We start from the raw sequence: 57,671 nt of genomic DNA, 5'->3' as shown, positions 1-57,671 counted from the left end.
GCGCGCCCGCCGGCATACAGCAGCTGCGATACCGGATCGTAAACCGGTTGCTGGCCCAGCCCTGAAAGGTTGAACACGGCCACATCGGCAGCTTTGCCCAGCTCCAACGAGCCGATTTGATCGTCCAAGCCCAGGGCGCGTGCGCCATTCAGTGTGGCCATGCGCAGCGCACGGTGGGCGTCCAAGGCGGTGGCGGAGCCGGCAACGGCCTTGGCCAGCAGAGCGGCGGTGCGGGTTTCACCGAGTAAATCCAAGTCGTTATTACTCGCTGCGCCATCGGTACCGATGGCCACATTAACCCCGGCCTGCCAGAGTTTTTCCACCGGGCAGAAGCCGCTGGCCAGCTTGAGGTTGGACTCGGGGCAATGGATCACGCTGCTGTTGCTGGCGACCAGCAGGGCCAGGTCGTCATCGTCGATTTGGGTCATGTGCACGGCTTGAAAACGCGGGCCGAGTAGGCCTAATCGCGCCAGGCGAGCCAGTGGCCGCTCGCCGCGCTGCTCTATGCTTTGCTGCACTTCAAACGCCGTTTCATGCACGTGCATATGGATGCCAGCGTCCAGCTCCTCGGCGAGCATGCGGATGGTTTCCAGTTTGTCATCGCTCACTGTGTAGGGCGCATGGGGACCGAAGGCGACACTTAAGCGCGGGTGGTGTTTGAGATCGTTGAATAGGCTTAAACCCATGCGCAGCGACTCGTCGGCATCGCGGGCGCCGGGGATGGGGAAGTCCAGCACCGGGATGGTGATCTGCGCGCGAATGCCGCTGCTGTGCACCAATTGGCTGGCCGTTTGTGGGTAGAAGTACATGTCAGAAAAGCAGCTGATACCGCCCTTAAGCTGTTCGGCAATAGCCAGCTCGGTGCCGTCGGCCACGAACTGCTCATTGACCCACTTAGCCTCAGCCGGCCAGATGTGCTGTTCCAGCCAGGTCATCAGCGGTAAATCATCGGCCAGGCCGCGAAACAGGGTCATGGCCGCGTGCCCATGGGCATTCACCAGCCCGGGCGTGAGCAGCCGGCCCGGCAGTTCGCGCACCTCCAGGGCTGTGTGTTTGAGCGCCTCGGCACGCGGCGCGATCAGCACAATACGCCCATCACGGATGCCTAAGCCGTGCTCCAACAGCACCACGCCAGCGGGTTCGACCGGCACCAGCCAAGTGGGCAGCAGCAGCAGATCGAGCGGGGCGTGGGGCATAAGAAGGGCTTCCGGCAGTCAATAAAACAGCGAGTTTATAGCGGAACGCCTCAGGCTTGTAGCCGCATACAATTGATCTGGCCTGGTGGTAGAGGTGCTGTGCGTATACTTGACGGCTTTTTTCGGCGGAGGTGTGCGATGCGCGAGCAACTGTTAGCGGCAGAGAAGGTCAAGGCCATCGAATGGCGTGACGGTGCTCTGTACCTGCTTGATCAGCGCGCGCTGCCATTTGAGGAAACCTGGCTGCGCTGTGACTCGGCGGCGGTTGTCGCGCAAGCGATCCGTGACATGGTGGTGCGCGGCGCGCCAGCCATTGGTATCAGCGCGGCTTATGCGTTTGTTTTGGCCGTGCGGGCGCGTCTGCAGGCAGGCGGTGACTGGCGTGCGGCGTTGCAAGAAGACGTTGACCTGTTGGCGGCCTCGCGGCCCACTGCAGTGAATTTGTTCTGGGCGCTCACCTGCATGCGCGAGCGGCTTGAGCGGCTTAAACCGGGCGATGACGCCGCCGGATTACTTGAAGTTGCTGCTATCGGCATCCACCAAAGCGACCGCGAAGCCAACCTGACCATGGCTCAATTAGGCGTCGATTTAATTCGCCGGCATCAAGGCAATCAGCAGAACCTATTGACCCACTGCAATGCCGGCGCTTTGGCCACCGGTGGCTTCGGTACAGCGCTGGGGGTGATCCGCGCCGCTTTCCACGAGGGTTTGCTTGAGCGGGTATATGCCGATGAAACCCGCCCCTGGCTGCAGGGCTCACGCCTGACCGCTTGGGAGCTGGCGGCCGATGGCATTCCGGTCACGGTTAATGTTGATTCAGCTGCGGCGCACCTGATGAAAACCCGCGGCATCACCTGGGTCATCGTCGGCGCGGATCGAATCGCCGCGAATGGCGACGTGGCCAACAAGATCGGCACCTACCAGTTGGCCGTCAACGCCATGCACCACGGTGTGCGCTTTATGGTGGTTGCGCCCAGCTCGACCATCGATATGGCCACTGAGCACGGCGATGACATCGTGTTGGAAGAGCGCGACGCCAGCGAGTTGCTGGAGCTGGGCGGCCAGCGCATCGCTGCGGGTGTCGATGCACTCAACCCGGTGTTTGATGTGACACCCGCCGACTTGATCGACTTTATCGTCACGGAGAAAGGCGTGGTCGATCGGCCAGACACTGAAAAAATGGCGCAATTGATGTGCCGCAAGCGTCTGCATTGAGTTTTGCTTATTCCGCGCATGGCAGGCCGTTAAAAACGTAGCGAGCGACGGCTAGGCAAGGCGAAAGCAGCCGAGGAAGCGCAGTGTACGAGTTGTACATGAGCATTCCGAGGCTGCTTTCAACGCGGCATAGCCGAGCGCAGTAGTTTTCGACGGTCTGCTAGTCGCCGAACTGGCACTGGGGATAGGTGCGGCGCACTGATTGTGGTAAGCTCCGGCGGTTTTCGGGGGTGCCAATTATGGGCCTCTTACCTGCGCAGATACATGGCATAACTTATTGATTTGTCGTGAGTCGCTGTAAGCCTTAAGGCGCGGCGACAGGCTCCCCATCACTCAGGACGAGTGGCGCGGAGTTTCACCAGAAAAAGGAACAAGGCTACTCATGGGCGAACTGGCCAAAGAAATCCTCCCGGTCAATATTGAAGACGAACTCAAGCAGTCCTACCTCGATTACGCGATGAGCGTAATTGTTGGGCGCGCACTGCCGGATGCACGCGATGGCTTGAAGCCCGTGCACCGCCGTGTGCTGTTTGCCATGAGTGAGTTGGGCAACGACTGGAACAAGGCATACAAAAAGTCCGCCCGTGTGGTCGGTGACGTCATCGGTAAGTATCACCCGCACGGTGATACGGCGGTCTACGACACCATCGTGCGTATGGCGCAGCCGTTCTCCCTGCGTTACTTGCTCGTCGATGGCCAAGGTAACTTCGGTTCGGTAGACGGCGATAACGCCGCCGCCATGCGTTACACCGAAGTGCGCATGACCAAGCTGGCCCATGAGCTGCTGGCTGATCTGCATAAAGAAACCGTGGATTGGGTGCCGAACTACGACGGCACTGAAATGATCCCGGCGGTTATGCCGACCAAGGTGCCTAACCTGTTGATCAACGGCTCTAGCGGTATTGCCGTGGGCATGGCCACCAACATCCCGCCGCACAACCTCACGGAAGTGATCAACGGCTGTTTAGCCTTGATTGATAACGGCGAGCTGACGGTCGATGACTTGATGCAATACATCCCGGGCCCGGATTTTCCGACAGCGGCGATCATCAACGGTCGCGCTGGCATCATCGAAGCCTACCGCACCGGTCGCGGGCGCATTTACATGCGTGCCCGCGCCATCATTGAAGACATCGACAAGGTCGGTGGCCGCCAGCAGATTATCGTCAGCGAGCTGCCGTATCAGCTGAACAAAGCGCGCTTGATCGAGAAGATCGCCGAGCTGGTTAAAGAGAAGAAGCTCGAAGGCATCACCGAGCTGCGCGATGAGTCCGACAAAGACGGCATGCGCATTGTGATCGAGCTGCGCCGCGGTGAAGTGCCAGAGGTGGTGCTCAACAACCTCTACGCCCAGACCCAGATGCAGTGCGTGTTCGGCATTAACGTGGTCGCGCTGATCGACGGCCAGCCGAAAATCCTTAATCTCAAGGACATGCTCGAAGCCTTTATTCTGCACCGCCGTGAAGTGGTTACCCGCCGCACGGTGTTTGAGCTGCGTAAAGCCCGCGAGCGTGGCCACATCCTCGAAGGTCAGGCGGTTGCCCTGTCCAACATTGACCCAGTCATCGCCTTGATCAAAGCCTCGCCGACCCCGGCCGAAGCCAAGATCGCGCTGATTGCCAACGCGTGGGAATCCAGTGCTGTGCAAGCGATGGTCGAGCGCGCCGGTGCCGACTCGTGCCGGCCAGATGATCTTGACCCGCAATACGGCCTGCGTGACGGCAAGTACTTCCTGTCGCCAGAGCAAGCTCAAGCCATTCTTGAGCTGCGCCTGCACCGCCTGACCGGCCTTGAGCATGAAAAACTGCTGGCCGAATACCAGGAAATCCTCACCCAGATCGGCGAGCTGCTGCGCATCCTCAATAGCGCCGTGCGTCTGATGGAAGTGATCCGCGAAGAGCTGGAAGCAATCAAGGCCGAGTTCGGCGATGCGCGCCGCACTGAGATTCTCGACAACCGTCTGGACTTGACCCTGGCGGACCTGATCACCGAAGAAGAGCGGGTCGTCACCATCTCCCACACCGGTTACGCCAAGTCGCAGCCGCTGCATGCCTACCAAGCGCAGCGTCGTGGCGGTAAAGGCAAATCGGCCACTGGGATCAAAGACGAGGACTACATCGCTCACCTGTTGGTTGCCAACAGCCACGCCACCCTGTTGCTGTTCTCCAGCAAGGGCAAGGTGTACTGGCTGAAAACTTACGAGATTCCGGAAGCGTCCCGTGCTGCCCGTGGTCGCCCGCTGGTCAACTTACTGCCGTTGGGTGAGGGTGAGCACATCACCGCCATGCTGCAAATCGATCTGGAAGCGCTGCGTGAGCAAGCGCCAGATGAAGATGAGTCGGATGACATCGAAGGCGTGCTGGTCGAAGCCGAAGAAGTCGAAGAGCTGGTCGAAGGCGATGATGCCGACGACGAAACCCCGGATGAACCGACCGGTGCCTACATCTTTATGGCCACGGCCAAAGGCACTGTGAAGAAGACCCCGCTGGTGCAGTTCAGCCGTCCGCGCAGTTCGGGCCTGATCGCCCTCAAGCTGGATGAAGACGACACCCTGATCTCCGCTGCCGTCACTGACGGTGCGCGCGAAGTGATGATGTTCTCCGATGGCGGCAAGGTGATTCGCTTTAAAGAAAGCAAAGTCCGCACCATGGGCCGTACCGCCCGTGGAGTGCGCGGCATGCGTCTGCCGGCTGGGCAGGAGATTATCTCCATGCTGATTCCCGAAGCCGACGCGCAGATTCTCACGGCCTCCGAGCGTGGCTTCGGCAAGCGCACCGCCATGCAAGAGTTCCCCCGTCGCGGCCGTGGCGGCCAGGGCGTAATCGCCATGGTCAGCAACGAGCGCAACGGCAAGCTGGTCGGTGCCGTGCAAGTGCTGGACGGTGAGGAAATCATGCTGATTTCCGACCAAGGCACCCTGGTGCGTACCCGCGTCAGCGAAGTCTCCAGCCTGGGCCGCAATACCCAAGGTGTGACCCTAATCAAACTGGCCAAGGGCGAAACGCTGGTCGGCCTTGAGCGGGTGCAGGAGCCTTCAGCGGAAGAAGATGATGAGTTGCTGGAAGGCGAAGAAGGTGTTGAAGGCGTCGCTGAAGATGCAGGCGACGTTGCCGAGACAACTGCTGACGAAAGCCCAGCCAGCGAAGAGTGATGTGTTAGGGCAGGGTTCCTGCGTCCGTGAGGGTACGCAGCCGTAGGATGGGTTGAGCAAAGCGATACCCATCAGATGTGCAGTGCGTAGGGCGGATTAGCCGAAGGCGTAATCCGCCAATCAGCCGCCATGATGGGTTACGCCGCTGCGCGTCTAACCCATCCTACGGGGTCGCTATTAAGGCAGTGCATGCGCCATCGCGAGGGGCGGTGGTGTTCAGTCAATCTGAGAGAGAGTGGATGTGAGCAAGCGAGCCTTTAACTTCTGCGCCGGCCCGGCCGCGCTTCCTGAAGCTGTTCTGCAGCGCGCCCAAGCGGAACTTCTCGATTGGCACGGCAAAGGCCTTTCTGTGATGGAAATGAGCCACCGCAGTGAGGAATACACCTCCATCGCGGAAAATGCCGAACAAGACCTGCGTGATCTGATGGAGATTCCATCGGACTACAAAGTCTTGTTTCTGCAAGGCGGCGCCAGCCAGCAGTTTGCTGAAATCCCGCTTAATCTGCTGCCCGAAGAGGGCGTTGCGGACTATATCGACACCGGTATCTGGTCGCAGAAAAGCATTGAAGAAGCCCGCCGTTACGGCAACATAAACGTCGCCGCCAGCGCCAAGGTCTACGATTACTTCGCTATCCCTGGGCAGAATGATTGGCAGCTGTCGAAAGACGCCGCCTACCTGCACTACGCCAGCAATGAAACCATCGGTGGCCTGCAGTTCGACTGGATCCCCGACATCGGTGACGTGCCACTGGTGGCAGATATGTCTTCCGACATTCTCTCGCGGCCCATTGATGTGTCGAAATTCGGTCTGATCTACGCCGGCGCGCAGAAGAATATCGGCCCCAGTGGTTTAGTCGTCACCATCGTCCGGGAAGACCTGCTCGGTCGCGCACGTAGCGTTTGCCCGACCATGCTCAACTACAAAGTCGCGGCCGATAACGGCTCGATGTACAACACCCCGGCGACCTTCTCTTGGTACCTGTCGGGTCTGGTGTTCGAGTGGCTGAAAGAGCAGGGCGGTGTGGCTGCGATGGAGCGTATCAACCGCGCGAAAAAAGACCTGCTCTACACCGCCATTGATACCAGTGATTTTTACAGCAACCCGATTGCCGTGAATGCGCGCTCTTGGATGAACGTGCCGTTCCGCTTGGCTGACGAGAAACTGGATAAGCCGTTCCTCGCCGGCGCCGACGCCCGTGGCCTGCTTAACCTCAAAGGCCATCGCTCGGTCGGCGGTATGCGCGCCTCTATTTATAACGCGGTGGGCATGGACGCAGTTGAAGCGCTGGTCGCTTACATGGCTGAGTTCGAGAAGGAGCACGGCTGATGACGGATGCAATCTCCGAACAGGAATTACAGGCGCTGCGCCTGCGTATCGATAACCTCGATGAAAAAATTCTCGCCTTAATCAGTGACCGCGCCAGCTGCGCTGAAGAAGTTGCGCGGGTCAAAATGAAGGCCCTGCCAGTCGGCGAGAAGCCAGTGTTCTACCGCCCCGAGCGCGAAGCTCAGGTGCTTAAGCGCATTATGGAGCGCAACCAAGGGCCCTTGGGTAACGAGGAAATGGCGCGGCTGTTTCGCGAAATCATGTCGTCCTGCCTGGCCTTGGAAAACCCGCTTAAGGTTGCCTACCTTGGCCCAGAAGGCACCTTCTCCCAAGCGGCGGCGATGAAGCATTTCGGTCACGCGGTGATCAGTCAGCCGATGGCGGCAATTGATGAGGTGTTTCGCGAAGTGGCCGCTGGTGCGGTTAACTTTGGCGTGGTGCCGGTGGAAAACTCCACCGAAGGTGCAGTCAACCACACCCTCGACAGTTTTCTTGAACACGACATGGTCATTTGCGGCGAAGTCGAGCTGCGCATTCACCATCACCTGCTGGTTGGCGAAACCACCAAGACCGACAAGATCACCCGCATCTATTCCCATGCGCAGTCGTTGGCCCAGTGCCGTAAGTGGCTGGACGCGCATTACCCCAATGTTGAGCGCGTAGCCGTGTCGAGCAACGCCGAGGCGGCTAAACGGGTCAAGGGTGAGTGGAATAGCGCAGCGATTGCCGGTGACATGGCGGCGAGCCTGTATGGCCTAACCAAACTGGCTGAGAAAATCGAGGATCGCCCGGATAACTCCACGCGGTTTTTGATTATCGGCAGCCAGGAAGTGCCGCCGACCGGCGACGACAAAACCTCGGTGATTATCTCCGTGAGCAACAAGCCGGGTGCACTGCATGAGTTGCTGGTGCCATTCCACCATAACGGCATCGACCTGACCCGCATCGAAACTCGTCCGTCGCGCAGCGGTAAGTGGACGTACGTGTTCTTTATCGACTTTGTCGGCCACCACCGCGACCCACTGATCAAAGACGTATTAGAAAAGATCAACCAGGAAGCTGTGGCGCTGAAGGTGCTGGGCTCCTACCCAAAAGCGGTACTCTAAAACTGCTGCGGCACGCCTCAGGTTTCAAGCTACATGCGCATCGACGCCGGGCTGTACTTGGGGCTTGCGGCTTTAAGCGTGAGGCTTTGTTATGACCGATTTCCTCGCCCTGGCCCAGCCGGGCGTGCAAAAGCTATCGCCCTATGTGCCGGGCAAACCGGTCGGCGAATTGGCCCGTGAGCTTGATCTGGAGCCGGCCAGTATCGTCAAGCTGGCCAGTAACGAAAACCCGTTAGGCCCTAGCCTCAAGGCGCTGGAGGCGATTCGTGCTGAATTGGCGGAACTGACCCGTTACCCCGATGGCAACGGCTTCGAGCTTAAAAGCCGTTTGGCTGAACGTTGTGGTGTGCAGATCAATCAGGTCACCTTGGGCAATGGCTCCAATGACATTCTCGATCTGGTCGCCCGCGCCTATTTGGCGCCGGGGTTGAATGCGGTGTTCAGCCAATACGCTTTTGCTGTCTACCCGATTGCCACTCAGGCGGCGGGCGCGCAGGGCAAAGCAGTGCCGGCGCAAGATTACGCTCACGACCTTGAAGCCATGCTCGCGGCCATCGATGAAAACACCCGTGTGGTGTTTATCGCCAACCCGAATAACCCGACGGGCACTTGGTTCGGCCCGGATGCGTTGGAGCGTTTCCTCGCGCGTGTGCCGGGCAATGTGCTGGTGGTGCTGGACGAGGCGTATATCGAGTACGCCGAAGGCGATGAGCTGCCGGACGGCCTCAACTACCTGGCACGCTACGACAACCTGCTGGTCTCGCGCACGTTCTCCAAGGCCTATGGTTTGGCGGCGTTACGTGTTGGCTATGCGATCAGTTCGGCGCAGATTGCCGATGTGCTCAACCGCGTGCGTCAACCCTTTAACGTCAACAGCCTGGCCTTGGCGGCTGCGTGTGCGGCGCTAGATGATGCGGATTACCTAGTTAAAAGTCGTGAGCTGAACGATGCCGGTATGGCCCAGCTTGAGGCTGGCCTGCGCCAATTAGGGCTTGGCTGGATTGCCTCCAAGGCCAACTTTATTGCCGTCGATTTTGCTCGCGATACTTCGGCGATCAACCAAGCACTGCTGCGCGCCGGAGTGATCGTGCGGCCGATAGCGGGTTACGGCTTGCCGAATTTTTTAAGGGTTTCGATTGGTTTGCCCGCTGAAAATGCGCGTTTTCTTGAGGCGTTGGCCAAGGTGCTTAGCGCGTGAGTGAAGGCAAACCTGTTGTCACCCAGGTGCAACCCGCTGAGCTTAAACTCGCTCGCTTGGTAGTGATTGGCTTAGGCTTGATCGGTGGCTCTTTTGCCAAAGGCCTGCGTGAGTGCGGTGTGTTTGACGAGGTGATCGGCGTTGATCTAGACCCGGAATCCCGGCGCATGGCAGTCGATTTGGGTGTGGTTGATCGCTGCGAAACAGATTTGGCCGCCGCTTGTCACGGCGCTGATGTTATCCAATTGGCGGTGCCGATCCTGGCCATGGAAAAGTTGCTAATAGAGCTGGCCAAACTCGATTTGGGTCATGCAGTGCTTACCGATGTCGGCAGCGCCAAGGGCAACGTGGTGCGTGCGGCGCGCCTAGCTTTTAGTGGCCAAACAGTGCGTTTTGTCCCCGGGCATCCAATTGCTGGCTCCGAGCAGAGCGGTGTAGAGGCTGCGAATGCTGAATTATTTCGTCGGCATAAAGTAATTCTGACCCCGAGCGAGCACAGCGATGAAGCCGCATTGGCGCTGGTTGATCGCCTGTGGCGCAAGCTCGGTGCAGATGTTGAGCACATGGAGGTTGAGCATCATGACCAGGTACTGGCGGCAACCAGCCATCTGCCGCATTTGCTGGCCTTCACCCTGGTCGACTCACTGGCCAAGCGCAGTGAGAACCTAGAGATTTTTCGTTACGCTGCGGGTGGTTTTCGCGACTTCACGCGCATCGCCGGCAGTGATCCAGTTATGTGGCATGACATCTTCCTCGCCAATCGCGAGGCGGTGTTGCGCACGCTGGACGTATTTCGCGACGACCTCGACGCCTTGCGCGACGCGGTTGACGCTGGGGACGGGCATCAACTGCTGGGCGTGTTTACTCGCGCTCGCGTAGCCCGTGAGCATTTCAGCAAAATTCTCGCCCGTAGGGCTTATGTGGAAGATATGCACTCGAACGATCTGATTTTTCTGGCTAAGCCTGGCGGCAAACTTTCCGGGCGTATTCGCGTGCCGGGCGACAAATCCATCTCGCATCGCTCCATCATGCTCGGCTCGCTGGCTGAAGGCACCACGCACATTGAAGGCTTCTTGGAAGGCGAAGATGCGCTGGCAACTATTCAGGCATTCCGCGACATGGGCGTGGTCATTGAAGGCCCGCATCACGGCCGCGTCACCGTGCACGGCGTTGGTCTGCATGGCTTAAAGGCGCCAGCCGGCGCGCTGTATATGGGTAATTCCGGCACCTCCATGCGCCTGTTGTCGGGCCTGCTGGCGGCGCAATCATTCGACACCACCCTTACTGGCGATGCATCGCTGTCAAAGCGGCCGATGAATCGCGTGGCCAAGCCATTGCGAGCCATGGGCGCGATTATCGAGACCGGGCCGGAAGGGCGTCCCCCGTTGACCATCCGCGCCGGTAGCCGCTTGGGCGGCATGACCTATGAAATGCCGATGGCCAGTGCTCAGGTGAAATCCTGCCTGTTGTTAGCGGGCTTGTATGCGGTCGGTTCAACCACCGTAATAGAGCCAGCACCGACCCGCGACCACACCGAGCGCATGCTGCGCGGCTTTGGTTGCCCGGTAACGGTTGATGGCAATAGCGCCACCGTAGACTCTGGCCACAAGCTGATCGCCACAAACATTGAAGTACCGGCAGATATTTCCTCGGCAGCCTTCTTCTTGGTGGCCGGCAGCATTGCTGAAGATTCTGAGCTGCTGCTTGAGCACGTTGGTATTAACCCGACGCGCACCGGCGTCATCGATATTCTTAAGCTGATGGGTGGCGATATCACCCTAGAAAACCAGCGTGAAGTCGGCGGCGAGCCAGTGGCGGATATCCGCGTGCGCAGCGCCAAGCTCAAAGGTATCGATATCCCGGAAGACTTGGTGCCGCTGGCCATTGACGAGTTCCCGGTGCTGTTCGTGGCCGCCTCGGTGGCCGAAGGGCGCACCGTGCTGCGCGGCGCTGAAGAGTTACGGGTCAAGGAATCCGACCGTATTCAAGTGATGGCTGATGGCTTAGCGGCCCTCGGCGTCAAGGTTGAGCCAACACCCGACGGCATCATCATCGAAGGCGGCAGCATTGGCGGTGGGGAAGTGTGGGCGCATGGTGATCACCGCATCGCCATGTCGTTTAGCGTGGCGTCACTGCGCGCCACAGCGCCGATCCGCATTCATGATTGCGCCAACGTCGCCACCTCGTTCCCCAACTTCCTCGCGTTGTCGGCTCAAGTGGGTATCCGTGTTGCTGAAGAGGGCAAAGCATGATCGTCGCCCCGGTTATCACCATCGACGGGCCAAGCGGCTCGGGTAAAGGCACTGTAGCCGGCCTGCTGGCCAAGCAACTGGGCTGGCATTTGCTCGATTCGGGTGCGCTGTATCGACTGCTGGCCTTTGCTGCGGGTAACCATGGTGTAGACCTGACTAACGAAGAAGCGATGAAACTGCTTGCCGCTCATCTGGATGTGCAGTTCATCGCCACCGGTAATGGTCATGGCCAGCGCATCATTCTTGAGGGTGAAGAAGTCACCGATCTAATCCGTAACGAGCGAGTCGGCGCTGGCGCATCACTGGTCGCATCCCTGCCTGCAGTGCGCGATGCGCTGCTGCAGCGCCAGCAGGCATTTCAAGAAATGCCGGGCCTAGTTGCCGATGGTCGTGACATGGGCACCGTGGTGTTTCCCGATGCGCAGCTCAAGGTTTTCCTCACCGCCAGCGCCGAGGAGCGTGCTCGCCGGCGCTTCCTGCAGTTGAAGGCCAAGGGTGATGATGTTAACCTCGCGAGTCTTCTCGAGGAGATTCAGGCGCGCGATGAGCGCGATACCCAGCGAGCGGTGGCCCCACTTAAACCTGCGGCCGATGCTATCCAGCTGGATTCCACAGAACTCTCGATTGAACACGTGCTTGAACGAATTCTCAGTGAAGTCGCCCATCGCGACCTCGCTGGATGACCAGAGCCACAGCTGCTTAAGTTGACCGGCTCGCCAAGGAAGCCTACGGGAACCCAGTCCTAGACCCGTCCGCTTCTTTTTACATAAACGTACCCACATTGTCTGGAGTGTGGTTTGGGCGGATTCCCTGCCCTGAATCAACAGGAATTAAAATGAGCGAAAGCTTTGCTGAACTGTTTGAAGAAAGCCTAAAAACCCTGAATCTTCAGGCTGGCTCGATCATCACCGCCATCATCGTCGACATTGATTACCAAGCGGGTTGGGTAACTGTTCACGCTGGTTTGAAGTCGGAAGGCCTCATCCCGTTGGAACAGTTCCACAACGACGCTGGCGAGCTGACCATCAAGGTTGGCGACGAAGTTCACGTTGCGCTGGACGCGGTTGAAGATGGCTTTGGTGAAACCAAGCTGTCCCGCGAAAAAGCCAAGCGTGCCGAGTGCTGGATCGTTCTGGAAGCAGCTTTCGCCGCTGAGGAAGTGGTCACGGGCGTTATCAACGGTAAGGTTAAGGGCGGCTTCACAGTCGACGTTAACGGCATCCGTGCGTTCCTGCCAGGTTCCTTGGTCGATGTCCGTCCAGTGCGTGATACCACTCACTTGGAAGGCAAAGAGCTCGAATTCAAAGTTATCAAGCTGGACCAGAAGCGCAACAACGTTGTCGTTTCCCGCCGCAGCGTGCTGGAAGCCGAGAACAGCGCTGAGCGCGAAGCTCTGCTGGAATCCTTGCAGGAAGGTCAGCAAGTCAAAGGTATCGTCAAGAACCTCACGGATTACGGCGCGTTCGTCGATCTGGGTGGCGTCGATGGCCTGCTGCACATCACCGACATGGCTTGGAAGCGCATCAAGCATCCGTCTGAAATCGTCAACGTTGGCGATGAGATCGACGTCAAAATTCTCAAGTACGACCGCGAGCGTAACCGTGTATCCCTCGGCCTTAAGCAGCTGGGCGAAGATCCATGGGTTGCCATCAAGGCGCGTTACCCGCAGGACACCCGTGTTACTGCGCGCGTAACCAACCTGACCGACTACGGCTGCTTCGCAGAGCTGGAAGAAGGCGTGGAAGGCCTGGTGCACGTATCCGAAATGGATTGGACCAACAAAAACATCCACCCTTCGAAAGTCGTTAACGTCGGCGACGAAGTGGAAGTTATGGTTCTCGATATCGACGAAGAACGTCGTCGTATCTCCTTGGGTATCAAGCAGTGCAAAACTAACCCGTGGGAAGATTTCTCCGGTCAGTTCAACAAGGGCGACAAAATTTCCGGCACCATCAAGTCGATCACCGATTTCGGTATCTTCATTGGTCTGGATGGCGGCATCGACGGCCTTGTTCACCTCTCCGACATCTCCTGGAACGAAGTAGGCGAAGAAGCTGTACGCCGCTTCAAGAAGGGCGACGAGCTGGAAACCGTTATCCTCTCCGTTGACCCAGAGCGTGAGCGCATTTCCCTTGGCATCAAGCAGCTCGAAGAAGATCCATTCTCCGACTACGTAGCTGTAAACGATAAAGGCACTATCGTGCGCGGCATCGTTAAAGAAGTTGACGCCAAAGGCGCCATCATCACCTTGGCCGAAGGCATCGAAGCCACACTGAAAGCCTCCGAAATCAGCCGTGACCGCGTTGAAGACGCGCGCAACGTTCTGAAAGAAGGCGAAGAAGTAGAAGCCAAGATCATCAGCGTTGACCGTAAAAGCCGCGTAATCAGCTTGTCGGTCAAGTCGAAAGACGTTGAAGACGAAAAAGAAGCAATCCAGAGCCTGCGCGACAAGCCAGCTGCCTCTGACATTGCTGCGGGCCCGACCACCTTGGGTGATCTGCTCCGCGCACAAATGGAAAAGCAGAACTAAGTTCAGACACTCCATGAAAAGGGCGACCCTGGGGTCGCCCTTTTTATTGCTTGAAAATCGCTAAGGTATTGTTTTATAGGCTGTTCAAACCCGATTAAGCATGCTAAAACCTTTCTATCTAGTGATCTAGCTGCTTGAAAAAGAAGGGAAAACCATGACCAAGTCGGAGTTGATCGAGCGCATCGTCACCCATCAAGGGCAGCTCTCGTCAAAGGATGTCGAGCTAGCGATCAAAACCATGCTTGAGCAAATGTCGCAGGCACTCTCGACAGGCGACCGCATCGAGATTCGTGGCTTCGGCAGCTTCTCCCTCCACTACCGCGCCCCCCGCGTCGGCCGCAATCCAAAAACCGGTGACTCTGTTCGGCTGGACGGCAAGTTTGTGCCGCACTTCAAGCCTGGCAAAGAGCTACGTGATCGGGTGAATGAGGACGAGTAACCGCCTTCCTCTGATTTCATCTGTTTTTCACAAGCCCGCTACTAATCCGTCAGCTTGCCTGAACCGGCAAGCCCATCAACGTAAAGCCATAAATCCTGATGCCAAGAGCAAGGGAGTTTCTCAATGGCTACGAAATTTTCGTAATCGTCTCGTGCTCGACAGCGATCTAGATTATTTGTCGCATAGCCTTCCATATGTTCTCGATTCGCGGCCAAGCCCATTTCAGTAAGCGTTGATCGTCACTGGCGAGTGATGACTTTGAAATGATCGCTATCTGACGAGATCTTGAGCGTTCAATTGCATAGGCTGCGCACAGTTTCTTCAGTTCGGCAACAAAGACCTGAGCGATGCAAGGGGATGTGGCCGTGATGGAAAATCTAGGCTCTCAGTTGGTAGGATTTACCAGCGAGGCATGGCAAAATGCCTGCTAGAATTCAGAGTGTATGATTCGAACAGCTGTAACGATCGCTATTTGCAATTGGGACATCGCTGCAATGGTTATTCAGTTTTACGGCAACCCCAACTCAAATAACTAATTTTTGACAAAAGATGGATCTACAGTGACCGAGCAAACTTACCAGCGCCAAGCCAATGATGATGAGATCGACCTTGTTGAGCTCTTCCAAAGCCTGTGGGCGCAAAAATGGTTGATAGTCTTTATCACGTTGGTGTTTGCAGTAGCTGCAGCGTCCTATGCGTATCTGAGTAAGCCTGTTTATCAGGCAAGTGCCGCTGTGCTGCCACCGTCTCTTAGTGATATTGCCGGCTTCAACTTGGGGCGAACCGGTGCAGATGAGGGTGGCCTGAAGCCATTTTTGGTTGATGATGTATACGTGGTTTTCGTCGGAAATTTACAGTCAGATAAATCGCGGCGTAAATTTTTTAAAGAGTTCTACTTACCGTCGCTGGAGGATGCTCAGCGCGTAGGGTCACAGGATAATCTTTATAAAGCATTTAACGAAAAGTTTAGTATCAAAGCTACGGATAAGACACAGCCGGATCGTTACTCCATAGTTGTCGAGCATCATAAGCCTGATTCAGCCTCGGCGTTGGTTAAACAATATATTGACCAAGTTAGTGTGCGATCACTAGAAGATGTGTTGCAGAACGGCAAGCGCGAGCTTGCTGTGCAAGCTCGTAATATTGAACAGCAAATAAAATCGGGTCGCAACAGCGCAAAAATTCGCAGGGATGATCGTACAAAGCAGCTGAAGGAAGCACTAACAGTCGCCGACGCCATAGGCCTTGATAATCCTCCGGTTGTTAACACAGAACTATCTGCATTTATGGACGGCAGCTTGATGTACATGCGGGGCGCAAAATCGTTGCGCGCTGAAATGGAGGTGTTGCAGGCGCGCGTCTCCAATGATCCGTTTATCCCTGGGTTACGTGACCTTGAAGCTAAATATCAGCTACTTACAGAAGTGAGTATTGATCGGAGCAATGTTGCAGTCTTCCGCCAAGACGGTGAAATTGGGGTGCCAGATCAGCCAATTAAGCCGAAAAAGGCGCTCATCGTAGCGCTAGGCATCGTGCTGGGCGGTATGTTGGGTATGTTTATTGCGCTGATCCGAGTGATGCTGATAAAGCATACAGCTAAGGTAAAGTGATTTGTCGATACCTGCTGCGTTGTGCTGTACGTACTGTGTTAGCGAGGGCTTATAAAGCTTATGGTGCTCGCAGACGCTGCACGATAGCAGTTCCGAGTTGAGTCTTTCGGCCGCGCTGAGCAGTCTGCTAAAACTAAATATTCGCTGAAAGCAATTTTTGCGCAGTGCTGGCTGTTGTGATTGGCAACACCCGTAAGTACTGATCATCGGCCAAGAGCGGCAACGACTACTATCGTTAACGGAATAACACGGACCGACCTCATGGGATACCTCACTACCCTTCACCACAGCACCAAGTAAAGCCCGAGCGCCATATACCATCAACAACTGATGCGTGCCGTCCACGGTCTGTTCATCGATTATGGTTCGTTTCAAAGGTTGCAAATGAGCGTTGAATATAAATTCGCTGTTCATCGGGCTAAGCGCCCATGGCCACGCTAATGGCAAGCGGCGGCATCCGCAGCAGCGGGTATATTGTAAATGATCTCACAGGCTTGCTTTGCAACCCCCGGTTTGACGCATTGTTTATCGGCTACCAAACGCAAGGCACGCCGGGTCCAACCATCCCAATCTACGTTGAGCGCGGCCGTTATGTAGATTTAGACGCAGAGAACTATAAGATTTAAGCCAAGATCAACACCATAATCGGCTGCTAAGCAATTTCAAGTTGAATAGATAACCAGTAATTTAAAGAAAAACTTATGGAGCTTCACCAGATGTCAGGCATAAAGCAAGTGAGTATCGCTGAATTTAAAAACAAAGAAGCGATTATTGGTATCGTAGGTTTAGGCTATGTAGGTTTACCATTGATGCTGCGCTATAACGCTATCGGCTTTCGTGTACTTGGCATTGATATCGATGAAGCTAAAGTCTTAAAACTTAATGATGGGCTGAGCTACATCGAACATATACCTAGTGAGAAAATCGCTAGCGCCCGTCAGAGCGGTTTTGAAGCCACTACGGATTTTCGTCGCGTCAGTGAGTGTGCAGCACTCATTCTGTGCGTACCCACGCCTTTGAATAAGTATCGTGAGCCAGACATGAGCTTTGTGATCGATACTACTAACGCGATAAAGCCTTACTTGCGTGAAGGTCAAATTGTCTCGTTGGAGAGCACCACATACCCAGGCACTACCGAAGAAGAGTTACTACCTCGCGTACAAGAAGGTGGCTTGGTGGTCGGCGAATCCATATTCTTAGTTTATTCGCCTGAGCGTGAAGATCCGGGCAACCTAAACTTTGAAACCCGCACCATCCCGAAAGTTATAGGCGGTCACACTCCAGCTTGCTTGGAAGTCGGTGTAGCTCTTTACGAGCAAGCAATCGACCAAGTTGTCTCGGTCAGTTCAACTAAAGCGGCGGAAATGACCAAGCTGCTAGAAAACATCCACCGTGCCGTCAACATTGGCTTGGTAAACGAGATGAAGATCGTCGCAGACCGTATGGGTATCGATATTTTTGAAGTGGTCGACGCTGCTGCCACTAAGCCGTTTGGTTTCACTGCCTACTACCCTGGCCCTGGCCTGGGTGGCCACTGTATTCCTATCGATCCCTTCTATCTGACGTGGAAAGCCCGCGAATACGGCCTGCACACCCGTTTCATCGAGCTGTCCGGTGAAGTCAACCAAGCTATGCCTGAATACGTGCTGGGTAAGCTGATGGATGGCTTGAACGATAATGGCAAGGCCGTGAAGGGCAGCAAAGTGCTCGTGCTTGGTATTGCCTACAAGAAGAACGTTGACGACATGCGTGAATCGCCTTCTGTGGAAATCATGGAGCTGATCGAGGCCAAGGGCGGTATTGTTGCCTACAGCGACCCCCACGTTCCTGTCTTCCCCAAAATGCGTGAGCACCACTTCGAGTTGAGCAGCGAAGACCTAACTGCCGACACCCTTGCCAGCTTTGATGCAGTGATCTTGGCCACTGATCACGATAAGTTCGATTACGAACTGATTAAGCAACACGCCACACTGATCGTGGATAGCCGTGGCAAATACCGTGCCCCGGCCCCCCATATCATCAAAGCCTAATCCCTGGCCCCTAATAACATTGCCCGGCCGGTTCGATTAGTAACCTGCCGGATACTTATGCAATGCAAGGAACACCCATGAAAAACTTCGCCCTGATCGGCGCTGCCGGTTACATTGCTCCCCGACATATGCGCGCTATTAAGGACACCGGCAACGTGCTGGTCTCTGCCTACGACATCAACGACTCGGTCGGAATCATCGACAGCATCTCGCCGCAAAGCGAGTTCTTCACCGAGTTCGAACGCTTCCAAGAGCACGCTTATCGCCTGAAGCGTGATCCGGCCACTGCACTCGACTATGCCGCCGTTTGCTCGCCAAACTACCTGCACCATTCGCATATCGTCGCGGGCTTGCGTTTGGGTTGCGATGTCATCTGCGAAAAACCGCTGGTCCCTACCCCGGAAAATCTCGACGAGCTGGCCTTGGTCGAGCGGGAAACCGGCAAGCGCCTCTACAACATCCTGCAACTGCGTCACCACCAGGCCATCCTCAGCCTTAAGGACAAGGTCGCCCGCGAAATCAGCGAACACAAATACGATGTTGAGCTGACCTACATCACCTCGCGCGGCAAGTGGTACATGGAGAGCTGGAAGGGCGATCCACGCAAATCCTTTGGCGTGGCTACCAATATCGGTGTGCACTTCTACGACATGCTCCATTTCATCTTCGGTAAGCTGCAGCGCAACGTCGTTCACTTCGTTTCAGACTATAAAGCCGCGGGCTACCTGGAATACGAGAATGCCCGGGTTCGCTGGTTTCTCTCTATCGACGCTAACGACCTTCCAGCGTCCGTAAAGGGCAAGAAGTCGACTTACCGTTCTATCACCGTCAACGGTGAGGAGATGGAGTTCTCCGAAGGCTTCACTGATCTGCACACCACCAGTTACCAAGAGATTCTCGCGGGTCGTGGCTACGGTATCGAAGACGCCCGTCATTGTGTGGAGACGGTGAATACGATTCGCTCTGCTGCCATTGTTAGTGCACAGAACGATGAAGCACATCCATTCCTATTGTCATTGAAAGGTTGATGTAGAAATGACTAGCGGGAGCTCAAGAATTTATGTAAGTGCATTGCGATTGCTGAGCGTATTGCCCTGGGGGCTCTCAGCGGCATTAACTGTTTTTATGATTGTCAGCCTCCTGTGGTTTAGCCATTATGGTCTGGACTATACTGATGAGTCGTTTTACTTGGTTTCGATGGCCAATCCATCCCGCTACAGTTTTTCAATATCGCAATTCGGCTTTATATATAACCCGATATATAGATTGTTAGGTGGGGATGTTTCAGCGTTACGTCAGTTCAATATTGTTATCATATTTTTCTTGGCGTGGGCTGTTTGTGACTTGTTTCTTAAGAGATTAACACCTCAGTCGGTTGGGGGTGCTTATGCTCGGCTTGTCACTTCTGCCGGTATAGCAATGTCTTCTCTGACGGTTCTCGTTTTCGCCGGATTATGGCTACCAACCCCAAGCTACAACAGCCTAGCATTCAAGGGATTACTGATAATCACCGCCGGCTTACTACTAGGAGATAGAACTGGCTCTCGTTCTAGTACCCTCGGTTGGGTATTGGTTGGTCTCGGCGGTTGGCTGACATTTATGGGCAAGCCCACGACTGCTGCAATGGCAGGCCTTAGCGTTATTGTATATGCACTACTATCAGGAAAATTATCAGTTCGCTCGCTGATAGCACTGTTGAGTTTTTTGGTCTGTCTACTCGTTTCCGCGTTTGTGATTGATGGATCCGTCTCTGGGTTTTTCGCTCGATACCGTGACGGTTTAGAGTTTGCCTCAATGCTAGGGGGAGGGCATTCAGTAGATATACTATTCCGTATTGATGATTTTCAGTTAAGCCTGATGTCGACAGGGATTTTTTGGGCAACTGTTCTAGCTGCTATTGTAGGGCTTATTGCTTCCCTTTTGGAAACTTCGGGGTCTGCAGTTATTGTTGCGTTGATGCAGGTTACGTTGATAGCTATTGGTTTAACAGGTGTTTTTTGGTATTCATCACAAGTCGAAATGCATGATGGTTATCAGAATTTGATGCTTGGCGTTATTCTAATGGCGGCTATTCCAGTTGGTATTTCTACACTGTTGCAATCAAGGCTATTATTATCTTTTATTCAGGTTTTTATAATTGTTCTAGGGTTCGCTTTTTTCTATTTGGTTCCTCTAAGCCCTTTGACTTCCAATTTGGGTTTTAGTGTTTTGCAGAGTGCAGCGTTACTTGCAGTAATAGCGATGGGCTTTGCATTTTTCAGGCGTAAGTATCTTCCTGTGAAGCACGGAAGATACTTAGTATTGGTTGTTCCATTTCTTGGGTTTACATATGCCTATGCACTTGGGACGGGGAATAACTATTGGATTCCTATTGGGAGCGCCGGATTTTTCATTGTGTTATCTGGGCTTCTGGCTATTTCTCATCTTGCCGGCAGGCAAGAGTTTCCTCGGGTGTTGTTCACTGTGTCTATAGTAGTCCAAGTCATTACATTGGGCTTGCTGCTGAAAGGGTTAGAGCATCCTTATCGGCAAACTTACCCACTGTTCGATAATAGCTACGCCATAGACTTGGGAACCCAAGGTGGGCAGTTGAGGCTGGCAGAAAATTCTGGAGAATACATTTCCGCTGCGCGTAATGTTTTTTCCGCATCTGGCTTTATCAAGGGCACGCCAGTGATCGACATGACGGGGCACTCGCCGGGAGTCCTTCATGTAATAGGAGCTGACAGTGTTGGAGTGGCCTGGACTCTCGGTGGTTATCCAGGCAGCACGGTATATGTTGAGAAAGCACTAAAATTAGTGTCCTGCAAACAGCTCGCACAAGCGTGGCTAATCACTGAGCCAAAGGGTCCCCGTCCACTCTCAGAGCAGCTATTGGCAAGTTTTGGGGCAAGTCTTTCAGCTGATTTCGATGTTGTTGGTATGCTTCATTCCACTAATGGTGACGCGCAAACAGTCTATAAGCCGGCGCATCCAATACATATTGTCGAAACAGCCTGCAGTAAATTGCGAGTGAGCTACCCATGAAAAAAATCGCCATCCTCCAATCCAACTACATCCCTTGGAAAGGTTATTTCGACATGATCGCCGCAGTGGATGAATTCATCCTCTACGACGACATGCAATATACTCGGCGCGACTGGCGTAATCGAAACCAAATCAAGACGCCACAGGGCGTTAAATGGCTGACTATTCCCGTCAAGGTAAAAGGCAAATATTACCAGACCATACGCGAAACGGAGGTCGACGGTTACCAGTGGTCAAAGGACCACTGGAACGTCCTGTCGCAGAATTATCGACACGCCCCATGTTTTTGCGAGATTGCTGCCTGGCTTGAGCCACTGTATTTAGCTGAACCAGCAGTGCATCTTTCCCAACTAAATCGACGCTTCATTGACGCCGTCTGCTCTTACCTAGAAATCAAGACAGTTATCAGTAATTCATGGGATTACTCATTGTCTGAAGGTAAGACAAAGCGGCTAGCGAATCTGTGTGCGGCGGCAGGGGGCAGTGAATACATCTCTGGGCCGTCTGCCAAGGACTACATCGAAGAAGCTGTATTTACCGAACGGGGCATTAAATTGACGTGGTTTGATTACGCGGGATACCCTGAGTACCCTCAACTATGTGGTGATTTTACACATGGGGTTAGCATTCTGGATTTGCTCTTCAACTGCGGTAAAGATGCATACCGCTACATGAGGTATGTACGCTAGTGAAGCTGTCCATCGTTGCAACCCTTTATCAGTCTGCTCCCTACATTGCCGAGTTCCATCAGCGTGCCAGTGCTGCTGCCAGACAACTCGTCGGTGACGACTACGAGATCGTGCTGGTGAATGATGGGTCGCCAGACAGTAGTTTGGATCTGGCTGTGCAATTTTCAGAGTGCGACGGCCATGTTGTCGTCGTTGATCTATCGCGCAACTTCGGTCATCACAAGGCCATGATGACCGGGCTTGCCCATGCCAGGGGAGGGCGAGTCTTTCTGATCGACAGCGATCTGGAGGAGGAGCCAGAGTGCCTGATCGGTTTTTCAGACCAGATGCAAATTGAGTCATGTGACGTGGTTTATGGCGTACAGGAACAGCGCAAAGGAAATTGGTTCGAGCGCTGGAGTGGCCAGTGGTTCTATCGTTTTTTCCAAGCGCTGACGGGCTTGGCTCTTCCCGAGAATATAGTCACGGCGCGCCTGATGACCCGTCGCTACGTGGATGCCCTGCTGCGCCATGAGGAAAGAGAGGTCTTCATGGCAGGCCTCTGGTACATCACCGGCTTCGTTCAACGTCCGCAAATAGTCAAGAAGCACAACACCAGCGATACGACGTACACCTTCCGCAGTAAGATGTCGTTGCTTGTGAACTCGGTTACGTCATTTAGCAATGCGCCGCTCGTAAGCATTTTCTATATTGGTATTTCAATTTCACTGTTTGCGCTCTGCTACATCGCCTACCTTTCCATACACTGGATATTCTTTGCCAAACCCTTGAGCGGCTGGACGTCGGTCATGGCCTCGATCTGGCTGCTGGGCGGGATGGTCATCTCGTTCATTGGGGTGATCGGCATCTATCTCTCGAAAATTTTCTCCGAGACCAAACAGCGCCCTTACACAATCGTCAGGCAGGTCTATGCAAAAAAACAAGACTGATCTACTCGTAGAGGTCGCCGACTATTACTCCGAAAAGTTGGCGCAACACGGGGTAACCCCTCGTGGCGTCGACTGGAGCGGCGAAGAGGGTCAGGGACTGCGCTTCGAACAACTGTGCAAGATCATCGATGGTCAGAATCAATTTTCACTCAATGATCTGGGCTGCGGCTACGGGGCGCTTCATGATTTTCTCGTTGGTCGCTATTCAGGATTTTCCTACGCGGGAATAGATGTATCCGAAAGCATGATCAGGTCCGCCGAGCAGCTATATAAGGGTATTCCTCAAGCGCGTTTCGTGCTCGCCAGTCAGCCCGACGGCGTTGCCGATTACGGAGTTGCCAGCGGCATCTTCAATGTTCGTCTGGGGCGGTCGGATGCGGAGTGGTGCGCGTATCTCGAAGCCACGTTGGACATTCTCGACCGCACCAGCCGACTTGGCTTTTCCTTCAATTGCCTTACGGCTTATTCCGATGCGGAGAAGATGCTCGACTACCTCTACTATGCAGACCCCTGTGCTCTGTTCGATCTCTGCAAGCGACGCTACTCGCGCAACGTAGCCCTGCTGCATGATTACGACCTTTATGAGTTCACAATCCTGGTGAGGAAGTCTCCATGAAGAAGCCTCTAGTGATTTTTGGCTTTGGCGATATTGCCCAACTCGCACACTACTATTTCAGCACGGACTCCGATTATGAAGTAGTCGCTTTCACGCTTGACGCCGAGTACATAACAGAAATTTTTTTTTGTGGCTTGCCGGTGGTTGCATTCGAAGAGGTGGCCCAGAAGTATAGGCCTGAGGAATGCGAGTTTTTTGTTGCACTGAGTTATTCCAAGCTCAATGCGGTACGCAAGGAAAAATACCTGGCTGCTAAAGAACTGGGTTACCGCCTGGCTAGCTTCGTAAGTTCACGGACCACCGTGTTAAACGAAGGGCGTATCGGTGAAAACTGTTTTATCTTTGAAGACAATACCATTCAACCATTTGTCACCATCGGGAACAATGTCACCTTGTGGAGCGGCAATCATATCGGCCACCACTCGACCATTAATGATCACTGTTTCATCGCCTCGCATGTTGTTATTTCGGGTGGAGTCGAGATTGGTGAGCAGTGTTTTATCGGCGTGAACGCCACGTTGCGTGACCATATCAAGATCGGCGAGAAGTGTGTGGTTGGTGCCGGCACCTTGCTGCTCGCCGATGCTGAGGCCGAAGGTGTTTATATCGGGAAAGCAACCGAGCGTGCGCAAGTGCCTAGCACGAAGTTGAGACGGATATGAGTGTTAATGCCGTGTGGCGTAAGCTTGGTTTGGTGTTTTGCCCTTCAGGCGAAACGCCTTGGATGAAATCTCACGCAGCTGTTCCAGTAGCTGAAAGTCTTGGAGATAGTCTGTTTAAAATTTATTTTAGTTCGCGTGATGCCCACAACCGTAGTTATACCGGATATGTGGTTGTAGACATAGATCGACCAGAACGTATCCTTGAATTGTCGAAAGACCCTGTCCTTAGTCCCGGCCAACTTGGCGAATTCGACGACAGTGGCGCAATGGCAAGTTGGCTAAGTCACCATGAAGGCCAAAAGTTTCTCTACTACATTGGATGGAATCTGGGTGTTACCGTACCGTTTCGGAATTCAATAGGCCTGGCAATCAGTGTAAAAGACAATGGTTTCAAGCGGTATTCCAGCGGGCCAATCGTTGATCGATCGATTGACGAACCGCATTTCTGTGCAAGTTGTTGCGTTATCCCCGGAAATAATATTTGGCGGATGTGGTATTTGTCCTGCACCGGTTGGTGTATGCGAGACGGCAAGCCCGAGCACAGGTATCACATCAAGTATGCTGAGTCGCTAGATGGTATAAAATGGCAACGAAACGGTGATATTGCTATTGATTTCTTGAATAAGCAGGAATACGCAATTTCTCGACCATCGGTTATTGCTGACACTGATCGATTGAGAATGTGGTATTCATTTAGAGGGGAATCATATCGAATTGGATACGCGGAGTCAGCTGACGGTCGCAAGTGGGAGCGTCTTGATCATCAAGTTGGTATAGATGTTTCTGAAACAGGGTGGGATTCAGAAATGATCGAATACCCATACGTCTTCGATCACGCGGGCCAGAGGTACATGGTTTACAACGGTAATGGCTACGGGAAAACGGGTTTTGGACTGGCCGTATTGGAGGCAGGCTGATGCTGCGGTCGCTAGATCACATATATATTGCTGGGACAATTTTTTTTACTGTCTATAGCCAGCTCATAATGCGCTGGCAAGTGTCTCTTGCCGGTGTGCTGCCTACCGACTTGTTAGGAAAATTGTACTTCGTTGGGCACCTTTTTCTCAATCCATGGGTGATTTCTAGCATTTTAGCCACCCTTTTGGCGGGGATCTCGTGGATGTTGGCTATGTCTCGATTTGAGATCAGTTATGCCTACCCATGGATAAGCCTGAATTTTCTTCTTATGCTTTTCTTTGGGGTGGTGTTGTTCGATGAATCATTCAGTATAGCAAAGCTGTTTGGCACACTTCTTATTGTCGCTGGTATTGTCGTACTAGCAGGGAAATGATCCATGGCACAGGTCACGTACGGCATCAGGGCGATTCTCTCTCACCCGATTATCTATTCATCTTTTCAGTCGCTTATGGGGGCACATAAGTCACGTCAGCATTTCGTCGAGAATTTTGTCAGGCCCTTTCCGGGAATGAAGATTCTCGATGTGGGTTGCGGACCTTCCGATATTCTTGCCTATCTGCCCAATGTAGACTATTGGGGGTTCGATATCAGTGAGGCCTACATTGAGCAGGCCAAAAAACGGTTTGGGGGGCATGGTCAGTTCAACTGCAGACAACTTCAATTTGAGGATCTTGCAGCGTTGCCGAAGTTTGACGTGATACTGGCTTTGGGGTTGCTGCATCATTTAGATGATTCTGTAGCACTGGGCGTCCTGCAACTTGGTTATGAGGCGCTGAAGCCAGGTGGTAGATTGCTGACAATTGATCCTTGTCTGGATCCTTCACAAAATGTAGTTGCTCGTTTCCTGGTTCGCAATGATCGCGGCCAGAATGTGCGTCACAAGGAAGGGTATCAATCGTTGGCCGACAAGGTGTTCGCGTCGCCACGAGTTGAAGTGCACCATCAGGCTTGGATCCCCTATACCCATTGCTCCATGGAGTGCCAGAAATGATCTGGATATTGAACAAGCAAGCGGGGTGTGGAATTGAATAGCTTGAAAATTCCGTTCAACAAGCCGTACATGACCGGCAAAGAGCTTTATTATATTGCCGAAGCGAATTTCGGCAATAAGCTTGCAGGCGATGGTCCTTTCACCAAACGTTGCCACAATTGGCTTGAGCAAAGTACTGACTGTTCCAAGGCACTGTTGACTCATTCTTGTACTGCAGCGCTGGAGATGGCAGCCCTGTTGCTGGATATCCAGCCGGGCGACGAAGTCATAATGCCGTCCTACACCTTTGTGTCGACGGCCAATGCCTTTGTGTTGCGTGGCGGTGTGCCGGTGTTTGTGGATATTCGTGAGGACACGCTGAATCTTGATGAGCGCTTGATCGAAGCGGCCATTACCCCCCGCACTAGGGCGATTGTGCCGGTGCATTACGCGGGTGTCGCGTGCGAGATGGATGCCATCATGGCGATTGCTCGTCGGCACGGCCTCAAAGTTGTGGAGGATGCTGCACAGGGTGTGATGTCTACTTATAAAGGTCGTGCGCTTGGCAGCATTGGTGATCTGGGTGCCTATAGCTTTCACGAAACCAAGAATGTGATCTCCGGCGAGGGTGGAGCGTTGTTGGTTAACGATCCCGAGCTGGCCTTGCGCGCAGAGATTATTCGGGAAAAAGGTACGGATCGAAACCGTTTCTTCCGAGGCGAGGTGGACAAATACACCTGGCAGGAGGTTGGCTCTTCCTTTCTTCCTGGTGAACTAACTGCGGCGTTCCTCTGGGCCCAACTGGAAGAAGCACAAACAATTACTAGGGAGCGTTTGGCAATTTGGGCTCGTTATCATGAGGCGTTGGAAACGCTCGAGAGTAAGGGGCTGCTGCAACGCCCTAGAGTGCCAGTGGACTGTCAGCATAATGCGCACATGTATTATGTGCTACTTGCTCCTGGTATCGGTCGGCAAGCAGTTTTGAGTGAATTAAAGAGCAATGATATAAATGCAGTCTTTCACTATGTGCCACTGCATTCTTCGCCTGCAGGAGAGCGCTATGGCAGGGTCGCAGGGTCGATGGAGGTGACCAATAAAATTTCCAAATGTTTGATTCGATTGCCTCTTTGGGTGGGGCTGACTATAGAACAGCAAGGATGGGTCATGGATGTCCTGAGTCGTGCTGTTGTTGGTGGTGTAAAGTTATAAATCATTGTCCGGCGTCTATTGACTGCTTCTTATAATATTTTTCAGGTAGTTAGAATATGAAGTTTTACCAGCACTCCAGTGCCATCATCGACGACGGTGCTCAGATCGGTGAAGGCTCGCGTGTCTGGCATTTCGTGCATGTCTGTGGCGGAGCCCGTATAGGGAAGGGCGTATCCCTCGGTCAAAACGTCTTCGTCGGCAACAAGGTTGTAATCGGCGATAATTGCAAGGTGCAGAACAACGTTTCGGTGTACGACAACGTCACCCTTGAACAGGGCGTATTCTGCGGCCCTAGCATGGTATTTACCAATGTGTACAATCCGCGTTCGCTGATCGGGCGCAAGGACCAGTATCGCGACACCCTGGTGAAAAAAGGAGCCACCCTCGGCGCCAACTGCACCATCGTTTGTGGTGTGACCATTGGTGAGTACGCTTTCGTCGGGGCCGGTGCGGTAGTCAACAAGGACATATCAGCATATGCCCTGATGGTGGGCGTACCAGCACGCCAGATTGGTTGGATGAGCGAGTTTGGCGAGCAACTGACACTGCCAGTGACAGGTGAGGGCGAAGTTGCCTGCCAGCACACTGGTTCCCGCTATGTATTGAATGGCACAACCCTGAGCAAAGTGGATGCGCAATAAATGATCGAGTTCATCGACCTGAAAACCCAACAAGTCCGTATCAAGGACAAGATCGACGCTGGTATCCAGCGAGTGCTTGCCCACGGCCAGTACATTCTTGGTCCGGAAGTGGCTGAGCTGGAAGAAAAGCTAGCCGCTTTTGTTGGCGCTAAATACTGCATCACCTGCGCCAACGGCACCGATGCGCTGCAGATTGCGCAGATGGCGTTAGGGATTGGTCCGGGCGATGAAGTAATTACCCCTGGATTCACCTATATAGCTACAGCCGAAACTGTGGCCTTATTGGGGGCAAAACCGGTCTACGTTGATATCGACCCGCGTACGTACAACCTCGACCCGAACCTGCTGGAAGCTGCTATCACCCCACGCACTAAAGCTATCATCCCTGTTTCACTCTACGGACAATGCGCGGATTTCGATGCCATCAATGCAATAGCTGCGAAATACGGTATTCCGGTAATCGAGGATGCTGCGCAGAGTTTTGGTGCAACCTACAAAGATAAGCGCTCTTGCAATCTGAGCACTATTGCCTGCACGAGCTTCTTTCCGAGCAAGCCGCTGGGTTGCTATGGCGATGGCGGCGCGATTTTTACCAATGATGAAGAGCTGGCAAAAGTGCTAAGGCAAATTGCGCGTCACGGGCAGGATCGCCGTTATCACCATATCCGTGTGGGGGTTAATAGCCGCCTGGATACACTGCAAGCAGCGATTCTTTTACCCAAGCTGGAGATTTTTCCTAGTGAGCTGATTGCTCGGCAAAAAGTGGCCTTAACCTACGATCGGTTGTTGTCGCAGCACGCGATAAAAAATCCTTATATCGAACCATATAACGTTAGTGCCTATGCCCAATACACTATTTGTGTAGGTCATCGTGATAGCCTACAGCAGCACCTCATGGAGCAGGGTGTACCAACTGCTGTGCACTACCCTATACCATTGAACAAGCAGCCCGCTGTTTTTGATGAAGCGTATCTTCCCGTTGGTGACGAACTTTCGCAGAAGGTAATGAGCTTACCTATGCATCCTTATCTAAAGGCAGGCGATATAAGATTAATAACGCAAGCGTTGTCTAAATGAAACAGTGGGTTCTAGGTCGTTTTAATTCAATAATAGCTCGCTCGATTGCTGTTATGTTTGGTGGTACGGTACTGGCTCAAGGTGTTACTTTTGCGGTGACGCCTTTGTTGAGCAGGCTTTTTACGCCAGAAGATTTTGGAGTACTAGGTGCTTTTGTTGCAATTCTGACAATTTTGATTTCTTTCTCATCGCTGAAGTATGAGCTCGCCATACCACAAGTCCCAATGAGGAAGCATTCGTTAGAATTGGTTTTTTTGTGTATCTACATACTATGCCTGATTTCATTTGTAGTTGCGATTTTTATATTTTTCTTATGGTTTTTTGATTTCTATTACGTGGGAGCTTATCTTTGGGCTCTACCTATAGCTGTTTTTTTAGCAGGCTCTTTTCAAGTCGCGACATATTTCTCTATTAAAGATAAAAATTTTTATTTGCTGTCTAAGGCTAATATATATAGAAGCTCTGCACAGGCATTCTTACAAGTTATTTCAGGTTTTCTTTCATTTGGTAGCGGCTCGCTTGTATTGAGTTATATCATTAGTCAGGGGTTAGGAAGTTTCGAGATTTTGCATGGTGCCTTAAAAGAGGCCAAACCTCCAAAATTTTCAAAATTGATGGTGTTGCTCAGGAAGTATGTTAGGTTTCCAAAATTCTCTGCTTCTGCAAGTACTTTAAATACTGCGGCCACCAACTCTTTACCCTTTCTTATTATCTATTTTTGGACGGTAGCAGATGCAGGGCTTTTTGCACTGACTCAGCGAGCGATGGGTGCGCCTATGGCTTTTTTGGGCGCTGCTATTGCAAGTGTTTACTTGTCTGAGTTTCCCGAAATACTAAAGCGAAATCCTATTGATGCCAAAAAATTCTATATTAAATCGTTTAGAAATTTATTGTGGTCTGGGTTGCCTTTGGTTACTGTATCTACACTAATTCTTTTTTATTTTTCTGAGTATATATTTGGTGGCGAATGGGGTGGTGTTTCATCGTTAGTATTGGTGTTGGCTCCTTTTTTTCTTGGACAGTTTGTTGCGTCACCATTAAGTCAGACTCTAAATGTCATCGGCAGGCAAGATGTCCAGTTGATTTGGGATGTTTGTCGTCTATTTGTTGTTGTGGCTTGTCTAATCGCTTGCGGTATATATGAGGTCGGATTTGCTGTTTCGATACTTATCTACAGCATCTGGATGTTATTTTTCTATGTCGCGAGCATTTTTGTAACTTTAAAATTAATCAGTCGAGTTGGCTTGGAGGTTAAATGAAAGTTTTCACTGTGGTTGGGGCTAGGCCCCAGTTTATTAAAGCAGCTGTACTTTCTCGTGCGTTCTTAGCGCACAATATTGAAGAGGTGCTTGTTCATACTGGACAGCATTATGATAATGATATGTCAGATGTTTTCTTTAGTGAACTTAGTATTCCTCAGCCTTCCTACAATCTTGCTGTGGGAGGTGGTACGCATGGGCAAAATACTGGTCGTATGTTGGAGAAACTTGAGGAGTTGATGGTTGTAGAAAAGCCAGATTGGGTTTTAGTTTACGGTGATACCGATAGTACGCTTGCTGGTGCGCTTGCTGCCGCTAAACTTTATATTCCAATCGCACATATCGAGGCGGGCCTGCGCTCATTCAATCGTAGGATGCCTGAGGAAATTAATAGAGTATTGACTGATCATGTATCCTCATTGCTTTTTTCTCCCACTCAAGTGGCTGAGGAAAATCTATTGAATGAGCGAATTGCAGCTGAAAAAATACATGTCGTTGGTGATGTGATGTACGATGCGACCATTTTTTATTTGGATCGTGCTAAAAAGCCAAGTTGGTTTGATGTTGAAGGGTTCGAAGTTAATAATTTTATACTTTGCACCGTTCACAGAGCCGAAAATACGGATTCGGAGATTAGAATCAGGAATATTTTGTCAGGTCTGGGCTGTTCTCAGCTCCCAGTAATTTTGCCCATGCATCCGCGTACACGAAAAAAACTTGAATCTTTATCCATATTGATACCAGATTGTGTTCGAGTTGTTAGCCCTGTTGGTTATCTTGAAATGAACTGGTTAGAGGCTAATTGTAGGCTAATAGCTACTGATTCGGGCGGCGTTCAAAAAGAAGCCTACTTCCATAAGAAATATTGCGTGACCATGCGTAACGAAACCGAATGGGTTGAGCTTGTCGAAAAAGGAGTGAATATTCTCGTTGGTGACTCTGCTGAAAGAATAAAAGAAGCTATAAATTCTTCTGATACATATGATTTCAGTGAGTTTATATATGGTCAGGGTGACACAGCTTCTAAAATTATAAATGTGCTATTTGCTAATACCCAATAACTGGTTTCTTCTCTTATAGATATAGGTATGTTTGTTTTGAAAAATCTAGCTGAAAGGCTTTTTCTCCCTGGGTTTGGCTTTTTTATCTTTTTATTTTTTATTGGCCTGACTTATTGTGTTATTCCATTTTCGCTCTTCATGTTTTTTTCAGTAGATGAGTACTTTTTAAAGTTATCCGGATTGACCTTTTTCTCAATAGTTATACTCGTGGCTGGCTATTTCACTCCGTTATTTGATGGCCAGTTTTCTCCGGGCGTGCGCCGAGTTATAATTAAAAGTACGGGTTTTAACTGTATAGTGTGGTTGTTTTTTTTAATGTTTGCAGCGTATACATTTTATACTGCTCCATCTATACCTCTATACAGTGCTTTACAGGGTGCTAATGCAGACGACCTAAGCCAGCAGAGAGGTGATTTTTTCAAAGGTCGTACGGGGCTGGAATCAATATTATTATACTTGAGTACGATTTTTACAACAGTACTTATTCCCTATAGTCTGGTCTTAATGTATAGGGATAATAATAAATACAGACATTTATTCTTCTTCATGTCGTTTATTTTTTGTATAAGCTTTTTGCAGAAAGCTCTTTTTCTTAATATTTTTTTACCTGTCTTGGTTTGCTTTGCCATAACGGGACGACTTTCAATTCGTATGTTTTTAGCTTGCCTGTTAGGTATTCCATTTATTTTAGCGATTGCTGTTTTTCTTTCGCTTGGTGATGCGTCAACCGCGATGCGTACAGAAAATGTACCGCTGGCCTATTATTTTTCTGCTGAATATTTGCCACTTGGCGGATTGGATTATCTGTTTTGGCGTCTATTTGCCGTGCCATTGTTTACTGCTACTGACACCCTGCTCGTACATTCTGAGATATTCAAGGGCGATTTTTTGATGGGGGCAACCAGTACGTTCCTGTCACTGGTTTCTGGTATGGACAGAGTTAACATAGAGCGTTTTGTTTTTCAGCATCAGTTCGGAAGCTGGAATGAAATTGCTAACGCTAATGCTGTTTTTATATCTGACGCCTATGTTAACTTTGGTTGGACTGGTGTTTTTTGTTTCTCGTTCTTTATTGGCCAGGTTTTTAGGTGGTTCAGGCTCTCTAATGATGTTGCCTTCAAGTCTTTGTGGCCTGTTTTTGCTTTGACATTATACTCGGCATCCCTAATTGGAATGCTTATGAGCAACGGTTTTCTGTATATATTATTTCATGCGCTATTTGTTAGGGTCTACTGCATATCGAGATGATGGTTTTACAGGGCTATTTTTACTTATGCTTTGAGGTTGTTTTATGAATGTTGTTTTTATTGTGCACTATTATCCACCGGTCAATAGTTCGGGGGCCAAGCGTGTAGAAGCGATTTCCAAGTATCTTGCTTCGGATGGGCACTCTGTGACGGTTATAACAACAAAAAAAACCGCGACTGACGGTAGGTTTACGGAAGCTTATCCGGCAGGAGTCAATGTCATTGAATTAGATGGTTTTGGCAGAAAAATCCCATCGACCGAGAGTCATGGTGTTTTTGAGCCGATGTATACTGAAGCCCCATCTTTCAAAAGGCGATTTAAGAATTTTGTCCTTAAGATGTTAGGCCAAATACCTGACCCTCGCTTACCTTTTGCAGTTGCTTTTCTGAAGCCGACTTTAGATCTAAAAGTTAACTCGGTGCTGCGATCTGCAGATGTTGTGATTGGGTCTGCTCCGCCATGGCCGATGCTCCTGGCTGCTGTGATATGTAAGAAAAGGTTCGGCGTTCCCTGTGTCCTTGATTACAGAGACCATTTTAGTGAGTGCCACGAGATGCCTGGTGGTGCTTTTGCGAAGTGGCTAGAGTTTAAGTTTGATAGGTGGCTGGTTGGGAATTCCGATCACGTGGTCGCTATATCGGAGCCAATGAGCGCTTACTATAGGGGTATGACTCCTAGAGTGACTACGATAATGAATGGTTATGACCATGAGGTTTTGGACTTCGCGCGCAACCAAGTTTTGCCGCATGATTCTCGTTTAACAGTTATTCGCTATATGGGAATTGTATCGCCAGGGCGAGTTCCTCATAATGTGATGAGGGCTCTTGTGCGACTTCGTGAGCTTAATACCCCTGCTTTTGAGCGCCTCAGGTTTGAGTTTTATGGTGGTGCTGATTTGATCAAAGCTGCGCTATCCAACACTTATCCAAGTATTCAGGGTGCATTTTCGTTTTATGGTGCAGTCCCATATGTGGAGTCTTTGAAGCTTGTTGTTGGGGCAGATTACTTACTATTCTCCGAGACCTCCTCGCAGGAATCGGTCAGTGCTCGAGGTATTTTAACTACTAAGCTTTTTGAATATCTTGGTTCCGGCCGACCGATTGTTGCTGATATATCTCCACAAGCTCTTGCTGGATCATTTTTGGTTAAAGCCAGTGAGTCTCATTTCGTCGGCACACAATCTGATATCTTTCTACATGCATTCCTTGATGAAGATTTTTACTTAAGAAAGGAAAGTTTTTTTTCAGACTTTGCCAAAGGCCTCTCAAGGCGAGCTCAAGCTAATCAATACGCTGAAGTTATTCAGCTAGTGAACAAAGGTTAAAATGCTATGCCTAATAAGCAGTTATCATTTGCGATGTGTCGTAATTGCATCATGGACACAAGCGATCCTCGTATCTCTTTTGATGGGGAGGGTGTCTGCGAATACTGCAACAATTTCAAATCAGAAATCGCTCCCAACTGGCATCCCGATGGGCGCGGGGAGGCGGAGCTTGCAGCACTCGCCGCGAAAATCAAGAAACAGGGTGAGGGCAAGGATTTCGACTGCATCATCGGCCTGAGTGGCGGCCTCGATAGTTCTTACGCAGCTTATATCGCCAAGGAAAAGATGGGGCTGCGCCCGTTGCTTTTTCACGTGGATGCGGGCTGGAATACTGACCAGGCGGTGGGCAATATCGAGAAGCTGGTAGATGGCCTTGGCCTGGATCTCTATACCGAGGTGATCAACTGGGAAGAGATGAAGGATCTGCAGGTTGCTTTTTTGCGTTCGCAAATTGCGGACCAGGATTTGCCTCAGGATGCTGCTTTTTTTTCCGGGCTGTACAAGTTCGCACGTAAGAACGGCATCAAATATGTGCTCACCGGTGGCAATTATTCGACCGAGTGCTGCCGCGAGCCGGAGGAGTGGGGCGGGTATCCAGGGATCGACAAGACCCTGTTTACGGATATCCACAAGCGCTTCGGCAAGCGACCGCTCAAGACTTTCCCCCTTGTCGATATTATGACATACAAGATTCTCTACCAGCGTGTGCTGGGCATGCAAATCGTCAAACCGCTCAATCTTGTGCCTTATGTCAAGCAAGAAGCCGAAGCCGAGCTGGAGCGTCGTTTCGGCTGGCAGAAGTTTCAGCATAAGCACCACGAGTCGCGGTTTACGCGTTTCTACGAAGATTATTGGATGCCGCGCAAATTCGGCTACGAGAAGCGTCGTGCCCACTTTTCCAGCCTGATCATGACCGGGCAGATGACTCGGGACGAGGCTCTGGCTCGCATCGCCAAGCCAGAAATGGACGAGCAGTTCCTGAAGACGGAGTTCGAATTTGTGGCTAACAAGCTGGGGCTGTCGGTCGAAGAATTGCAGGCGATATTCGAAGGGGAAAACAAGACTTACAGGGACTACAAGAACAAGCGCTTTCTTATCGGTATTGGTTCGCGTGTAATGAGCGCCCTCGGATTGGAGAGAAGGCTTTTCAGATGATCACCATCATCGATTATGGTCTGGGTAACATTCAGGCTTTCGTCAACGTCTACAAACGCCTACATATACCGGTCACGGTGGCCAAGAATAGCGATCAGCTGGTTGGAGCCAGCAAGCTTATCTTGCCTGGAGTCGGAGCTTTCGACCATGCTATGCAGCGCTTGAATGCTTCTGGCATGCGGAAGACGCTGGATGACATGATCATCAGTCAAGGTACTCCTGTGCTAGGGGTATGTGTGGGCATGCAAATGCTTGCCGACTCAAGTGACGAGGGCGTCCTGCCTGGCTTGGGCTGGATTCCTGGGAAGGTTCGCAACTTTCACTCTATGACCGAGTCCAGTGAGCTCGCCTTACCTCACATGGGCTGGAACGACGTGTCGCCTAAGCTCGGTAATCCTTTGTTTCATGGGCAAGATGACGACTGGCTGTTTTACTTCCTTCACTCGTATTTCTTCGAGTGCGCTCAACCTGAACATATCGCCGCGACGGCTACCTATGGCATTGGCTTCAGTTGTTCCGTTGCGTCGAAGAACGTTTTTGGGGTGCAGTTCCATCCTGAGAAGAGTCACCACTGTGGTGTCGCCTTACTGAAGAACTTCGCGGAATTGTGAAATGTTGAGACCACGCATCATCCCTTGCTTGTTGATTCAGGATAGCGGTCTTGTTAAGACCGTTCGTTTCAAGGACTCCAAATACGTTGGCGATCCGATTAATGCGGTGAAGATCTTCAATGAGAAGGAGGCGGATGAGCTGATCGTCATTGATATTGACGCCAGCGCTAAGAACCGCGAGCCCGACTATCAGCAGATCGCTCATCTAGCGTCTGAATGCAGAATGCCCCTTTGCTACGGTGGCGGCGTACGCACGGCAGAGCAGGCCAAGCGCATCATCGAACTGGGCGTCGAAAAGGTCGCTATCAGTTCGGCTGCGCTTGCCAACCCTGCTCTGATTAGTGAGATTGCCGCTGAAATCGGACGGCAGAGCGTTGTCGTTGTTTTGGATCACAAGCAGCGATTACTGGGTAAAGTCCAGGATGTGTGGACGCATAATGGCACCCGCAACACCAAGCGCAGTGTTGTTGATGTTGCGCTTGAAATGGAAAAGCTTGGGGCGGGAGAGATCGTTATCAACTCCATCGATAACGATGGCAAGATGAAAGGCTATGACTTATTGCTGGCTGCGCACCTGCGCGAAGTGCTAACCGTACCGCTGACGGTGCTGGGTGGTGGTGGCAGTCTCGAGGATATGCACAAGGTGGTCGCATCCTGTGGCGTTGTCGGTGTGGCTGCCGGCAGTTTTTTCGTCTTCAAAGGCCCTTATCGCGCGGTACTTATCAGCTATCCCACGTCACAGCAGAAGCGCGACTCTATCTATTCAGCTCTGCAAGGCCGCCGCTAGGCTGCATTGCTTTATGATTTCAGGATTGCATATGTTCAATGGTAAGAAGCTGCTCATTTCCGGTGGCACTGGTTCATTCGGCAATGCCGTGCTCAAACGATTTCTCGCCAGCGATATCGCTGAAATTCGTATTTTTAGTCGTGATGAGAAAAAGCAAGATGACATGCGTAAGCAGTATGCCAACGCCAAGCTTAAATTCTATATCGGCGATGTACGGGATTATCAAAGTGTATTGAACGCTACGCGCGGGGTGGATTACATCTTTCATGCGGCGGCGCTCAAGCAGGTGCCGTCTTGTGAGTTTCATCCGATGGAAGCCGTTAAGACCAATGTGATCGGTACGGACAACGTGCTCGAAGCGGCAATCCAGAATGGCGTCAAGCGCGTGGTTTGCCTGAGTACTGACAAGGCGGTGTATCCGATCAACGCCATGGGTATTTCAAAGGCAATGATGGAAAAGGTCATGGTGGCTAAGTCGCGTAATGTTGATGACACCAAGACGGTTATTTGCGGCACTCGGTACGGCAATGTTATGGCTTCCCGTGGTTCGGTGATTCCGTTGTTTATCGAGCAAATTCGTGCCGGTAAGGCGCTGAGCATTACCGATCCGAATATGACCCGTTTTATGATGACACTGGGTGATGCCGTCGATCTGGTGCTCTACGCCTTTGAGCATGGCAATAACGGTGACCTATTCGTACAGAAGGCGCCTGCCGCAACGGTGGAGACGCTGGCTCGTGCGCTGACCTCATTGCTAGGCAAACCAGAACATCCGATTCAGGTTATTGGCACTCGGCATGGCGAGAAACTTTTCGAGGCCTTGCTCAGTCGTGAAGAAATGGCCTGTGCGGAAGATCGGGGCGAGTACTACCGTGTGCCACCGGACCTGCGCGACCTCAACTACAGCAAGTTTGTGGAGCAGGGTGAAGAGAAGATTTCGCACATGGAAGATTACAACTCGCACAACACCGAACGCTTGGATGTGGACGGTATGCAACGCCTGCTCCTCAAGCTTGAGTTTATGCGTGCCATCCAGCGTGGCGAGCACGCAATTGCGGAGGAGTGAGTGATGAAGGTACTGATCACAGGCGCTAATGGCTTTGTTGGCCAGAACCTTGTTGCGCATTTGAGCGAGCGTGCGGATGTCGAGGTGTTGCGTTTTACCCGTGAAGATTCGTTGGCGAGCTTGCCGAACCTAGTAGCGGAGGCAGATTGCATTTTTCACCTTGCTGGCGTTAACCGTCCGCAGAATCCGCTTGATTTCAAGGCCGGCAATACCGATTTAACCATCGCGCTTTGCAAGGCGATCAAGGCCAGTGGTCGACAGACTCAGGTGCTGTACACATCATCCAGTCAAGCTGAACTGGATAACGCCTATGGCAACAGCAAGCGTGGTGCCGAAGAGGCATTGCTTGAGCTGGCAGCCACCAGTTGTGCCGCAGTGCATCTGTTTCGCTTGCCCAATGTATTTGGCAAGTGGGCGCGCCCGAATTACAACTCTGCGGTGGCGACCTTCTGCCATAACATCACGCGTGATTTGCCTATCCAGATTAATGATCCCGATGCTCGCATCAATCTCGTCTACATCGACGACGTGATCAGTCATTTCATTGGGGTCATGGATGGCCAGTTAGCCGGCGGGCCTTTCGTCAGTGTCGAGCCTCAATACAGCATTACGATTGGCGAACTGGCCGAACAGCTGCATACCTTCCGCAATAGCCGCAAGTCGATGATCACCGAGCCGGTGGGGACTGGGCTGGTGCGGGGGTTGTATTCCACGTATATCAGCTACTTGCCGCCCGAACGTTTCACTTATGAAGTGCCGAAATACGGTGACGCTCGTGGCGTGTTTGTGGAAATGCTTAAAACCAAGGATTCGGGGCAGTTTTCGTTCTTTACTGCGCATCCAGGCATTACTCGTGGTGGGCATTATCACCACTCCAAGACCGAAAAGTTTTTGGTCATAAAGGGTAAAGCTTGTTTCCGTTTCCGACAGATTGTTTCCGGCGAGTTCTACGAGCTGTTCACTGAGGGTGATACGCCTGAAATCGTTGAAACCGTTCCAGGTTGGACGCATGACATTACCAATGTCGGTGATAAGGAAATGATGGTAATGCTCTGGGCGAATGAAATATTTGATCGTGAACACCCAGATACCTTCACCCGCGCGGTGGGTACTGAGGCATGAGCGGCAGCGAACAGGACACCGTAATGAAAAAACTGAAAGTTGTAACGGTAGTGGGCACCCGTCCGGAGATCATTCGCCTGTCGCGAGTCATGGCCAAGCTGGATGAGTGCTGTGAGCATGTGTTAGTGCATACCGGTCAGAATTACGATTATGAGTTGAATCAGATTTTTTTTGATGACTTGGGTATTCGCAAGCCGGATCACTTTCTCAATGCGGCCGGTAGCAGCGGTGCCGAAACCATCGGTAATGTGATTATTGCGGTGGATCGCGTGCTGGCGGAGGTGAAACCCGAAGCTTTGCTGGTGTTGGGTGACACCAACAGCTGCATGGCCGTGATTCCCGCAAAACGCCGCAAGATTCCTACCTTCCATATGGAAGCCGGCAACCGCTGTTTCGACATGCGTGTACCGGAAGAGATTAACCGGCGCATTGTTGATCACACGGCTGATATCAATCTGACCTACAGCACCATTGCGCGTGACTATCTGCTGCGTGAAGGTTTGCCGCCCGACATGATTATCAAGACCGGTAGCCCGATGTTTGAGGTGCTCAATTATTACCGTGAAGGTATCGAAGCCTCTGATGTGTTGGAGCGCTTAGGTTTAGAGGCGGGTAAGTTCTTTGTGGTCAGTGGGCACCGCGAAGAAAATATCGACTCGGACACTAATTTCCTCAAGCTGGTGGATGTGCTCAACACGGTTGCTGAACATTACGATTACCCGGTAATTGTGTCTACGCATCCGCGCACCCAGAAGCGAATCGATGCAATGGGTGTGTTGTTTCATGACAATGTGCGGTTGCTGAAGCCGTTGGGTTTTATGGATTTCAATAAGCTGCAACTTACCTCTAAGGCGGTGTTATCTGATAGCGGCACAATCAATGAGGAGTCGTCGATTCTCAACTTTCCGGCGCTGAACATCCGCGAGGCTCATGAACGTCCGGAAGGCATGGAGGAAGCTGCGGTAATGATGGTTGGCCTAGAAGTTGAGCGCGTTATGCAGGCGCTGCAACTTTTGGAAACCCAAGGTCGTGGTAAAGAGCGCAGTCTACGCCTAGTCGGTGATTACAGCATGCCCAACGTGGCCGACAAGGTAGTGCGCATCGTGCACAGTTATCGTGACTATGTGATGCGCACTGTTTGGAAGCAGAACAACTGAGCCTTTATATGTTTGAGCAAAAATTGAAGGTTCTAATCGTAAGTCAATATTTCTGGCCAGAGAACATGCGAGTCAATGATCTTGCTGAGGGATTGGTTCAGCGTGGTCACGAAGTCACGGTATTGACTGGCTTGCCCAATTATCCGGAAGGGCGCGTATTTGAGGATTATCGCCGGTCGCCTGAGCACTACGCCGAGTATCGGGGTGCAAAGATTGTGCGGGTGCCATTCATTCCACGCGGTAAGCGCAGCATCACTCTTATTCTGAACTACGTGTCGTTTTTTATTAGCGGATCTGTGTTGGGTTGTTGGAAGTTGCGTGGAAAAGAGTTCGACGCCATTTTCGTTTATGCGGTATCACCGATCATGTCTGCAATACCTGCGTTAGTGATCGGCAAGTTCAAGCGGGTGCCTGTGTTTATCTGGGTTCTGGATCTGTGGCCCGAAACATTAAAGGCGGTTGGAGTCTTGAGCAATGCACGTCTACTTGCTCTAGTGGGCAAAGGAGTATCCTGGATCTATAACAGGGCCGACTATTTGCTCCTCCAATCGAAAGCTTTTAGCTCCAGCGTGAGGAAGTATTGTACGCTGGAGATGCCATCCGAGCGGCTGGTTTATTTCCCAAGTTGGGCCGAGGATGGCTTTTCTAGTCTGCCTGCGGAGGACTCGCCTCTGATCAAGCGTGATCTGCAGTTTTTCACCATTTTGTTTGCCGGCAACTTGGGTGAGGCGCAGGACTTTCCCGCCATTCTCGATGTAGCCGAGGCTTTGCGTGGCAAGTTGGCCATACGTTGGGTGATCGTCGGCGACGGCAGGATGAGTGGATGGCTTGAACAACAGGTCGCCGAACGGGGATTGGACAATGTGTATCTGTTAGGGCGCCATCCTCTCGACGCCATGCCACCTCTGTTCGCTACGGCAGATGCATTGCTGGTCTCGCTGAAAACTAACGAAGTATTCGAGAAAACCATCCCCGGCAAGGTACAGGCCTACTTGGCATCCGGTAAGCCGATCCTGGGCATGATCGATGGTGAAGCGGCCCGAGTCATTGGGGAGGCCGGTGCCGGTCTAGCCTGTTCTTCGGGTGATCGTCAGGCGTTCGCCAACGTTGTCGAGCAAATGGCGCTGATGACCTCGAGTCAGCGCGAGGCGATGGGGGCGTTGGGCAAACATTACTATGAAGAATATTTCTCCAAGGGAAAACTCTTCTCGGATCTGGTGAGTTTGTTTCGTCAGGCCACTCGCAGGGACGGCAAGTCATGTTAAAGAAAGTGCTGTTGACTGGAGGTACGGGGTTCGTTGGGCAATCTGTGCTTAATCGCCTTTGCAGTGACGGTATGCAGGTGCTCGTCTGTTCTCGTGCTCCGATGAGTGTTCCGAGCGGAGTTAAGCATTTGTCCGTGGCTGGACTCAACGCCAATACAGACTGGAAATTCGCACTCGACGGAATTGAGGCGATTATTCACTGCGCCGCTCGCGTCCACGTCATGAACGATACGTCATCTGACCCACTCACCGAATTCCGCAAGGTTAATGTCGACGGCACCTTGAATCTGGCGCGGCAGGCAGTTGCAGCAGGTGTAAGTCGCTTTATCTTTATCAGCTCGATCAAGGTCAACGGGGAGGGCACGGTTCTAGGTATGCCTTACCACGCTGATGCTCAGCCTGATCCTATGGACCCGTATGGCATCTCCAAGATGGAGGCCGAACAGGGTTTGCGGGTATTGGCGGACGAAACCGGGATGCAGGTGGTAATTATCCGTCCGGTTCTGGTTTATGGGCCGGGTGTTAAGGCCAACTTCCTTAACATGATGCGCTGGCTGCACAAGGGTGTGCCTTTGCCTTTTGGGGCTATCCACAATCGACGCAGCCTTGTCGCCTTGGACAATTTGATCGATCTGATCGTGACCTGTATCGACCACCCTGCTGCTGCGAATCAGACCTTTTTGGTCAGTGATGGCGAGGATCTTTCGACTACCGAGTTGTTGCGCCGGATGGGCACGGCGCTGGGCAAGCCGGCGCGCTTGTTGCCAGTGCCAAGTCGGTTGCTCGAAGTAGGGGCGGCGCTGTTGGGTAAGCAAGCACTTGCCCAACGGTTGTGTGGCTCGCTGCAAGTCGATATCAGCAAGACACGCGAACTACTCAATTGGACTCCGCCAGTCAGCGTTGATGAGGCGCTGGCTAAAACGGCGGAGAGTTTTCTTCAGCAGCGCTGAAGGTATGTTGGATGTGCGTTACCGGGTTAACGCGACTGCATTTTTCCAACGTTTAACCCGTGGGTGATTTTATTTATGTGTGGTGGATATGAAGCGTTTGTTTGACCTGTTTCTTGGCGCGTGTGCTGCGCTGGTACTTCTGTTACCGGTTGGCCTAGTTGCCTTGGCTGTGCGCCTGACGTCGAATGGGCCTGCGCTGTACTGGTCGGATCGCGTGGGGCGGGACAATGAGATTTTCCGTATGCCTAAATTTCGTAGCATGCGTGTTGGCACGCCTGCGGTGGCGACCCACTTGTTACAAGACCCCAATGCCCACCTGACGCCGATTGGCTCGTTCTTGCGTAAATCTAGCCTGGATGAGTTACCGCAACTGTGGAGCATCTTAAGGGGCGACATGAGCTTTGTCGGTCCAAGGCCTGCATTGTTTAATCAGGACGATTTGATTGCTTTGCGTACGCAAAGTGGAGTGCATCATCTGCTACCTGGGCTTACCGGTTGGGCTCAGGTCAATGGCCGGGACGAGTTGCCTATTCCGCAAAAGGTTAAGTTGGATGTTGAATATTTAAATAAGCAGTCGCTGTGGTTCGACATACGTATTCTTTGGTTGACCTTCGTCAAGGTGGTAAGTCGTCATGGTGTCTCTCATTAAGTCTCTGGCTCTGATGCCTTCAAGCCGGGTATGTGAAATGGAGCTGCGGGCGTGAGCGAGAAGACATTACTTATCATCGGTGCAGGCGGGCACGGCAAGGCTGTTGCAGAAGCAGCGTTGCTCAGCGGTGATTGGCAATGGGTTGCATTTGTTGATGACCGCTGGCCCGAGCTGCGCGAAACCTTTGGCTGGCCGGTTGTCGCTGACGTGGCGGGGTTAGCTGCCTTAGGTATTCAGTGCGAAGGCGCCATTGCAGCAATTGGTAATAACGCCCTGCGTGAGCAGTGCGTCAATGCCATTCACAGGGCTGGTTTGCAGCTTGTAACCATCGTGCACCCGCGCGCCTGCGTGAGTGCTGCCGCTGTTGTGGGCGCAGGTACGGCGATCATGGCGCTGGCGATGGTGGGTGTTGATGCTCTGATTGGCCAGGGGGGTATCGTCAATGCCAATGCCACCGTCGATCATGATACAAGTCTTGGGGATTTTGCTCATCTTGGCGTTGGTGTTCAGTTGGCCGGTGGCGTGAAAATTGGCGCGCGGGCCTGGCTGCAGGCAGGCTGTAGCGCGGGGTATCAGGTGGTAGTTGGCGAGGGCACAGTGTACGCGCCGGGGTCGGTACTGCAGACTGATGAGTTAGTTAGGGTTTAGGTGTCAAGGTGTTGTATGGGCGGTTGTAGGGGCCCAGCAATTCTAATGGTTTGTAAGGGCTATTACCGCCAGCGTAGTTGTAGCGTCGCCGACAGGGTTTTTTGACGTTGGTCTTACATTTGTAGCTGAGCGTCTGTTCACCGTTGAATTTTTCCAGCAGCAGTCTTTTTTATCCGGCGAGGGGCTTCACTTCGCTTGTTTTTATGCTCTAAGGATTGAGGTGTTTGTTGTGTTGAGACTTGCTGAAAAGTTGCGCAGCCGTCTGGTTAGCTTGCCACGACGTCAGAAGCGATTGATTCAGGTCAGCATGGATGTGCTGCTCGTCTGGGCGGCCCTTTGGCTGGCGTTTGTTGTGCGGTTGGGTGATAGCAAGGCGATCGAACCTTTTGGCGGGCATGCTTGGTTATTTGCGTTGGCGCCGATTATCGCCATTCCGTTGTTTATTCGCTTTGGTATGTACCGCGCGGTGATGCGGTACTTCGGAAACGATGCGCTGCTCGCCATCGCCAAGGCCGTTACGCTCTCGGCGCTATTACTGGCGTTGGTTGTTTATTGGCACCAAGGTGCGCCGAAGCTTATACCGCGTTCGATGGTGTTCAATTACTGGTGGTTGAGCCTGGTGATGGTCGGCGGGCTGCGTTTGCTGATGCGTCAGTATTTTATGGGCGACTGGTTCTCAGCCGACCAACCTGGCAGGCTGCAAGGGCGTGATTTCGGTTCACCAAAAGTGGCGATTTTCGGTGCAGGCGCAGCCGGTAATCAGTTGGTGGCGGCACTCAGGCTGGGACGTGCGATGCGCCCAGTCGCGTTTATTGATGATGATGCCGGCATTGCCAATCGCACGATTGCTGGGCTGCGGGTTTATACCTCTAAGCACATCCAGCAGATGATCAACGAAACCGGCGCCGATGAGATTCTCTTGGCCATGCCTTCGGTTTCGCGTGCTCGGCGGCGGCAGATTTTAGCTGAGCTGGAGTGCTTCCCGCTGCATGTACGCAGCGTCCCTGGGTTTATGGATTTAGCCAGCGGTCGGGTCAAGGTTGATGATGTTCAAGAAGTGGATATCGCCGACTTACTGGGACGCGATGCGGTGCCGCCACAGCAGGCGTTATTTGAGCGCTGTATTCGCGGCCAGGTGGTGATGGTCACCGGCGCGGGTGGCTCGATTGGTGCTGAGTTGTGCCGGCAGATTGTGCTTAACCAGCCGCTGACGCTTTTGTTGTTTGAGCACAGTGAGTTCAACCTCTACAGCATTCACGCAGAGCTTGAAGCGCGGATTAAACGTGAGTCGCTGCCGCTGCGTTTGGTGCCGATTCTGGGGTCTATCCGCAGTGCCGATCGGCTGTTGGATGTGATGAAAACCTGGAAAGTAGACACGCTTTATCACGCGGCGGCGTACAAGCATGTGCCCATGGTTGAGCACAATATCGCTGAAGGTGTGCTGAATAACGTGGTGGGCACACTGAACACCGCGCAAGCTGCGATCAGGGCGGGGGTGAGCAATTTTGTGCTGATCTCAACCGATAAAGCGGTGCGGCCCACCAATGTGATGGGCAGTACTAAGCGTTTAGCCGAGATGGTGCTGCAAGCGCTTAGCCATGAGTCTGCGCCCGTGTTATTTGAAGATGACAAAGCGCTACGTCAATTAAACAAAACGCGCTTTACCATGGTGCGTTTTGGCAATGTGTTGGGCTCATCCGGCTCGGTGATTCCGCTGTTTCACGAGCAAATTAGTAAAGGCGGGCCGGTGACGGTGACGCATCCCAATATCACCCGCTATTTTATGACCATCCCCGAAGCCGCGCAGTTGGTGATCCAGGCCGGCGCCATGGGTGAGGGCGGTGATGTGTTTGTGTTGGATATGGGCGAGCCGGTGAAAATTGCTGAGCTGGCGGAAAAAATGATTCACCTCAGCGGCTTAAGCGTACGTTCTGATAGAGCGCCCCATGGTGATATTGCCATCGAGTTCACCGGCTTGCGTCCGGGTGAGAAGCTCTACGAAGAACTGCTGATCGGTGACAACGTCAGCCCGACTGAGCATCCAATGATCATGCGCGCCAGTGAAGAGCATCTTCCTTGGGAGACATTTAAGCCAGTGCTGAGCGAAATGTTGGCGGCGGTAGCGCGTGATGACTATGACCGGGTGCGCCAGCTATTGCGTGAGACAGTCAGTGGCTATAAACCAGAAGGTGAAATTGTTGACTGGATTCATTTGCAACGCCGCATAGAACCGTAATGGAGCACGCTCGAGAATTGATTGCACATCGAGTGGCGAGAGTCTGTGCATGGGTGGGATAGATGCTGCTGGATAGAGTGCCGCGTCGCACAGTGAAGATTTTTTGGTAGGCCAGTTTGACAGGTGTGTAACAGCGTCTAGTTTTGACAAAGTGTGGAGCTGGATGTCCCACGCGCCCCACTAAAACTAATGAAAGGACGCACCCATGCTTAACGCAAAACTCTCTTCTCTGTTGTTTGCTTTGCTGGCTTCTTTCTCACTGATGGTCTCCGCCGCTGAAGTTGCAACCCCGGCGGGCACTGATGCACAACGTGCTGAAGTGGCTGTTACCACCGTCAATCTCAACACTGCCGATGCGGCCACCCTAGAACGTGAGCTATTGGGTATTGGCCAAGTTAAGGCGCAGGCGATTGTTGCTTACCGCGATGAGCACGGCGCGTTCGCCTCAGTGGATGAGTTGCTGGAAGTTAAAGGCATTGGCGAAGCAACGGTGGAGAAGAATCGCGGTAAGTTGAGTATCAACTGACGGGTAAATGTTGTGGCATGAGAGAAAGCCGGTGATTGACCGGCTTTTTTATGCGCGCAGCTTTTTGTTTTTAGTTTTTTATCTTGCTGCGCAGTTGTCCCCGCGAGTGAGCTTAGGCCGCCTTATTCAGAAAGATGATGGTGTGCGGGCTGGATAATTTACCCGGCTACACTGGCGTCATCATTCACAGCAGCACAAGGCAATTTCCTATGCAAAATCGCATGATGATCACGGGCGCAGGTTCAGGTTTAGGACGTGAGATTGCCTTGCGTTGGGCCCGTGAGGGCTGGCAGTTGGCGCTGTCGGATGTTAACGAAGCGGGGCTGTTAGAAACCCTGCAGATGGCGCGTGACGCTGGTGGCGATGGCTTTACGCAGCGCTGTGACGTGCGCGACTACAGCCAGTTGACGGCATTTGCTCAAGCCTGTGAAGAGAAGCTCGGCGGCATTGATGTGATCGTCAATAACGCCGGCGTGGCGTCTGGTGGCTTCTTTAGTGAGTTGTCGCTGGAGGATTGGGATTGGCAAATCGCTATCAACCTGATGGGTGTGGTCAAGGGCTGTAAGGCCTTCCTGCCGCTGCTGGAAAAGAGCAAAGGTAAGATCGTCAACATCGCCTCTATGGCGGCCTTGATGCAGGGCCCGGCGATGAGTAATTACAACGTGGCCAAGGCGGGTGTGGTGGCGTTGTCGGAGAGCTTGCTGATCGAGTTAAAGATGCAGGAAGTCAGCGTGCACGTGGTGTGCCCATCGTTCTTCCAAACCAACTTGCTCGACTCCTTCCGCGGCCCGACGCCGGCGATGAAGGCACAGGTCGGTAAGTTGCTGGAAAGCTCACCGATTAACGCCGAGCAAATTGCCGATTACATTTACCAAGAGATCAGCAAAGGCGAATTTATGATTCTGCCCCACGAGCAAGGCCGTATGGCGTGGGCGTTGAAAAAGCAGAATGCGCAGTTGCTCTATACCGAAATGACCAAAATGGCCGACAAGATGCGCGCGCCCCGCACCAAGTGACAGCGCATTGCTGAGGCTTCTTTATTGACGCAGCAGTCAGCTTAATCGCCGGGCGGGCTTGTGTCTGGCGGGCTTGCACTCTAAGGTTCGTGGCCGTGCCGGAATGGCTGCGAAACCGATGGATTTACTGTGAAACCTTTCCCCCGAGCCTTGCTGTTGCTGGCTCTTATTCTGGCTGCCATTAACTTGCGCCCTGGCATCACTTCGTTGGCGCCGCTGATTGAGCGGATTGCCACGGAGTTGTCGTTGAGCCGCAGCATGATCAGCCTGACCACGGCGCTGCCGGTGTTATGCATGGGCTTGCTGGCGCCGTTTGCGCCGCGTTTCGCGGTGCGTTTGGGGCTGGAGCGCACGATTGGCTTGTGCATGGCGCTGATTGCGCTGGCCTTAGTGCTGCGGGTTGTGGGCCACAACAGTGTGATTTTAATCGGCAGTGCCGTGCTCTTGGGTGCCGCCATTGCTGTGGCTGGGCCATTACTGTCGGGGTTTATCAAACGTCATTTTGCTGGCCGTATGGGCAGTGTGGTCGGTTGGTATTCGCTGAGTATGGCGATTGGCGGCGCCGGTGGCGCAGTGTTGACGGTTCCGGCTACGCAACTGTTGGGTGATGACTGGGCCTATGGTTTGGCGGTATGGGCTTTGCCGGCACTGCTGGGGTTAGTGCTTTGGTTGTGCCTGCCCAATCGTGTCGAGGCTGACAGTGACGTGGCCATAGGTTTGCCCTGGCGGCAGCCGCGCGCGTGGCTGATCAGTGCATTTTTTGCCATCCAGGCGGGGTTGTTTTATGCGTTAGCCACATGGGCGGTGGCGCGTTATCACGAGGCGGGGCTGAGTTTATTACAAAGCAATAGCTTGTTCAGCGTGTCCATGCTGATGGGTTTACCCAGCTCGTTCTTGCTGCCGTGGTTGGCGCAGCGCTTCCAGAACCGTTATGCATTGCTGATGGGCTGCGGGTTGTTGTCGTCGATCAGCCTGATGATGATCACCTTCCAGCCCACCGTACTGCCCGAGTTGTGGGCGGTGACCATTGGCTTTGGGTTGGGCGGCTCTTTTGCACTGTCACTGGTGCTGCCGCTGTACGAGGCCGGCTCGCCGATGGCGGTCAGTCGCTGGACGGCGATGATGTTGTTTATGGGTTACAGCTTGGCGTGTCTGACGCCGGTATTGACAGGGTTGGCGCGTGACATGGCCGGCAACTATCAACTGCCGTTTATGGTGCTGACGGCATTAGCCGTGCTGATGACGCTACTTGCCTGGGTGATGCGTCGCGGTCCTGCGCACCGCTAGACTGTCAAGGCTCAGCGCCGCCGTTTAGAGGCGTTTACGCTAAATTAGCAGCCGTTCCTTCCTTGGTCTGTAAGGCTGTGATAGAAGGCAGCCTTGATTTGTTGGAGTGCCCGCGTGGAGTCCGAATCCATCGTTTATGGTTGCATCCGTGATTGGCCCTCAGACAGCCCGCCGGAAAGCCGCTTGCGCCGTGAAATCAACCGCCAAGTACTTGATGAGCTGCCAGCGGGCGATGCCTGGAGTTTTCTTGGGCGGGAGATGTTCGCCTGCTGCGAGCAGCCTGGCGAGGGCTCGTACCAGACTCAAGTGATCCACTTTGGCGCCAGTTATCGCACCGTTGAGTATGAGTGGAACCTGTGGATCAAGCAGTTTGAAGCCCTGCTTACACGGCTGTACTGGGCCAGTGCAGTGGTGCACTTAGAAACCGAGTTGAGTGGCACGCACACTTTTCGTTGGGATTCGGATAATGGTTTCCACAGTCCGCAGGAGGGCGACTTGCGCGTGCGTTGCGCGTGGGAGCGAGAAGGCGGCCTGCGTGGCCGGTTGAGTTAACGCGCTAAGCGGCGACGCTTGATCACGCGTTCGTGCTCGATACGCTCAGCATCAACCCTGATGTGGGTTGCCGTTAACCCGCTGGGGTGCCGTGGGTTTTATTCTTCCAGCGCATCCAGCCACTCTTTGGGTACATCGCGTTTTAGCGCTAATTGGCATTGCTGGCTTTCTGCATCGAAAACAATCACCGCTTGGCCTTTGCTTAGGGCATGACGGACGCGTTCGATACGGGTGTGCAGCGGGGTTTCGTCGCCGTTGTCGGTGCCGTCGCGGGTGACGAAATCTTCAATCAAACCGGTCAGGGTGTCAGCTTCGAGCAGGTGATAGGGGATCAGCACGGGGTGGCCTCCAGAGCGCAGCGGCGATGCTAACAGGCTTAGCCCGTATTGGTTGCTGCGCCGTTACTGGTCAGGAGGTTTAGCTGGTTTTAGATGGGCTTCCAGCGTGCTGTAGAGCTTATTGCTGTCCAGTGGTTTGCCGATAAAGTCATTCATCCCCGATTCGGCGCCATGCCGGCGGTGTTCGTCGAGGATGTGTGCGGTAATTGCGATGATCGGTACGGCAGGCAGGTTGAGCTGGCGCTCTAGGCGGCGAATCTGCCGGGTGGCCTCGAAGCCATCCATTTCTGGCATTTCACAGTCCATCAGGATCAATTGCGTAGCGCTCGGGTTGCGCCGATATTCATTCAGAGCGGCCAAGCCATTGGTCACCACGCGCACGTTATAGCCACGTTTTTTCAGAAAGCCCTGCACCACTAACTGATTTACCGGGTTGTCCTCGGCTACCAGAATGCACGGTGATGTGGCGGTCTCGTTGTAGGTTTGCGCGGGTGGTTTTAGCTCAGTTGTGTGCGGTTCTGCATACAGCTCGAGCAGCGCGCTGCGCAGTGCATTGATCGCCAGTGGTTGCGGCAGGCCAAGCAAGCGCAGGCCGTCAGGGCTGGGCAGTTGTTGGCATTGCTCTGGCGCACAGAGCATCAACACGCGTTGTCCTGGTTGCAGCAGCGGGCGCACTGAGTCCAGCCAATGCTGGATGCTGCCGGGCCAAGGGGCGAGCAAAACCAACAAAGGTGTGGCGGCAAAACTTTGCAAGTAATCGCCTAGCTTATCCGGGTTCTGGCAGCGCTCAGTGCGCATGCCCCAGCGTGCGAGTAAGCGGCTCAACGCGTCCAGGCCGGGACTGTCAAGGGACGACAGTAATGCGGTTTGGCTTTTGAGCAACTCATGCAGCGGATCTACGCACAGTGGCTCATCCGCCAGCGGTATATCGAAAGCGAAACGGGCGCCTTGGCCTGGGGTGCTCTGCACCTCAATGCGTCCGCCCATCATCTCGACCAACTCCTTACTGATTACCAAGCCCAAGCCGCTGCCGCCATAGCGGCGGGTGGTGCTGGAGTCGCCTTGGGAGAAGGATTCGAACAGCTGAGCCTGCGCTTGGTTGCTAATGCCAATACCGCTGTCGCTGATGGCAAACACCAGGTGAGGGTTGCCATGGGCGTCATCGCGTTGGCTAATATTCAGCGCCACATGACCTTCAGCGGTGAATTTCAGAGCATTGCTGAGTAGGTTCATCAGCACCTGTTTAAGCCGGGTCGGGTCGCCTTGGATGCGACGTGGCACGCCATTCTCCAAGCTGACATAAAGGCGCAGGCGTTTGTCCAGGGTCTGCCCGGTGAACAGGCTGAGGGTGTCGGAAACCAACTCTTCCAAGTCGAACTCAATGTGTTCCAGGCTGAGCTTGCCCGACTCGATTCGCGCGTAATCAAGGATGTCGTTGATCACGGCGATGAGTGAGCTGCCAGAACTGGAGATGGTGTCAACGTAGAAGCGCTGGCTGCGGTCTAAGGGTGTTTCCTTGAGCAGTTGCAACATGCCCAGCACGCCATTTAACGGGGTGCGGATCTCGTGGCTCATCTTGGCCAGAAAACGACTTTTTGCTTGGTTCTCGATTTCCGCCTGCTCGGCGATGCGGCGCGACTCGAAGCCTTCTTCCTTGAGAACGTTGATACGGTCGGCTAAGCCGATTGATAGAGCGATCAACTCAATGGCCACACCTATTTTTATCGCCGTGGCACCGAATATACCGAGTACTTCAAAACCCAGTGAGCCGCTGCCGGCCTGCATGGAGGCGAACAATAAGATTAACCAGGCCAGGGTGTAATACGAGCCGTAGCGAATGCCGTTGCGCCACACATACAGGCCGGCGAGCAGCAGGCACAGCGAAACGAATACTATGGTGAGGCTGGTCAAGATATTCCACGCGTCAAGACCAATCAGCGGTGCGCATATCAGGCAGCCGGCGCAGACCAGCATCAATGCCCGCAGGGCCCTGTCCAGCCTGGGGAAGTGCTGGGCGGTGTGCAGAAAGTGCCGGCCGAACTGCAGTGCACTCAAGCAATGGGTGTAGAGCAATATGTAAATGCTCACCGACTGCAGCCCGATCTGCTCCGGCAGCAGCTTGAACAACAGGCCGTCAAAACAGGCCGCCAGCAGGACCACGTTAAGGCTGTAAACCACGTACCAAAAATACGCCGATTCACGCAGCGAGATAAACAGGAACAGGTTGTAGCAGAGCATCGCAAACAGTAAGCCGTAAAACGCACCGTTGATGCCCACCAGGGTTTCCTGAGCCGCTGCGCTGGCGTCATAGGTGCTGAAAAACACCGGCATAAGAATCGTGCTGCTGGTTTTAACGCGAATCACCAGGTGACTTTCACCGGGCGCCAACTCCAGCGGGAACCAGAAGTTACGCACTTGCACCGGGCGCTGTGTAAACGCGAAGGTGTCACCGCTTTCTTGCACGCGCCATTCACCGCTGGGGGTGAGGAGAAAAATCTGCAGGTGGTCGAGAAGCGGATAGTTGATCTCCAGATAGCCGCCTAGGCTGGTTGCCAGACGGTTGTCCAAGCCAACTTTGAACCACCAGACCGAATCATTTTTGCCTAAATTGGCGTGTGAGCCCTGAACCGGGGTGAAGCGTTCCTCGGCCAAGGCACTGACCTGCTCGATGCCGAGCGTGCCTTGAGGGTCTTCCACGTAGGCCATGGAAGACCCCAGCGGTAGGCGCAGGTTGTCGCTATCCAGCGTTGCAGGCAGCAGGGCCCATGCCGACCCGCTCAGCCAAACAAGCACTATTGCCAGGCATATCCGAAGCATTGGCTGATCTCATTATTATTATCCGGAGCGTTATTCAGCTCCGTGCAGTGCTGTCACTTTGCCTGTATGCGAGAGGCCCTTCAAGCGTCCTGATCGCGTGAGCGCCACAGGCTGTCGACAGTCGGTAAGCGGGTGTCACTTTCCATTTGCGCGTCGTGCTCCAGTTGGTGGCTGAAACGCTCGAGCGAGCCTTGTGCTGGCTGGGCGTCGCTGGCAAATACCGGTGGGCTGAGCAGGTAGGCGGCAAGCAGGCGACTGAGGGCCTTAAGGCTGTCGATATGCGTGCGTTCATACCCGTGGGTGGCGTCGCAGCCAAAAGCCAGCAGCGCTGTGCGGATATCATGGCCGGCGGTAACTGCTGATTGCGCATCGCTGTGGTAGTAGCGGAACAGGTCACGGCGCACCGGCACCTCATTTTCCTCGGCCAGACGCAGCAATTGCCGCGACAGGTGATAGTCATACGGCCCGCCGGAATCCTGCATCGCCACGCTGACGGTGTGTTCACTGGACTGCTGCCCCGGCGCGACCGGGGCGATGTCGATGCCGACGAACTCGCTGACATCCCAAGGCAAAGCAGCGGCTGCGCCGGAACCCACTTCCTCGGTGATGGTAAACAGCGGATGACAGTCGATCTCTGGCTCGATGCCACTTTCTTTAATCGCCTTGAGCGCGGTGAGCAAGGCGGCGACGCCGGCTTTGTCATCCAAGTGACGAGCGCTGATATGGCCGCTTTCGGTGAACTCCGGCAGCGGGTCGAAGGCGACGAAGTCGCCCACCGAGATGCCAAGGGATTCGCAGTCGGCGCGGGTGCTGCAGTAGGCATCCACGCGCAGTTCGACATGGTCCCAACTGATTGGTAGCTGATCCACGGCGGTGTTGAAGGCATGCCCGGAGGCCATCAGCGGCAGCACACTGCCACGGATCACCCCGTGATCAGTGAACACACTGACGCGGCTGCCTTCGGCGAAACGACTGGACCAGCAACCGACGGCGGCCAAGCCTAGGCGCCCGTTATCTTGCAGCTCGCGCACGATCGCACCGATGGTGTCCAAGTGCGCCGAAACAGCGCGGTCCGGGCTGGTTTGCTTACCTTTAAGGGTGCCGCGAATGGTGCCGCGGCGGGTCATCTCGAAAGGGATGCCGATCTCCTCCAAGCGCTCGGCGACGTAGCGCACGATGGTGTCGGTAAAGCCGGTTGGGCTGGGGATGGCGAGCATTTCCAGCAATACTTTTTGCAGGTAAACAAGGTCGGGTTCGGGGAGCTGTTGCATATAAAGTCTCCTAGTTAAGCGAGGGTGCGCAGTCAGGTATACGACTTGCGAACACCTATTCATGAGGCCTGGGTGGCGCTGGGCTTGCCTGACGTTCAACGGGCTTATCCCTTTCCCGGATTGCGCTAAGGCTTATCCGGGCTACGCGCTGCACGTTGTGCTTGCGGTGTGTTGTGGTTGTGCGGGTAGTGTGGGTTTGTTTGGTTCCCGGATTGCGCTGCGCTTATCCGGGCTACGTGCTGTGTGTTGTGCTTGGGGTGTGTTGTGGTTGTGCGGGTTGCGTGGGTTTGTTGGGTTCCCGGATTGCGCTGCGCTTATCCGGGCTACGCGGTGTGTGTTTTTGCTTGCGGTGTGTTGTGGTTGTGCGGGTTACGGTTGGTTGGGTGCGGGTTGTGATTCAGAGGTAGCCCGGATAAGCCTTGGCGCAATCCGGGAGGGCGCGCCGCTAACGTTGAATTAATCCACCCGGCTAAGGGGGAATAGCAGGTCGATAAAGCGTTCGGCAGTGGGTTGTGGCTGATGGTTGGCTAAGCCCGCGCGCTCGTTGGCTTCGATAAACACGTAGTCGGGCTGATCGGCGGCGGGCACCAACAGGTCGAGGCCGACCACCGGAATATCCAAGGCGCGGGCGGCTTTTACCGCGGCATCGGCCAGCAGCGGATGGAGGCTTGCGGTCACGTCCTCTAAGCTGCCGCCGGTGTGCAAATTAGCGGTCTTGCGGACCGCTAAACGCTGGCCTGCCGGCAGCACGCTGTCGTAGTCGACGCCGGCGGCATGCAAGGTGCGCAGGGTTTCGGCGTCCTTGGGAATGCGGCTTTCACCCTCGGTGGCGGCCTGTCGGCGGCGGCTTTGCGCATCAATCAGCGCGCCGATGCTGTGTTGGCCATCGCCGATGACGTGTGCCGGGCGGCGAATGGCGGCAGCCAACACGGCAAAACCTATCACCAGAATGCGCAGGTCGCAGCCTGGGTGAAAGCTTTCCAGCAGCACGCGGCTGTCGAAGGTGCTGGCGCGCTCAATGGCATCTTGCACCTCCAATGAGGTGCGTAAATCCACCGCCACACCCTGGCCTTGCTCGCCGTCCACGGGTTTGACCACCACGCTGCCGTGTTCGGCGAGGAAGGCGGCGTTGTCTTCGGCATTACCGGCTAAACGTTGCGCCGGCAGTTTCAGGCCGGCTTGGGCTAAAACGCGATGGGTCAGGCGTTTGTCTTGGCAGAGGGTCATGCTCACGGCGCTGGTGAGATCCGTGAGTGATTCGCGGCAGCGAATGCGTCGGCCGCCGTGATTGAGCGTGAACAGACCGGCGTCGGCGTCATCCACTTGCACCTCGATCCCCCGGCGCAGGGCTTCATCGACAATGATCCGCGCGTAAGGGTTCATGGGTGTGTGCGGGCCGGGGCCGAGAAACAGCGCTTCATTGATGCCGTTTTTACGTTTGACGCTGAAGGTTTGCAGCTCACGAAAACCCAGCTTGGCATACAGGCCTTTGGCTTGGTCGTTGTCGTGCAGCACGGATAAATCCAAATGGCTCAAGCCGCGACTCATAAAGTGCTCAATCAAATAGCGCACCAGCACTTCGCCGACCCCCGGGCGGCTGCAGCGTGGATCGACTGCTAAGCACCACAGGCTGCTGCCGCAGTCGGGGTCTTTGTAGGCTTTTTGGTGGTTAAGGCCCATCACGCTGCCAATCACCTCGCCGCTGTCTTCATCTTCGGCCAACCAATACACCGGACCGCCAAGGTGGCGTGGGGTGAGTTTGCTGGGGTCTATCGGTAGCATGCCGCGCAGCTGATACAGGCTGTTGATCGCCTGCCAGTCATGAGCGTTTTGCGCGCGACGGATGCGGTAACCCCGAAACACCCTGCGTGCTTGGCGGTAGTCGGTAAACCACAAACGTAGGGTGTCGGAGGGATCGAGAAACAGTTGTTGCGGTGCCTGCGCCAACACCTGATGGGGCGCCGCAACATACAAGGCAATATCACGCTCGCCGGGTTGTTCATCTAGCAGGTCGCGGGCCAGGTTGTTGGCATCCGGATAGGTGTGGCCGATCAGCAGGCGACCCCAGCCGCAGTGCACCGCTTTCGGTTGGCCCATCTCGCTGTTGGGTTCTTCAGCGAAGCGCGCTTGCAGGCGCTCATAAGAGGGCGTTTGGCCGCGCAGCAGGCGCTGGTTGATAGCATTGGCGCGCATGGGAATGTCCCTTGTCCGTTGTCGCTTCGCCCGATAAGTGCCGGGCAGGGTTGAGCCTTGAATAGCGCAGACTTCATCTGCGCGGCGACTGCTTAAGGCACGTACTTACAAGCCGTGCTCGTTGAGCCAGAGGTTGAGCGCAGCCAGTTGCCACAGCTTTGAGCCGCGTAAGGGTGTCAGTTGCCCGTGTGGGTCAGTCAGCAGGCGGTCGAGCATGGTCGGGTTAAACAGGCCACGGTCTTGGCTGGGGTCGAGCAGCAGGTCGCGCACCCAACCTAAAGTTGCACCTTCAAGGTGCTTGAGGCCCGGCACTGGGAAGTAGCCTTTGGGGCGATCAATCACCTCGCCGGGGATGACCTGGCGCGCCGCCTCTTTGAGCACATGCTTACCGCCATCGGGCAGCTTGAAGCGCCCGGGGATCCGCGCAGAAAGCTCCGCCAGGCGGTAATCGAGAAACGGCGTGCGCGCTTCCAGGCCCCAGGCCATGGTCATGTTGTCGACTCGTTTGACCGGGTCATCGACCAGCATCACTGTGCTGTCCAGGCGCAGCGCCTTGTCGACAGCGGCGACGGCGCCAGGCTGGGCGAAGTGCTCACGGACGAAATCGCCCGCCGCATCACCGGTCAGCCAGGCAGGCTGCACGCAGGCAGCGTATTCGTCGTAGTCGCGGTCGAAGAAGGCGGCGCGGTAGGCGCTAAAGGCATCGTCGGCAGCATCCACCTTTGGGTACCAGTGGTAGCCGGCGAACAGCTCATCAGCGCCTTGGCCGCTTTGCACTACCTTGCAGTGCTTGGCGACTTCACGCGAGAGCAGATAGAAGGCGATGCAGTCATGGCTGACCATCGGCTCGCTCATGGCGCGAAAGGCGGCTGGCAACTGCTCAAGAATTTCGTGTTCACCGACGCGCAGTTGATGGTGCTGGGTGGCGAAGCGTTCGGCGATCAGGTCGGAGTATTGAAATTCGTCGCCGCGCTCACCGCCGGCATCCTGAAAGCCGATGGAGAAAGTCGAGAGGTTTTCCACCCCAGCCTCCCGCAGCAAGCCGACCAACAGGCTCGAATCGAGCCCGCCAGACAGCAATACGCCAACATCCACCGCCGCACGCTGGCGGATCGATACCGCTTCACGCATGCCGTCGAGCACGCGTTCTTTCCACTCATCCAAGCCATAGGCAATTTCGTCACGTTGCGGGCCGAACGCCAGGTTCCACCACGTGTGCTGCTCGCAGTGGCCCTGGGCGTCGATGCGCATCCACGTTGCAGGCGGTAGTTTCTCTACGCCGGCCAGCAGGGTGCGCGGCGCGGGCACTACCGCGTGGAAGTTCAGATAATGGTTGAGCGCGATGGGGTCGAGGGTTTTGCCGATATCGCCACCGGCCATCAATGCCGGCAGGCTGGAGGCAAAGCGCAGGCGCTGGCCGGTCCGTGATAAGTACAACGGCTTTACCCCAAGGCGGTCGCGGGCAATAAACAACTGTTGGCTGTCACGTTCCCAAATGGCGAAGGCGAACATGCCATTAAGCTTGGGCAGCAGGTCTGTGCCCCAAGCGTGATAGCCCTTGAGCAGCACCTCGGTGTCGCCGCCGGAAAAAAAGCGATAGCCCAGCGCTTTCAGCTCATCACGCAGTTCCGGGTAGTTGTAAATGGCACCGTTAAAGACCATGGACAGGCCCAGATCGCTGTCGATCATCGGTTGGCCTGACGCTTCGGCGAGATCCATGACCTTCAGCCGACGGTGGCCAAAGGCAATCGGCCCTTGGCTGTGAAAGCCCTGCGCATCGGGGCCGCGCGGGGCTAAGTGATGGGTGATCCGCTCAACTGCAGCCAAGTCGGCTGGTTGGTGATCAAAGCGTAATTCTCCAGCTATTCCGCACATAGTTGTCCTTACCGGTAGGGCCGTTGGGGAGTGGCTCGGGGTGCTGAGCCTTTTACACCAAAACAAAATAATGCTTTCATGTCAAAGTTTTGTGATGAATAAAAAGGCAGTTATGGCTGATAAAAAGGTTTCTACTGAAATAGAGTTGTCATCTATTTCAGCCTTCGAGTTGCCGTTGTTTCAGGCCATGCGGCGCTTGCAGCAGGCGGGTGAAGTGCATGCCAAACGCCTGAGCCGTTTCGGTGGGCTAACACCGATGCAGCTGATGATCTTGCAGGTGTTGGCAGGCGAAGCACGGCTCACGGCCAGCGACCTCAGCGGCCGCGTCAGCCTCACGGCCGCGACCTTATCGGGGATGCTCGATCGGTTGGAGGAGCGCGGCTTGTTGCAACGCCAGCGTGATGATCAGGACCGGCGCAAACAATGGTTGCTGCTCAGCGAGCAAGGCCGCGCCTTGCTGCAACAA

49 protein-coding genes (2 of these 49 running past the window's edge) are annotated in these 57,671 nt (G+C 53.6%); 43 read left to right on the top strand and 6 right to left on the bottom strand.

Going from position 1 to position 57,671, the window contains the following annotated elements:
* Positions 1-1,196: the 5' portion of a TRZ/ATZ family hydrolase gene (locus tag WF513_RS11330; RefSeq protein WP_339079475.1), read on the bottom strand. The gene continues 124 nt to the left of window position 1, outside the view; 1,196 of the gene's 1,320 nt are visible here — the first part of the coding sequence; it begins with the start codon at positions 1,194-1,196; its stop codon lies beyond the left edge, outside the window.
* A gap of 138 nt (positions 1,197-1,334) precedes the next feature.
* Between WF513_RS11330 and mtnA the strand changes: the two genes are divergently transcribed.
* From mtnA to WF513_RS11120, 42 genes are all read left to right on the top strand, one after another.
* Positions 1,335-2,411: an S-methyl-5-thioribose-1-phosphate isomerase gene (mtnA, locus tag WF513_RS11325; RefSeq protein ID WP_339079474.1), complete on the top strand. Its 1,077-nt coding sequence runs from the start codon at positions 1,335-1,337 to the stop codon at positions 2,409-2,411.
* A 382-nt stretch (positions 2,412-2,793) separates the two neighbouring features.
* The gene (gene gyrA / locus WF513_RS11320) at positions 2,794-5,562 is read left to right on the top strand and encodes a DNA gyrase subunit A (RefSeq protein WP_339079473.1); all 2,769 of its coding nucleotides are present in this window, start codon (positions 2,794-2,796) and stop codon (positions 5,560-5,562) included.
* A 241-nt stretch (positions 5,563-5,803) separates the two neighbouring features.
* On the top strand, positions 5,804-6,889 hold the full coding sequence (gene serC, locus WF513_RS11315) for a 3-phosphoserine/phosphohydroxythreonine transaminase (protein WP_339079472.1): 1,086 nt from the start codon (positions 5,804-5,806) through the stop codon (positions 6,887-6,889).
* Positions 6,889-7,995 (top strand): prephenate dehydratase, encoded by a 1,107-nt coding sequence (gene pheA, locus WF513_RS11310; RefSeq protein WP_339079471.1) that lies wholly within the window; start codon positions 6,889-6,891, stop codon positions 7,993-7,995. Before serC ends, pheA begins: the two co-directional genes overlap by 1 nt.
* A gap of 91 nt (positions 7,996-8,086) precedes the next feature.
* Positions 8,087-9,193 (top strand): histidinol-phosphate transaminase, encoded by a 1,107-nt coding sequence (hisC, locus tag WF513_RS11305; RefSeq protein ID WP_339079470.1) that lies wholly within the window; start codon positions 8,087-8,089, stop codon positions 9,191-9,193.
* The gene (locus WF513_RS11300) at positions 9,190-11,445 is read left to right on the top strand and encodes a bifunctional prephenate dehydrogenase/3-phosphoshikimate 1-carboxyvinyltransferase (protein WP_339079469.1); all 2,256 of its coding nucleotides are present in this window, start codon (positions 9,190-9,192) and stop codon (positions 11,443-11,445) included. The genes hisC and WF513_RS11300 overlap by 4 nt, the downstream gene beginning before the upstream one ends.
* On the top strand, positions 11,442-12,128 hold the full coding sequence (gene cmk / locus WF513_RS11295; protein WP_339079468.1) for a (d)CMP kinase: 687 nt from the start codon (positions 11,442-11,444) through the stop codon (positions 12,126-12,128). Before WF513_RS11300 ends, cmk begins: the two co-directional genes overlap by 4 nt.
* Positions 12,129-12,280: 152 nt before the next feature.
* On the top strand, positions 12,281-13,975 hold the full coding sequence (gene rpsA, locus WF513_RS11290; protein ID WP_298188080.1) for a 30S ribosomal protein S1: 1,695 nt from the start codon (positions 12,281-12,283) through the stop codon (positions 13,973-13,975).
* A 154-nt stretch (positions 13,976-14,129) separates the two neighbouring features.
* Positions 14,130-14,414 carry an integration host factor subunit beta gene (ihfB, locus tag WF513_RS11285; protein ID WP_090387490.1) on the top strand — a complete coding sequence of 95 codons (285 nt, stop codon included), beginning with the start codon at positions 14,130-14,132 and terminating at the stop codon, positions 14,412-14,414.
* A 560-nt stretch (positions 14,415-14,974) separates the two neighbouring features.
* On the top strand, positions 14,975-16,024 hold the full coding sequence (locus WF513_RS11280) for an LPS O-antigen chain length determinant protein WzzB (RefSeq protein ID WP_339079467.1): 1,050 nt from the start codon (positions 14,975-14,977) through the stop codon (positions 16,022-16,024).
* 716 nt (positions 16,025-16,740) lie between these two features.
* The gene (gene wbpA / locus WF513_RS11275; RefSeq protein WP_339083536.1) at positions 16,741-18,054 is read left to right on the top strand and encodes a UDP-N-acetyl-D-glucosamine 6-dehydrogenase; all 1,314 of its coding nucleotides are present in this window, start codon (positions 16,741-16,743) and stop codon (positions 18,052-18,054) included.
* Between the two features lie 77 nt (positions 18,055-18,131).
* Positions 18,132-19,082 (top strand): UDP-N-acetyl-2-amino-2-deoxy-D-glucuronate oxidase, encoded by a 951-nt coding sequence (gene wbpB, locus WF513_RS11270; RefSeq protein WP_339079466.1) that lies wholly within the window; start codon positions 18,132-18,134, stop codon positions 19,080-19,082.
* A gap of 7 nt (positions 19,083-19,089) precedes the next feature.
* Positions 19,090-21,081 carry a hypothetical protein gene (locus tag WF513_RS11265; RefSeq protein ID WP_339079465.1) on the top strand — a complete coding sequence of 664 codons (1,992 nt, stop codon included), beginning with the start codon at positions 19,090-19,092 and terminating at the stop codon, positions 21,079-21,081.
* Positions 21,078-21,770, top strand: coding sequence for a WbqC family protein (locus tag WF513_RS11260; protein ID WP_339079464.1), 693 nt, complete (start codon positions 21,078-21,080; stop codon positions 21,768-21,770). The genes WF513_RS11265 and WF513_RS11260 overlap by 4 nt, the downstream gene beginning before the upstream one ends.
* Complete coding sequence (locus WF513_RS11255; RefSeq protein WP_339079463.1) at positions 21,770-22,699, top strand: glycosyltransferase family 2 protein; 930 nt, start codon at positions 21,770-21,772, stop codon at positions 22,697-22,699. Before WF513_RS11260 ends, WF513_RS11255 begins: the two co-directional genes overlap by 1 nt.
* Positions 22,680-23,315, top strand: a complete 636-nt coding sequence (locus tag WF513_RS11250; RefSeq protein ID WP_339079461.1) for a class I SAM-dependent methyltransferase — start codon at positions 22,680-22,682, stop codon at positions 23,313-23,315. The genes WF513_RS11255 and WF513_RS11250 overlap by 20 nt, the downstream gene beginning before the upstream one ends.
* The gene (locus WF513_RS11245; protein ID WP_339079460.1) at positions 23,312-23,977 is read left to right on the top strand and encodes an acetyltransferase; all 666 of its coding nucleotides are present in this window, start codon (positions 23,312-23,314) and stop codon (positions 23,975-23,977) included. The genes WF513_RS11250 and WF513_RS11245 overlap by 4 nt, the downstream gene beginning before the upstream one ends.
* Positions 23,974-24,894, top strand: coding sequence for a hypothetical protein (locus tag WF513_RS11240; protein WP_339079459.1), 921 nt, complete (start codon positions 23,974-23,976; stop codon positions 24,892-24,894). Before WF513_RS11245 ends, WF513_RS11240 begins: the two co-directional genes overlap by 4 nt.
* Positions 24,894-25,268, top strand: coding sequence for an EamA family transporter (locus WF513_RS11235; protein WP_339079458.1), 375 nt, complete (start codon positions 24,894-24,896; stop codon positions 25,266-25,268). The genes WF513_RS11240 and WF513_RS11235 overlap by 1 nt, the downstream gene beginning before the upstream one ends.
* 3 nt (positions 25,269-25,271) lie before the next feature.
* Entirely contained in the window at positions 25,272-25,886 is a 615-nt protein-coding gene (locus WF513_RS11230) for a class I SAM-dependent methyltransferase (protein WP_339079457.1), read from the top strand.
* A 33-nt stretch (positions 25,887-25,919) separates the two neighbouring features.
* Positions 25,920-27,074: a dTDP-4-amino-4,6-dideoxygalactose transaminase gene (rffA, locus tag WF513_RS11225; protein WP_339083534.1), complete on the top strand. Its 1,155-nt coding sequence runs from the start codon at positions 25,920-25,922 to the stop codon at positions 27,072-27,074.
* Positions 27,075-27,130: 56 nt separating this feature from the next.
* Entirely contained in the window at positions 27,131-27,715 is a 585-nt protein-coding gene (gene wbpD / locus WF513_RS11220) for a UDP-2-acetamido-3-amino-2,3-dideoxy-D-glucuronate N-acetyltransferase (protein WP_339079456.1), read from the top strand.
* Positions 27,716-28,792, top strand: a complete 1,077-nt coding sequence (locus WF513_RS11215) for a DegT/DnrJ/EryC1/StrS family aminotransferase (RefSeq protein WP_339079455.1) — start codon at positions 27,716-27,718, stop codon at positions 28,790-28,792. It begins immediately after the preceding gene.
* The gene (locus tag WF513_RS11210) at positions 28,789-30,051 is read left to right on the top strand and encodes an oligosaccharide flippase family protein (RefSeq protein ID WP_339079454.1); all 1,263 of its coding nucleotides are present in this window, start codon (positions 28,789-28,791) and stop codon (positions 30,049-30,051) included. The genes WF513_RS11215 and WF513_RS11210 overlap by 4 nt, the downstream gene beginning before the upstream one ends.
* On the top strand, positions 30,048-31,112 hold the full coding sequence (wecB, locus tag WF513_RS11205) for a UDP-N-acetylglucosamine 2-epimerase (non-hydrolyzing) (protein ID WP_339079453.1): 1,065 nt from the start codon (positions 30,048-30,050) through the stop codon (positions 31,110-31,112). Before WF513_RS11210 ends, wecB (WF513_RS11205) begins: the two co-directional genes overlap by 4 nt.
* Before the next feature lie 27 nt (positions 31,113-31,139).
* Entirely contained in the window at positions 31,140-32,360 is a 1,221-nt protein-coding gene (locus WF513_RS11200) for a hypothetical protein (protein WP_339079452.1), read from the top strand.
* A 43-nt stretch (positions 32,361-32,403) separates the two neighbouring features.
* The gene (locus WF513_RS11195; RefSeq protein WP_339079451.1) at positions 32,404-33,684 is read left to right on the top strand and encodes a glycosyltransferase; all 1,281 of its coding nucleotides are present in this window, start codon (positions 32,404-32,406) and stop codon (positions 33,682-33,684) included.
* A 6-nt stretch (positions 33,685-33,690) separates the two neighbouring features.
* Positions 33,691-34,839: an N-acetyl sugar amidotransferase gene (locus WF513_RS11190; protein WP_339079450.1), complete on the top strand. Its 1,149-nt coding sequence runs from the start codon at positions 33,691-33,693 to the stop codon at positions 34,837-34,839.
* Positions 34,836-35,450 carry an imidazole glycerol phosphate synthase subunit HisH gene (hisH, locus tag WF513_RS11185; protein ID WP_339079449.1) on the top strand — a complete coding sequence of 205 codons (615 nt, stop codon included), beginning with the start codon at positions 34,836-34,838 and terminating at the stop codon, positions 35,448-35,450. The genes WF513_RS11190 and hisH overlap by 4 nt, the downstream gene beginning before the upstream one ends.
* 1 nt (position 35,451) lies before the next feature.
* Entirely contained in the window at positions 35,452-36,237 is a 786-nt protein-coding gene (locus tag WF513_RS11180) for an AglZ/HisF2 family acetamidino modification protein (protein ID WP_339079448.1), read from the top strand.
* A 31-nt stretch (positions 36,238-36,268) separates the two neighbouring features.
* A complete protein-coding gene (locus tag WF513_RS11175; protein ID WP_339079447.1) occupies positions 36,269-37,303 on the top strand; it encodes a polysaccharide biosynthesis protein in 1,035 nt (344 codons plus the stop codon).
* A gap of 3 nt (positions 37,304-37,306) precedes the next feature.
* Positions 37,307-38,425, top strand: coding sequence for an NAD-dependent epimerase/dehydratase family protein (locus tag WF513_RS11170; RefSeq protein ID WP_339079446.1), 1,119 nt, complete (start codon positions 37,307-37,309; stop codon positions 38,423-38,425).
* Positions 38,426-38,448: 23 nt separating this feature from the next.
* The gene (wecB, locus tag WF513_RS11165; protein ID WP_339079444.1) at positions 38,449-39,582 is read left to right on the top strand and encodes a UDP-N-acetylglucosamine 2-epimerase (non-hydrolyzing); all 1,134 of its coding nucleotides are present in this window, start codon (positions 38,449-38,451) and stop codon (positions 39,580-39,582) included.
* Between the two features lie 8 nt (positions 39,583-39,590).
* The gene (locus WF513_RS11160) at positions 39,591-40,847 is read left to right on the top strand and encodes a glycosyltransferase family 4 protein (protein WP_339079443.1); all 1,257 of its coding nucleotides are present in this window, start codon (positions 39,591-39,593) and stop codon (positions 40,845-40,847) included.
* The gene (locus WF513_RS11155) at positions 40,841-41,797 is read left to right on the top strand and encodes an SDR family oxidoreductase (RefSeq protein ID WP_339079442.1); all 957 of its coding nucleotides are present in this window, start codon (positions 40,841-40,843) and stop codon (positions 41,795-41,797) included. The genes WF513_RS11160 and WF513_RS11155 overlap by 7 nt, the downstream gene beginning before the upstream one ends.
* Positions 41,798-41,885: 88 nt before the next feature.
* Positions 41,886-42,446 carry a sugar transferase gene (locus WF513_RS11150; protein ID WP_339079441.1) on the top strand — a complete coding sequence of 187 codons (561 nt, stop codon included), beginning with the start codon at positions 41,886-41,888 and terminating at the stop codon, positions 42,444-42,446.
* A 51-nt stretch (positions 42,447-42,497) separates the two neighbouring features.
* Complete coding sequence (locus tag WF513_RS11145) at positions 42,498-43,094, top strand: acetyltransferase (RefSeq protein WP_339079440.1); 597 nt, start codon at positions 42,498-42,500, stop codon at positions 43,092-43,094.
* A gap of 229 nt (positions 43,095-43,323) precedes the next feature.
* On the top strand, positions 43,324-45,330 hold the full coding sequence (locus WF513_RS11140; RefSeq protein ID WP_339079439.1) for a nucleoside-diphosphate sugar epimerase/dehydratase: 2,007 nt from the start codon (positions 43,324-43,326) through the stop codon (positions 45,328-45,330).
* A 205-nt stretch (positions 45,331-45,535) separates the two neighbouring features.
* Positions 45,536-45,856 carry a helix-hairpin-helix domain-containing protein gene (locus tag WF513_RS11135; protein WP_339079438.1) on the top strand — a complete coding sequence of 107 codons (321 nt, stop codon included), beginning with the start codon at positions 45,536-45,538 and terminating at the stop codon, positions 45,854-45,856.
* A gap of 209 nt (positions 45,857-46,065) precedes the next feature.
* Positions 46,066-46,872 (top strand): SDR family oxidoreductase, encoded by an 807-nt coding sequence (locus tag WF513_RS11130; protein WP_339079437.1) that lies wholly within the window; start codon positions 46,066-46,068, stop codon positions 46,870-46,872.
* A 129-nt stretch (positions 46,873-47,001) separates the two neighbouring features.
* A complete protein-coding gene (locus tag WF513_RS11125) occupies positions 47,002-48,159 on the top strand; it encodes an MFS transporter (RefSeq protein ID WP_339079436.1) in 1,158 nt (385 codons plus the stop codon).
* A 114-nt stretch (positions 48,160-48,273) separates the two neighbouring features.
* Positions 48,274-48,711 (top strand): hypothetical protein, encoded by a 438-nt coding sequence (locus WF513_RS11120; protein ID WP_339079435.1) that lies wholly within the window; start codon positions 48,274-48,276, stop codon positions 48,709-48,711.
* 98 nt (positions 48,712-48,809) lie between these two features.
* Here the strand turns inward: WF513_RS11120 and WF513_RS11115 are convergent, their stop codons facing one another.
* The 5 genes from WF513_RS11115 to WF513_RS11095 form a co-directional block, all read right to left on the bottom strand.
* Complete coding sequence (locus WF513_RS11115) at positions 48,810-49,049, bottom strand: YheU family protein (protein WP_339079434.1); 240 nt, start codon at positions 49,047-49,049, stop codon at positions 48,810-48,812.
* A gap of 63 nt (positions 49,050-49,112) precedes the next feature.
* Positions 49,113-51,866, bottom strand: a complete 2,754-nt coding sequence (locus WF513_RS11110) for a 7TM diverse intracellular signaling domain-containing protein (RefSeq protein ID WP_339079433.1) — start codon at positions 51,864-51,866, stop codon at positions 49,113-49,115.
* Between the two features lie 80 nt (positions 51,867-51,946).
* Complete coding sequence (locus tag WF513_RS11105) at positions 51,947-53,137, bottom strand: osmoprotectant NAGGN system M42 family peptidase (RefSeq protein WP_339079431.1); 1,191 nt, start codon at positions 53,135-53,137, stop codon at positions 51,947-51,949.
* Positions 53,138-53,593: 456 nt separating this feature from the next.
* Positions 53,594-55,330, bottom strand: coding sequence for an N-acetylglutaminylglutamine synthetase (ngg, locus tag WF513_RS11100; protein ID WP_339079430.1), 1,737 nt, complete (start codon positions 55,328-55,330; stop codon positions 53,594-53,596).
* 105 nt (positions 55,331-55,435) lie between these two features.
* Positions 55,436-57,205: an N-acetylglutaminylglutamine amidotransferase gene (locus WF513_RS11095; protein WP_339079429.1), complete on the bottom strand. Its 1,770-nt coding sequence runs from the start codon at positions 57,203-57,205 to the stop codon at positions 55,436-55,438.
* 112 nt (positions 57,206-57,317) lie between these two features.
* On the opposite strand from WF513_RS11095, the gene WF513_RS11090 reads away from it, so the two are divergent.
* On the top strand, positions 57,318-57,671 hold the 5' portion of the coding sequence (locus WF513_RS11090) for a MarR family transcriptional regulator (protein ID WP_339079427.1). 120 nt of this gene lie beyond the right edge of the window; only the first 354 of its 474 coding nucleotides appear in the window; its start codon is at positions 57,318-57,320; its stop codon lies beyond the right edge, outside the window.

Source organism: Pseudomonas sp. TMP9 (assembly GCF_037943105.1).
In the GTDB taxonomy this organism is placed as follows: domain Bacteria; phylum Pseudomonadota; class Gammaproteobacteria; order Pseudomonadales; family Pseudomonadaceae; genus Aquipseudomonas.
Note: the sequence above shows the minus strand (reverse complement) of the source record. Positions and strands in the feature narration are given on the sequence as shown.

What these genes read in the sequence shown, in the direction of transcription:
- wbpD (WP_339079456.1), top strand. Translation starts at nt 27,131, where the DNA reads ATGAAGTTTTACCAGCACTCCAGTGCCATCATCGACGACGGTGCTCAG.
- mtnA (WP_339079474.1), top strand. Translation starts at nt 1,335, where the DNA reads ATGCGCGAGCAACTGTTAGCGGCAGAGAAGGTCAAGGCCATCGAATGG.
- WF513_RS11265 (WP_339079465.1), top strand. Translation starts at nt 19,090, where the DNA reads ATGACTAGCGGGAGCTCAAGAATTTATGTAAGTGCATTGCGATTGCTG.
- wecB (WP_339079453.1), top strand. Translation starts at nt 30,048, where the DNA reads ATGAAAGTTTTCACTGTGGTTGGGGCTAGGCCCCAGTTTATTAAAGCA.
- WF513_RS11195 (WP_339079451.1), top strand. Translation starts at nt 32,404, where the DNA reads ATGAATGTTGTTTTTATTGTGCACTATTATCCACCGGTCAATAGTTCG.
- WF513_RS11210 (WP_339079454.1), top strand. Translation starts at nt 28,789, where the DNA reads ATGAAACAGTGGGTTCTAGGTCGTTTTAATTCAATAATAGCTCGCTCG.
- WF513_RS11095 (WP_339079429.1), bottom strand. Translation starts at nt 57,205, where the DNA reads ATGTGCGGAATAGCTGGAGAATTACGCTTTGATCACCAACCAGCCGAC.
- WF513_RS11190 (WP_339079450.1), top strand. Translation starts at nt 33,691, where the DNA reads ATGCCTAATAAGCAGTTATCATTTGCGATGTGTCGTAATTGCATCATG.
- hisH (WP_339079449.1), top strand. Translation starts at nt 34,836, where the DNA reads ATGATCACCATCATCGATTATGGTCTGGGTAACATTCAGGCTTTCGTC.
- WF513_RS11180 (WP_339079448.1), top strand. Translation starts at nt 35,452, where the DNA reads ATGTTGAGACCACGCATCATCCCTTGCTTGTTGATTCAGGATAGCGGT.
- wecB (WP_339079444.1), top strand. Translation starts at nt 38,449, where the DNA reads ATGAAAAAACTGAAAGTTGTAACGGTAGTGGGCACCCGTCCGGAGATC.
- wbpB (WP_339079466.1), top strand. Translation starts at nt 18,132, where the DNA reads ATGAAAAACTTCGCCCTGATCGGCGCTGCCGGTTACATTGCTCCCCGA.
- WF513_RS11160 (WP_339079443.1), top strand. Translation starts at nt 39,591, where the DNA reads ATGTTTGAGCAAAAATTGAAGGTTCTAATCGTAAGTCAATATTTCTGG.
- WF513_RS11130 (WP_339079437.1), top strand. Translation starts at nt 46,066, where the DNA reads ATGCAAAATCGCATGATGATCACGGGCGCAGGTTCAGGTTTAGGACGT.
- WF513_RS11150 (WP_339079441.1), top strand. Translation starts at nt 41,886, where the DNA reads ATGAAGCGTTTGTTTGACCTGTTTCTTGGCGCGTGTGCTGCGCTGGTA.
- gyrA (WP_339079473.1), top strand. Translation starts at nt 2,794, where the DNA reads ATGGGCGAACTGGCCAAAGAAATCCTCCCGGTCAATATTGAAGACGAA.
- cmk (WP_339079468.1), top strand. Translation starts at nt 11,442, where the DNA reads ATGATCGTCGCCCCGGTTATCACCATCGACGGGCCAAGCGGCTCGGGT.
- WF513_RS11245 (WP_339079460.1), top strand. Translation starts at nt 23,312, where the DNA reads ATGAAGAAGCCTCTAGTGATTTTTGGCTTTGGCGATATTGCCCAACTC.
- WF513_RS11155 (WP_339079442.1), top strand. Translation starts at nt 40,841, where the DNA reads ATGTTAAAGAAAGTGCTGTTGACTGGAGGTACGGGGTTCGTTGGGCAA.
- ihfB (WP_090387490.1), top strand. Translation starts at nt 14,130, where the DNA reads ATGACCAAGTCGGAGTTGATCGAGCGCATCGTCACCCATCAAGGGCAG.
- WF513_RS11235 (WP_339079458.1), top strand. Translation starts at nt 24,894, where the DNA reads ATGCTGCGGTCGCTAGATCACATATATATTGCTGGGACAATTTTTTTT.
- WF513_RS11260 (WP_339079464.1), top strand. Translation starts at nt 21,078, where the DNA reads ATGAAAAAAATCGCCATCCTCCAATCCAACTACATCCCTTGGAAAGGT.
- WF513_RS11135 (WP_339079438.1), top strand. Translation starts at nt 45,536, where the DNA reads ATGCTTAACGCAAAACTCTCTTCTCTGTTGTTTGCTTTGCTGGCTTCT.
- WF513_RS11200 (WP_339079452.1), top strand. Translation starts at nt 31,140, where the DNA reads ATGTTTGTTTTGAAAAATCTAGCTGAAAGGCTTTTTCTCCCTGGGTTT.
- WF513_RS11110 (WP_339079433.1), bottom strand. Translation starts at nt 51,866, where the DNA reads ATGCTTCGGATATGCCTGGCAATAGTGCTTGTTTGGCTGAGCGGGTCG.
- WF513_RS11105 (WP_339079431.1), bottom strand. Translation starts at nt 53,137, where the DNA reads ATGCAACAGCTCCCCGAACCCGACCTTGTTTACCTGCAAAAAGTATTG.
- WF513_RS11215 (WP_339079455.1), top strand. Translation starts at nt 27,716, where the DNA reads ATGATCGAGTTCATCGACCTGAAAACCCAACAAGTCCGTATCAAGGAC.
- WF513_RS11175 (WP_339079447.1), top strand. Translation starts at nt 36,269, where the DNA reads ATGTTCAATGGTAAGAAGCTGCTCATTTCCGGTGGCACTGGTTCATTC.
- rpsA (WP_298188080.1), top strand. Translation starts at nt 12,281, where the DNA reads ATGAGCGAAAGCTTTGCTGAACTGTTTGAAGAAAGCCTAAAAACCCTG.
- ngg (WP_339079430.1), bottom strand. Translation starts at nt 55,330, where the DNA reads ATGCGCGCCAATGCTATCAACCAGCGCCTGCTGCGCGGCCAAACGCCC.
- WF513_RS11230 (WP_339079457.1), top strand. Translation starts at nt 25,272, where the DNA reads ATGGCACAGGTCACGTACGGCATCAGGGCGATTCTCTCTCACCCGATT.
- WF513_RS11250 (WP_339079461.1), top strand. Translation starts at nt 22,680, where the DNA reads ATGCAAAAAAACAAGACTGATCTACTCGTAGAGGTCGCCGACTATTAC.
- WF513_RS11240 (WP_339079459.1), top strand. Translation starts at nt 23,974, where the DNA reads ATGAGTGTTAATGCCGTGTGGCGTAAGCTTGGTTTGGTGTTTTGCCCT.
- pheA (WP_339079471.1), top strand. Translation starts at nt 6,889, where the DNA reads ATGACGGATGCAATCTCCGAACAGGAATTACAGGCGCTGCGCCTGCGT.
- wbpA (WP_339083536.1), top strand. Translation starts at nt 16,741, where the DNA reads ATGTCAGGCATAAAGCAAGTGAGTATCGCTGAATTTAAAAACAAAGAA.
- WF513_RS11170 (WP_339079446.1), top strand. Translation starts at nt 37,307, where the DNA reads ATGAAGGTACTGATCACAGGCGCTAATGGCTTTGTTGGCCAGAACCTT.
- hisC (WP_339079470.1), top strand. Translation starts at nt 8,087, where the DNA reads ATGACCGATTTCCTCGCCCTGGCCCAGCCGGGCGTGCAAAAGCTATCG.